Genomic DNA, 57,671 nt, shown 5'->3' on the forward strand with positions numbered 1-57,671 from the left:
GGAAGGCCGCCGCCCAAGGATTATGGTGGCTAAAATGGGACAGGATGGTCATGACCGTGGTGCCAAAGTAGTATCTACAGGTTATGCCGATGTGGGTTTTGATGTAGACATAGGACCATTGTTCCAGACTCCGGCAGAAGCTGCAAAGCAAGCCGTGGAAAACGACGTGCACATTTTAGGAGTTTCTTCTCTGGCTGCAGGGCATAAAACATTAGTGCCACAGGTAATTGAAGAGCTCAAGAAATACGGCAGAGAAGATATCATGGTGATTGTTGGAGGGGTGATCCCTTCACAGGACTACCAGTTCCTCTTTGACGCAGGTGCCGTAGCAGTTTTTGGCCCCGGTACAAAGATCAGTGAAGCAGCGATAAAACTTCTGGAAATCCTTATTGAGGAATAAACCTTCAGAATTAATATTTACAAAAATTAAAATTCAGCATTATGAGAGATTCTCTTAACATAGTTTCCCCAGAAGAAGCTGTATCTCACGTAAAATCGGGAGATAGAGTCTTCCTGCACGGTGCCGCAATGACTCCCAATGTACTCATAGATACGCTTACCCAACGCTATCGTGAACTACAGGATGTGGAGTTTATTCATATTCATACTGAAGGGGCTGCACCTTATACGCAGCCTCCTTACAATGAATCCTTCAGGACCAACAGTTGCTTTGTGGCGGGTAATGTAAGGCAGGCAGTCAACTCCAGTATTGGCGCCTACATTCCTATATTCTTAAGTGAGATACATTTGCTCTTCCGCAGAAATATTCTTCCGCTCGACGTGGCTTTCGTACAGGTTTCTCCGCCAGATGAACACGGTTATTGTTCGCTGGGGGTTTCTGTAGATATCGCCTTACCAGCAGTACAAACTGCAAAAAAGGTGATAGCGCAGGTGAACCGAAGGGTACCTCGCACTCATGGAGATGGTATTATTCACGTAAGCCAAATTCACGCAGCCATTGAAGTAGACCAGCCTATTCATATTCACGACATCCCCACACCTTCGCCTATTGAACAAAAAGTGGGAGAATACGTAGCCGGACTGGTAGAAGATGGTGCTACGTTGCAAATGGGAATAGGAGGTATTCCAAATGTGGTGCTTTCTAAATTAATGAACCACAAGCGCCTGGGAATTCATACCGAATTATTCTCAGACGGGGTGTTGCCGCTCATTGAAAAAGGAATCATCACCGGCGAAGAGAAAAAGATCAAGACCGGAAAGATCGTGACCTGCTTTGCAGCCGGAAGTCAGAAGTTGTACGACTATATTGATGATAACCCGGTAGTGCATTTTAAAGAAGCTGCTTACACCAATGATTCTGCTATTATAAGGCAAAACCCAAAGGTAACTGCTATTAACTCGGCTATTGAGATAGACCTAACCGGACAAATTTGCGCCGATACTATCGGAAAATATCATTTTTCGGGAGTGGGTGGCCAAATGGATTTCATTCGCGGTGCATCTCTTTCTGAAGGCGGTAAAGCCATCTTTGCCATGCCATCGGTGACCAATAAAGGGATTTCAAAGATTGTTCCTTCCCTCAAAGTAGGCGCAGGGGTTACCACAACCAGGGCCCACGTACATTATGTAGCCACTGAATATGGGGTAGTCAATCTCTTCGGAAAAAACCTTAAAGAACGCGCCAAAGCACTTATCTCTATTGCTCATCCCGATCATAGAGAGGAGCTTGAAAAAGCCTTTTTTGAGATGGCATATTGATTTCCTGATTTAAACAAATCAGACACTGAGAAAACGGACAAACTGCTTCAGAAGCTTTTCTGAAGCAGTTTGCTCCCTTTCTTTATTCATTTTTTGACAGAAATTTCACTTAATAATGATATTCATAAAAAACTCCGTTACCCGAAAGAACCTTATGGCAATTACAGGCTTGTTTTTGTCGTTCTTTTTAATCATTCATCTTTTAGGTAATTTACAGTTACTGTTGCCCGCAGCAGAAGCGCAGCTTCAGTACAACTCCTACAGCCATTTGCTAGGTGGTAACATCGTTATAAAACTTGTTTCGTACGTTTTATACCTATGCATCCTCCTGCATTCAATAGATGCCATCTACCTTTCTTTTAAGAAAAGAAAAGCCAATGGCACTTCATATTCCTATGACCGTCGTGGAAGAGCCAGTTCCTGGTATTCCCGAAATATGATGGCCCTGGGTATTATAATTTTTGTGTTCCTGGTAATTCACTTTAAAGACTTTTGGTACCACTACAAGTTTGGTGAACTTCCGGTAGATACTAACGGGAATAAAGATCTCTACACCATTGTGGTTGTTGCTTTTGAACAACTCTGGTATGTTGTGCTATATATTGTGGCCATACTCGCTTTAGGTTATCACCTACTTCACGGCGTTTTTAGTGCTCATAGAACAATGGGAATCTATCACCCCATGTACAACCGAATTATAAACATAGCAGGAAAGTCCTTCGCTGTAATTATTACCATAGGATATATTATTATTCCTCTATTCCTCTACTTTAATCTACAATCATGAGCAAGACCTTAAAAGCACCAATTCCTGAAGGCCCTTTAGCCGAGAAATGGAACAACTATAAAGCAAAAGCCCGTCTTGTAAGCCCAAACAACCGTAAACAACTAGAAGTAATTGTGGTGGGCACAGGACTGGCAGGAGCATCTGCGGCAGCATCTCTGGCCGAAATGGGATACAATGTAAAAAGTTTCTGCTTTCAGGACTCTCCAAGACGCGCACACTCTGTTGCCGCCCAGGGAGGCGTGAATGCAGCCAAAAATTATAAGAATGACGGTGACAGTGTGTACCGTATGTTTTATGACACTTTAAAAGGAGGCGACTTCCGCTCACGCGAAGCCAACACCTACCGCCTTGCCGAATGTTCTGCAAGTCTTATAGATCAGGCTGTAGCTCAGGGAGTGCCTTTTGGCCGGGAATACGGCGGATACCTGAGAAACCGATCTTTTGGTGGCGTGCAGGTATCACGAACCTTCTATGCCAGGGGCCAAACAGGACAACAACTGCTCCTGGGATCTTACCAGGCTTTGTTGAGACAGCAGCATACCGGAAAGGTAAAGCTTTATGCGCGTCACGAAATGCTGGATGTGGTGATCATTGAGGGTAGAGCACGCGGAATTATAGCAAGGAACCTCGACACCGGCGAAATTGAACGTCACGGCGCACACACTGTAGTACTGGCAACAGGAGGTTTTGGTAAGATCTACTACCTCTCTACCCTGGCTATGGGTTGTAATGCTTCAGCTATTTGGCGGGCTCATAAGAAAGGGGCCTACATGGCTAACCCCAGCTGGACTCAAATTCACCCAACCAGTCTGCCTCAAAGTGGGGAACATCAGTCTAAATTAACGCTGATGAGTGAATCCCTGCGGAATGACGGCCGCATCTGGGTGCCCAAAGATAAAAATGAAACCCGTGCTCCCGGCGAAATTCCGGAAGAGGACAGAGATTATTACCTCGAAAGAAAATATCCATCATTTGGAAACCTGGCGCCCCGCGATATCTCATCGAGAGCTGCCAAAGAGCAAATAGACCTGGGCAAAGGAGTGGGACCTCTCAAAAATGCCGTTTACCTCGACTTTTCCAGAGCTATTAAAGAATACGGCAAAGACGTAATTGCCGAGCGATATGGCAACCTTTTCACCATGTACAAGAAAATTACCGGTATTGATGCCTATAAAGAACCTATGAAAATCTCCCCTGCAGCCCACTTTTCAATGGGTGGTTTGTGGGTAGATTATGAACTTATGACCACTGTACCCGGACTTTTTGCTATTGGAGAAGCTAACTTTTCAGACCATGGAGCCAATAGACTGGGAGCAAATTCCCTGTTGCAGGCTTGTGTAGACGGATATTTTATTCTGCCTTACACCCTTCAGAATTATTTAGCCGATCAAATTAAAATTCCGAAGATCGAGGTCAATCACCCGGCATTTGAGGAAAGTGAGAAGCTGGTAAAAGACCAAATGCAGTCATTTTTAAGCTGCAAGGGTAAAAAAACAGCCGAAGAATTCCATAAAGAGCTCGGAAAAGAACTCTATGATAAATGCGGACTCCTTCGCACCAAAGACGGTCTGGAAAAAGCTATAGAGAACATAAGAACTTTAAGAGAAGAATACAAAACCAACCTACTGGTACCTGGAAGTGCCGAAGAAGTGAATAGTGAGCTTGAAAAAGCCGGCAGGGTTGCAGATTATATGGAGCTGGCAGAGCTTATGTGCGTAGATGCCCTTCACAGGGAAGAATCTTGTGGAGCCCATTTTAGAGCCGAATTTCAAACTGAAGATGGCGAAGCCCGGCGGGATGATGAGAATTTCTGCTATTCGGCAGCCTGGGAATGGACAGGCAATGCATCTCAGCCAATTTTAAACCGTGAACCCCTGGTCTTTGATACCGTAAAACCAACGGTGAGAAGTTATAAATAGAAAGTTATGAAGATTACATTAAAAATATGGCGTCAACGTGACTGCCAGAGCAAAGGAGAATTTAAAGAATATCACCTGGATGAAGTAAGCAAAGACATGTCATTCCTGGAAATGCTGGATACCCTGAACATAAAATTAATAAAGCAGGGAGATTTACCGGTAGAATTTGACCATGACTGCCGCGAAGGTATTTGTGGGCAATGTGGAGTGATGATCAATGGTATTGCCCACGGGCCTCTAAAAAATACCACCACCTGCCAACTACACATGAGGTCTTTTAATGATGGAGACACTATTTACGTAGAGCCTTTTAAAGCTTCGGCCTTTCCTATCGTGAGAGACTTAAAGGTAAATAGATCGGCGCTGGATCATATAATTACCTCTGGCGGATATGTTTCTGTAGACACAGGCCAGGCTCCCGAAGCCAACTCAATCCCCATCACTTTTGAACAGGCTGAAGCTGCTTTTGATGCTGCGGCATGTATTGGATGTGGGGCTTGTGTGGCCAGTTGTAAAAATTCAAGTGCTGCACTCTTTACAAGTGCCAAGATCTCACACCTGGCGCAATTGCCTCAAGGAGATAAAGAGACCTCAACCAGAGTGGTGAGCATGGTAAACCAAATGGAAGAAGAAGGTTTTGGCCACTGTACCAATACTGAAGCCTGCGAGGTAGAATGCCCTGAAGGTATTTCTGTTCTCAACATCGCCAGGATGAACTACGAGTACAACAGGTCAAAATTGATGAAAAAATAAATATCATTTAACTATAAGAAAAATAGGGAGCTGTAAAAAGCTCCCTATTTTTTTTGTGCAGATACGTCAGGTTACTATAGGTTAAGCCAGCGAAGTAATTCAGCAGAAGACATTTTTGGGCTTTACATCCCTAACTAACTGGTAAGTATTGAAGTATTAAAATGAAAAGGCCGTCTTAGAAATCTAAGACGGCCTCCTCGTGGTTAGAAAAGCTCTAGTTAAAATTCTGCTTCCATGTGGTGGTGCTCATCAATTAGCGGACCTCCATTAATGATCTGTTCCGATGCCTCAGCAGAGAATTTTTCGAAGTTGAGGTGGAAAGAATGTGCCAGCTGAATTGACTTTTGAATATAGGCTCCTTTTTGCAGCCAGGTATTGATTGGGTTCAGCATTTCGATAGGCACATTAGGACAATATTTCGGCATATAAAGACCAAATATTGGGTGCATTTCAAATTCTACGTTTTCAAGTTCTCCTTTCAAAATAGAAGTGATCATGGCACGGGTATATTTCAGTTTGATCCTTGATCCTACTCCAAATGGGCCACCGCTCCATCCGGTATTCACAAGCCATACGTTAACCCCGGCTTCTTTCATTTTGGTGCTCAGCATTTCCGCATAAACAGTTGGGTGCAACGGCATGAAGGGCGCACCAAAACAAGCAGAGAATGATGGTACAGGCTCAGTAATTCCGGCTTCTGTTCCGGCAACTTTTGCTGTATATCCTGAAATGAAGTGGTATGCAGCCTGCCCCGGAGTTAGTTTTGAAACCGGAGGAAGTACTCCAAATGCATCACAGGTAAGGAAGAAAATATTCTTTGGGTTTTTGGCGTAAGATGGTGACTGGATATCGGCAATGTGATCTATAGGATAACTCACCCTGGTATTTTGAGTGATGGTTGCATCAAAAAAGTCTACTTCTTTAGTGCCTTTTTTAAAGATCACGTTTTCAAGTAAAGCCCCTGGTTTAATTGCGCGATAGATATCTGGTTCAGATTCTTCGGTAAGGCCAATAACCTTGGCATAACAACCACCTTCAAAGTTAAAGATCACATCTTCTGATGTCCATCCGTGCTCATCATCTCCAATAAGCTTACGATCTGGATCGGCAGAAAGCGTGGTTTTTCCTGTTCCTGAAAGTCCGAAGAAAATAGAAGTATCTCCTTCCTGTCCTACGTTGGCAGAACAGTGCATAGGTAGTACATCTTTTTCAACCGGAAGGATAAGGTTAAGAGCAGAGAAAATTCCTTTTTTCATTTCGCCAGTATAGGCAGAACCTCCTACAAGCGCAACTTTTCTGGTAAAATCAAGAATACTAAAGTTTCCCTGGCGTAAACCGTACTTGGCGGGTTCGGCTTCAACATAACCGGGAGCACATAGTACCAGCCATTCTTCAGAAAAATCTTTAAGTTCTTCTTCCTTAAGCCTTAAAAACATATTCTTTACAAAGAATGCAGACCATGGATATTCGGCAATGGTGCGCACATTCATTCGGTAATCTGGGTGTGAACACACATAACCGTCATGAACGTAAATTTCTTTACCAGATAGGTATTCGGTGACTTTATCGTACAGCAATCCGAAGTTTTCTGAAGATAAAGGTTTATTGATATTTCCCCACCACACTTTGTCTTTGGTGTAATCGTCTTTTACCAAAAAGCGGTCCTGTGGAGATCTACCGGTAAAAGTTCCTGTATTGACACTAAGGGTGCCATTTTCAGTTTCGGTACCCATTCCCTTACGTACAGCGATTTCCTGAAGTTCTTCTCCAGAAAGGTTCCAGTTCACTCTACAGTTTTTCAACCCGTATTTATCGAGGTTTGTGGCTTGAGGTCTTTCTAAAACATTTTTCATGATCTAAATATTGAGTGGTTATAAATGGTGCCATAATCTATGGCGGTAATAAAGTTTATATTCTCACCAGCAGTGAGAAAGTTGGTGTTCCTGCTTTTGCTTAATCAAGCACCAGTAATGGAACATTTGAGTGTAGCGTGAGCAATCTTGTAAGACGGCCTGGAGAAGCTTCATCACCCGGTAAGTGGGTTTTTGGCATAATGGCCAGCATATCCATATCGTTCTTTTTAATGTAATTCAAAATTCCAGCTTCAATGTCTTCACTTTCATGGAAGGTGTGGTGAGAATAGAACATTTCAAGAAAATAATTGAGGGTAGTTTCATTACTCTCATCATCTTCGCTATAGCCCATTGCCATCTCTTGTTGTTGTATGGTTAAAACATGGACCTGCGCCTTGTGTTTTCTTGAAACATCAAGTAACACATATAAAGGAGATCTGTCGGCAATCTTTTCGTTACCTAAAGAGAGGATTATACTTTCAAGTCTAAATTTTTTATATTTCTCTGGAATCACCAAAACTGGGAGGTCGGCTTCCTGTACCAGGCGTGAAGTGGTAGTTGCCACATTTTCTTCTTCGAGATTGGCACCTCTGGTTCCCATCATAATAATATCAACCTTTAACTCTTTTTGAAGCTGAATGATAGAGGAAACCAATTCGCCGGTCTGCACCAAGGTATAGATCTCGGGAGAGAGCGGTTTTTTATATTTTTTGATGATTTTTTTAAAATTCTCACGTATAGCATTAACATCAGCACCTTCTTCAGTAATGTTGAGTAGGAATAAATTAATTAACGGATCCTTATCTGCAAATTTCACAGCGTAATCCAAAGCATTTTTAGATACTTCAGAAAAATCGAAGGGGATTAGGATATTTTTCATGGCTTTAAAAATTGCGGAAACTGCCGTACACATTTCCTGATTTATATTACCTAAAGATACCTCTATTAAAAGCCTACCAATATGACAAATATCATTTGCATAATGAAAGAAATCAACATTTTAGCATCGAAAACGATTGCAGGTTTTGCAATTTTATAACTGAAGAAAAATGGGTGTCAAAAATGGCATTTTTGGCACCTCTGTAAATTTATATTTCCCCTAAAAATTCTGAAATTTTCACCAGTAATTCTCCTGAAGCCAGAAAAGATTTAGCCCCAATTTTCTTCGGAAGAAATTCCTTCCGAAGATCAAACTAAGCATGTGTAGATGATTATTATCCTAAAAACTGATGTGAAAGAAGTGCGTTACTTCTGAAGGTTTTCATTTTTCCACTCTTTAAGCTGAAGTTCTTTACCATCAAAAACTCCGTAAGTGTAGAAATTGATCCAATCTCCCAGGTTCATATAGGTAGCATCTTCCTGAAGGCTGATATCTAACGGCAGGTGGCGATGACCAAAAATAAAGTAATCGTAATGTTGTGTTTCCAGCTTTCGGCGGCAGTATTGAATAAGCCATTCCTTTTCTTCTCCCAAAAACTGCACATCCTCTTCTCCCGAAATAGCCTTGTTCTTCACCGAAAAGTACTGCGCCAAAGGCACGCCCAAATCGGGATGCAGCCACCTGTACAGCCATTTTGAAAGCGGATTGGTAAATACCTTTTTCATGCGCTTATAGCCTTTGTCTCCCGGCCCCAGCCCGTCACCGTGACCAATAAGGAACTTCCTGTTATTGAAAACAAACTCCTTTGGCTTTCTAAATACCGGGATATCGAGTTCCTTTTCAAAATAATCATCCATCCAGAGATCATGGTTACCTACAAAGAAATATACAGGAATACCCCTGTCCCTCAACTGGGCGAGTTTTCCCAATGTTCGCACAAATCCTTTTGGAACCACATGTTTGTACTCAAACCAGAAATCGAACAAATCTCCCAGGAGAAAAATAGCTGCAGCATCCTTACTTACGTGCTCAAGCCAGGCCACGAATTTTGCTTCCCTGGGGCGGCTTTCTTCGGCCGTTGGTGCTCCCAGGTGGTTGTCACTTGCGAAATAGATCTTTTTACCCTCGGGTATCTGCATGCTAAGGATTTGCCGGTAAAGATAGTTTTAAAATTTCCGAAGTTAAAATCTTCAGAAAAAAGGCCATCGCACGGCGCTGTACTTGGGCATTTTATTAATTAAAAGTATCTTTAAAACAAACAGTAAATAATGAGCCAGCTAATTACCGGAATACATCATGTCACTGCCCTTGCGGGTGAGCCGCAAAAAAATCTTGATTTCTACACGGGAATCCTGGGGCTGCGCATGGTCAAGAAAACAGTAAACTTTGATGCAACCGATGTATACCACTTTTATTATGGCGATGAACAAGGCCAGCCAGGATCTATCATGACCTTCTTTCCTTATGAAGGGATCAAAAAAGGCCGGCATGGCAAAGGCATGCTCAACATCACCACATTTTCGGTGCCTGCAAATTCTCTTCTGTTTTGGGAAGAGCGTCTTAAAAAGTTCAATATCGACTTTAAACCTGCGCAAGACAGGTTTGATGGCGAGGCGGTAATTTATTTTGAAGATCCCGACGGGCTGGGGCTGGAGCTGGTTTTTAATGAGCGCGACGACAGGCCGGGATGGACCTATGGGCAAATTCCGCTGGAGCATTCCATCCGCGGATTCTACAGCGTAGAAATATGGCAGGAAGGTTATGAAGGCACTGCGGGTTTACTGCAGGAAGTTCTTGATCACAAATTAATTGCCGAAAAAGGAAACCGCTTTCGCTTTGCGGCTACAGATGCGCCGGGGAACTACGTAGACATTCTATGCCGGCCCGATGCACTGCGGGGTCTTGGCGGCGGCGGCACGGTACATCACCTGGCTTTTTCTACAGCAAATAAAGAAAGTCAGTTAGGGGTTAGGGAGAAGCTGGCCAGTTCGGGTTATAACCCCACGCCGGTATTAGATCGCCAATACTTTGAATCTATCTACTTCAGGGAACCCGGAGGCGTTTTATTTGAAGTAGCCACAGCCGAACCCGGATTTGCCATTGATGAAGCGCAGGATACGCTGGGGCAGGAGCTTAAGCTTCCGCCGCAGTATGAATCGCGCAGGGAACTGATAGAAAAAGCCGTAAAACCGGTAAACCTCAACCCTTCAAAATTTTAGACATGTTACATCAAAAAGATTTCAAGTATAACGGAACTCCTCTAAAAGATGCAAAAAAGGCACTCATCATGGTGCATGGCAGGGGCGGCTTTGCCGAAGATATCCTGGCAGTGGCCGATCATCTTAAAATAGAAGATTTTGCCCTGGTTGCCCCACAGGCTTATAACAACAGCTGGTACCCGCTCTCTTTTATGGCCCCGGTACAACAAAATCAGCCGTGGTTGGATTCGGCTGTAGAGATGCTTCAGCTTTTGGAAAAGGAACTCAACGATGAGGGCATAGCTTCAGAAGATATCTATTTCTTCGGATTTTCACAGGGTGCCTGCCTCACGCTTGAATATGTAACGCGAAATGCCAAAAGGTACGGCGGGGTAATTGGGATTATTGGCGGACTTATAGGCAAAGAAATCAACACCGGAAATTATCTTACGAATTTTGAAGGCACCCCGGTTTACCTGGGCACTAGCGATCCCGATGCGCACGTACCTGCCGAAAGGGTGCAACAAACCGCTGATATTCTAAGGAACAAAAATGCGCAGGTGGAGCTACAAATTTTTCCCGATGCCGGGCACGTGATCTTACCTGAGGAACTGGGCCGGGCCAATAATTTTATCTTCGGATATTCGGGGATGAAAAATGAAAAACCTTAAAGGTTATCTGAAGCGTACCATTCGGCATAAGAAGTCTCGGTCTCCTGTAATTTCAGGGAGAAAAGCTTAATATGCTCTGGCAGGCGGCTCATTATTCTTTCAGCAAAATCCTGGATCATATTCTCACTGGTGGGTTGGTATTCAACAAGAATGATGTTGTGGCCTCTCTTTTGTAATTCTTCTGCCAGCTCAACATGAGGCGTGTTCTTGTTAAAAACAGTAGCATGATCAAATTTATCAACGATCTCCTGTTTTACAATTTTTTTGAGGTCCCCAAAGTCTATGACCATTCCCAGCTTCACGTTATCCTCATCTTTTATGGGCTCTCCCTGCACTGTTACCCCTAATTTATAACTATGGCCGTGCACGTTCTTACACTTGCCGTCATAGCCAAAAAGGGCGTGGCCTGCCTCAAAAGAAAATTGTTTGGTGATGCGAATAGTTGCCATACTTTAATTTTGGGCAAAGATAGAGCTTGGCTACACGAAATTTAACTATTCAGCCTAAAAAATTATAAATCTTTGCTTTGAAGACCACATAAAATATGGGAAATTCAAACGTACATTTGCACGCCTAAAATAATGACATTGGAAATTATAGAGAACCCGGTTTATGAAAAGATCATTACAGATCTTTCTGAGCAGCAATATTCTATTGTTGAAGATTTCTTCAGCCCCGAAGAAGTCCTGGAGCTACGCAATTCCCTGTTGCACAAATATGAAGAAGACAACTTCAAAAAGGCTGCAATAGGAAACCGAACCAATGAAATTATCGCAAAATCTATTCGCGGGGATTTTATTTTATGGTTAAATGAAGCGGAAGTAGCGCAGGCCGAAAAAGCCTTTTTTAGAAGGATCAACGATTTTGTAGATTACCTTAACCGCACCTGCTTTACCGGGATTCTACATAAAGAATTCCATTACGCCCTATATCCCGAAGGCACTTTCTACAAACGACACCTGGACACCTTTCAAAATGACGACAGGCGAAAACTCTCTATGGTGTGTTACCTCAATGAGCAGGACTGGCAGCCCGAGTATGGAGGGGAACTTGTAATTTATAACAATGAAAATGGCGTTGAAGTTCCAAAAAGCATTTACCCGTTCCCTGGAAGAATGGTCATTTTTGAAAGCCAGATCCTGGAGCACGAAGTAAAACCGGTAAAAACCGAAAGGCTGAGCATTACAGGCTGGTTGAAGACCCGCTAAAACCTACTTCCTGAATTTTTTATACAACACCACCACGATTAACAAAATTGCGAGGAGCAGCCAAAAGCCATAGCCACTTAAAAACCTGAGCAGGTCAAAGGTTTCCTCATTTACGGGGAGATTTTCCTGCATTAGCGTTCATTTCTTTTGCGCCAGGCATACCTCGCGTAGAAAAATATGCCTAAAATGATAAGGATGCCTACAAGGTACATCCATTGGTCTTCGAGGAAATTCTCTAAAGAAAATCCGTAGCCTTCCCTTTCACTTGCGGGTTGATCTTTTGGTATATGTTCCTGCTGAAAATTCATACTGCCTGCATTTTAGGTGTCAAAAATGACATTTTTAGCTGATGCTTTTTTTCTTTCTGAAGAAAGCAAGATAAAGAATAACAGCCAGAATCACCACGGCTGCGGTCACTACTTCCCAAAAATTAGAACCTACAAAATAACCTACTTCATAGCCTACCTGGAAAGCTTTGGTTTTCTCTATCTCCTGAAAGAGCACTACATTCATTAATTCCATATTATTTCCTGAATTTTGATAAAGCGCTTCGTGTAAATTCTGAAAGGACCAATTCTCCCGAAATTGCCGCACGTTCCTGAAGCAAAGAATCCCAGTTCCTGGTTCCTTCCCACAGCACTTTCTTCATTTCCAGAAGGGCAGCAGGATTGTAAGAAGCCAGTTTTTCTGAAAAGAATTCCAGTTCCTTATCCATGTCAGCTGTGTTTTCAAAAACCCGGGCATAAAGGCCTTTTTCCTTTGCCCAGTAAGCATTTTTCCACTCGTGTGCTGCAAGGGTAAGTTCGCCAAGGGCGGCTACCCCCATTTTTCGCTCAATTGCCGGGGCAATGACGAAGGGGCCGATTCCTATACTTAGTTCAGATAATTTTATTGCGGCATGTTCAGTAGCAAAACAATAATCGCAGGCTGCTGCCAGGCCTACCCCGCCGCCCACGGTTTTTCCGTGAATACGGCCAATAATCAGTTTCTTACAGCTGCGCATGGCATTGATCACATTGGCAAATCCCGAAAAAAAGACTTTCCCCTGCTGCATATTCTCTACCGCCAAAAGCTCATCAAATGAAGCCCCGGCACAAAATGCCCTGTCTCCTTCAGCTCTTAAAATGATGATCTTTACCTCATCATCATCTGACAGTTTATGCAGTTCCTTTTCAAGCCGTTCTAACAGTATCCCGGGAAAAGAATTACTTGCCGGGTGCCCAAATTCAAGAGAAGCAATCCCGTTAACAATGTTGGTGTACAAACTTCCATTCTCCCTGTTCGTGGTCATTTTTTTACTCTTTCCCGTAAAGTTACATTTTTTATTTTCAGTCCTGTACTTCTAGGTTTCTTTGTACAGATATTTCCTGCGGAATTTAATTACCAGCGCACTGCTTCTAATCAGCATCCATACAAAGAAAGCGATCCAGATGGCGTGGAGTTTTAATCCGAAGTAATCGCCGATGAGCAGCGCCGGGGTGAAACCAAGAAAGGTAGCTGCCAGCAACACATTCCGAAGATATTTTGCTTCCCCCAGCCCTTTAAATATTCCGTCGAACATAAAAGCAATGGCATTCACAGGCTGCATGAACAGTACCATCCAGAAAACAGAAGTGAACAGCAGCAGCACCGGTGTTTCTTTGCTGAAGATCAATCCTATTTCTTCGTAAAACAGCGCACAAATCCCGATTAAAAAAACAGCGATGATCACAGAATATTTGCTGATCTTTTTGCTCAACTGCCATAAGCCGTTGTAATCTTTGGCTCCCAGGAGGCGGCCGCCCATGGCATTTCCGGCATTGGCATAGCCATCAATAAAGAAGCTGAAAAAGAGCCAGATGTTCATGAGTATACTCTGCGCAGCAATGTAATTTTTACCGTAATCTGTCGCATAGGCATTTGCAAGGTAAATGGCGAAATTTAAAGCTGCAGTACGCACAAAAAGGTTTCCGCTCATTAAAAGCAGGGCTTTCATCTGTGGATTGATTGTGCGGCTAAGGCCCAGGTGAAAAGGCGTTTTTTTGAAGAAAAAATACAGTGCCATGACCAGCATGACCAGTTGTGCAATAACACTGGCATAAGCGGCACCTTCAAGATGCATGGCGGGAATCCAGCCCTCTATGCCATAAACCAGCATAAAATCGAGCCCTACATTTAGAACCGCGCCGGTGAGGCTGCATTTCATGGCCCACAACGTATTTTGGAGCCCACGAAAAACACCAAAGAGAGCGAAAGTGACCAGGGTAAGTGGGTAGCCTATCGCACGGATACGATAATAGTCGGCAGCATAATTTAAGACCTTTCCTTCAGCATTATACGCACTAAAGATCGCAGCAGCGAAGTAGGCTGTCACGGCATAGATCACCAGACTCAGTAAAAAGTTGAAAAAAATAGCCTGTGGCACCAGTGTCTTAACTGCATGAATGCGATTTGCACCAAAATGCTGTGACACCAAAGCCGAAATAGCGGTTTTAGTTTGGGCTACGATCCAGATAATAGCCGAAAGAAATGAACCTACAATTCCTGCTGCGGCAAGAGCTTCAACAGGATCCTGATCTACATTTCCAATAATGGCAATATCGGTTAAGGAGATGAGAGGTTCTGCAATGCCCGCGATTATTGCCGGAATTGCAAGCTGATTGATATTTTTGAAGTTCACTACAGCCATTACTCCATCACTTTTTCATAGCAGTAGAAAGGTGCTTCACTTTGCTTCGGAAAATAAATATTCCCCAGCCTTTTGTAGCCACGGGCTTCGTAAAACCTTTGGTTTCGCTGGTTTTGGCTGAAGGTATCCAGCCTTACAGAATCATAGTTGTGCTTACGTGCAAAATCTTCAGCAAAATCCATAAGCGTACGCCCATGCCCGTTGCCCCACTTCTGCGGATTGGTAGCCAGGCGGTGCACGTAAAGGTTATTCCCGCTGGGAGTGAGCCAGGTTATAGGCAGGTACTCTTCATCTATGGTAGGCGTCAACACGATAATCCCCTCAATGGTTGCTTCTTCTTCAAGCACATACAATTCCTCCTGTAAAATGTCATTTTTGAGCCGCTCTAAAGAAGGATAAAATTCATTCCACTGCAGGATCCCTTTTTCCTGCATAGCGTGGGCACAGGCTTCAGTGAGGCTTTTAATGGTCGCTAAGTCTTGGTATTTGGCTGTTCTTATCATGTGAGAAAGGCTTCTCAACAAAAATAATTTTATAGAAAGAAATAAAGGCTTTAAACATTGAAATATATTTTATAAATTTGCCCTCATCAATGGGGGATTAGCTCAGCTGGCTAGAGCGTTTGGCTGGCAGCCAAAAGGTCATCGGTTCGACTCCGATATTCTCCACAAAAACCACCGTTTCGCGGTGGTTTTTTCGTTTTTGGGTGTTCCTAACTGCTTACCGTATAGAAAGACCTCACAGGTTTTCAAAACCTGTGAGGTCGGGGTGAGGTCTGCTGTTAGGCCGGATAAGTTATCTGATAGGTCATGCTGCGATCAATTAACCTTGACAAAAACACCTTCCAAAAATGCCATTTTTGACAGGTTACTTTTTAATGAAATCAGTAGCTTTTTTTATGATCTTCTCCATGGCCGGCGGGAGGTCTTCGCGTTCCCATGGATGTGAAGCCTCAAAAACATGATCGCTGCCATCAAGCAGGAACAACTCCGATTGTGAAGACCATTCATGCAATTGACGGGCATTATCTACAGCAACTGTAGGATCATTGGTGCCGTGAACCACGAGATAGGGAATGTTGAGCTTTTCGGCTGAACTGGCGATATTCAGTCGCTCTTCATTTTGTTTAAAATCTTCGTAAAAGTCGAACAGGTGCGGCATTTTCTGCTTGGTGCGGGAATTTTCTATATAAGAGATTCCTTTTTGCTTCCAGGCCTCCAGTTCTTCCCCTTTTGGAAAGCGGTCTTCAAAGTCGCTTACTGCCGCGAGAGAAATGAGCTTTTGAATACGAGGGTCTTCAGCAGCTTTAACCACTGCAATACCTCCGCCGCGGGAGTGCCCCATTAAAGTGAGACGGGAAAGATCGGCCTGCTTAGCATAAGGGAAATCTTCACTGCTTATCCAGTCAATTAAAACTTTAAGATCATCGAGCTCTTTGGTGTAAGTGTTCTCTCCAAAAGCATCTAAATCGGGAAAATCGATGGGGTTTTCGAGAGTACCGCCGTTAAAGGCGAAATTGAACTTTACGAACAGGAAGCCATTTCGGGCAAATTCGGCTGCCATCAGGTTCCAGGCGCCCCAGTCTTTGAAGCCCTTATAACCATGACAGAACAGTACTACCGGTTTCTGCCCTTCTTCTTCCGAAGAAAATACATCTGTTGGGATTGGCCGCCCGTGAAGGCCCGCAAGGCTTATATTCTTCTGCTTTTTCACTACCATGAATGTTGTTTTATTTCTTTTTCTACGAAGGGAACTTCGGGATCACATATCTCTAAAATAAGGTTTTTAAGCTGAATTTTAAATTCTGCGAGGGTATCTGAAGTTATATTGGTGTCTTTTTTGGCACCATAACCTTTTTTATCTTTTTTACAGAACTGAAGGAATCCAGCTTTGAGGTTTTTGAAGGAAATAATCCCTGCTTCAAGATCTTGTGGAAGAGGGGAATCCTGGTTCATCATGAGCGCATAAGTGAGTATCTGGAATGGCTTACTGTACTTGTCATAATCTAAACTTATCTCGTCCCAGTCTACTACCTCAACTTTGTTCTGTTCAACTTTTCCTGTTTTATAATCAATGATGCGCATCCTGCCGTTGAATTCATCAACACGATCTACAGTTCCTTTTAAAAATACAGGGAAATCGAGCTCTTCAATGGGAATCTGCACCTTCAGCCTGTCTTCTATTTTCAAAATCTTTATAGTATTCCCTTCTTTTATATGATCAATCTCTGATCTTAAAAAGTTGCGCACATAGCGGCGTGCAACTTCAAAAATAAGCAGGTTTTGCCCATTATTGAGAGGCGCTTTGGTGTAGTGCTCCCTAAACTGTTTTTCAATTTCGGCATTGCTGTTTTCAAGGGCTTTTTCGAGCATTTCAACAGTGACCTGCTCCTCCAGCATATTTCGGTAAAAAACCTCCAGGGTATCATGCACTACAGTACCCAGGGTATTATAGGCGACAGTTTCTTCTACCTCTTCGCGCTCCCTTATTCCCAGAACATACTGTTTATAAAAATCTAAAGGATTCCTGATATAGGTGGTGAGCGCCGATGGAGAAAATCCTTCTGCCGCTCTTGCCTTGAGCTTTGCAATGACTTCTGCCGACTTGTGAACGGTTTTAAGCTGCGCCGATACGGGTGGAACTACGGGGCTAATGTTGAAGTTCTGAATGTTGTGATCCTTCTGGGCTTCCATTTCAAGCTGCAGTAAAAAACGGCTTTTTTCACCCGCATTGAGTCCGTCACTTTCAGTATTGTACAGCAAATGCACCTGTTTTGCCCGCTGTAGTAAATGGTAAAAGTGATAGGTATAAACAGCGTCTTTTTCTTTATAAGTAGGCAACTTATAAGCGCATTTAAGATCAAAAGGGATGAAGGAATTACTGCTTTTTCCTGCCGGAAGCACTCCTTCATTTACCGAAGTAAGGATTACATTTTTAAAATCGAGCACCCGCGACTCGAGCATCCCCATAAGCTGTAGCCCTGAAAAAGGTTTCCCACGGAAGTCGACCGTCTTTGAAGACAGGAAATCTTTGTAAACAGAGAACAGAATTTTAATGGAATCTATATAGGGATATTCTGAAACCAGGTTGTTTATCTGGTTAAGCAACAAATGCAGCTGATACAGGAATTCGAGGGTAATTTTATCGCGGTCACTATCCATACGATCTTTAAAGATCATGATCAACCCCTGAAGATTCTGCAAAGCAATTTTCGGATCATTTTTCCAATCCCCAAAGCAGGCAGTGAAAAGCGGTTTAAACTCGGTGGGGACAGCTTTAAACAGATCTTCTTCTTTAATGTAGACCAGGTTTTCCTTGCGGATATTCTCTAGCAACCTGCGGGAAAATCCGCCTGTTACCTGTTGTACCAGCGGGTGGCTGAGCACCAGCATAAGATCTTTGTAATAATGAGTACCATCGCCCTGCACCGTATGTATTTTCAACAGGTGTTCCAGGAGAAAAGCAACAGGGGCATTTTGCAGCGCAAAACCCATGGTAATGTTTACCTCCTCTACATTAGGCGGCAGGGAATTGAACACCGGAAGCAGCAAGCTTTCATCACCAAGAACAACGGCGGTCTCCTTTAGTTCTTCGGGGGAAAGTTTAGACAATAATTCTCCCACATACTTAGCCTGCCCAATATTCTTGGGAACACCAATCATCTTTATATCCTTGGGCTCACTGTACGACCGGGAAATAAACTGTGGCTTATTGTTCTTAAAATAGGGCCAGGACTTGAGATAATTCCGTAGAAACAGAGAGACATCATGCTGCTCATCCTGAAGAAAGACCTCATCGATATCCCAGAATACTTCAGCTTTACCGGCTTCAAGAAGAAACTGAAATATATTTTGTTCCGCAGTATTTAACGCATTAAAACCTATAAATACAAATGGCCCTGAAACCGTTTCGGCATATTCAGAAATTCTTTCAGAAGCCCTCCTGTACACCATTCCCTGGTAAGCCAGCTCCTTCTCTTCAAGCTGCTTTTGGAGTGCTTCATAATAATCGGGAAGTTTATTCCAGAAGAGCAGGTAGTTCTCCATAAGTGGAGTTTTCTCTTCCTGAAGGTACCAGTGGTTCATTTCCTGAATATCGCCCAGGAAACCAAAAAACGATTTATAGTCTATAAGATAGCGGTCAATTTCATTAAAATCGTAGAGCAGCGTTTGCGCCCAGGCAGAGAATGTTTCAAAACCTTCACATTGGTCTTTTGGCGTACAGGCCCGGTAAGCGGAATAAAATTCAAAAAGGGCTGTTAAATTATCAATAGATTTAAGCCCTGCTATTTCTTCGGAAAAGTCTTCAATACTCAACACCCTGGGAGCGAACATGGGCTTTGAAGAAAGCCTGGAAAGCCTGTTCACCAGACTGGCACCTGCTCTTTTACTGGGCAGGATAAATGTGGTTTCAGAGATGTTTGCGTTTCGGGATAGTAACTCCTGAAGAACCTGTTCAATAAATGATATCATGCCTTAAAAATAAAAAACGCCCCGGTCAAACCGGGGCGTTTTTCTAAATAAATTTAGTGAAAGTCAGGTTACATTCCGCCCTGATTGTCTCTCATCTCTTTTTCTTTATCTAAAGAAATCTCTACCCTTCTGTTTTCCTGTCTTCCTTGAGCAGTGCTGTTAGAAGCGATTGGTTGAGATTCTCCATATCCTTCAGAAGTCAATCTGCTGGAAGGAATACCAGTGTTTTCAAGGAAAGTCTCTACAGATTGTGCTCTTTCTCTGGATAGTTTTTCATTGTAAGATTCACTACCGGTGCTATCTGTGTGTCCTCCAATATGGAAGATAGTGTTAGGATACTCTTTCATAATATCGGCGATAGCCTGAAGAGTTTCCTCAGATTCAGATCTGATTGTAGCTTTATTAAGATCGAAAAGAATAGTTCTTGAATATTCATTCAACTCTTCGATTACCTCTACAGTTGGTTCAGGACATCCGTTGTTTGCAGCAGTTCCTGCTACTTCTGGACATTCATCATCTTTGTCTAGCACTCCATCGTTATCCATATCTTCCCATGGACATCCGTTGTTTTCTTTAGGACCTGCTTCGTTTGGACATTCATCCTCGCTGTCTTTAACTCCGTCACCATCGGCATCTGGACATCCATTCAATGCAGCAAGACCAGCTACAGTAGGGCATTCATCCTGAGGATCTGCAATACCGTCACCGTCTGTATCTGGGCAACCGTTAAATTGTGCAAGACCGGCTTCATTAGGACATTCATCCAACCTGTCCTGGATCCCGTCACCATCAGAGTCAGGACAACCGTTGAATTGTTCTAATCCGGCTACCTCAGGACACTCATCATTTTTATCGTAGATACCATCTCCGTCAGTATCTTGTCCTCCAAAGGCAAATTTAATTCCTGCTGCATGCTGGAAGTGTGAGTTCATATCGTCGTCAAAACCATGCTTGTAGATAGTTTGTACTGAAAGGGCAAGGTTGTCGGTAAACCAGAAGTTAAAACCTACAGTTCCATCAAGAGTTGCGAAGCCTTCTTCGTCAACCCAGGTATAACCACCCCCAACTCCTACAATAGGATCTAACCAACCTGCGTTGGCGTCATTGCGAAAGCTGTAGTTGAAGGTACCGTCAAGACCATAATACATTAGGTCATCCCATCCTTCATCTCCATATTTGCCGATCTGGTTAACAGAACCAGCTGCTTCAAAATAGAATCCTGCTCCAATATTACGAGCAACAGAGATTCTAGAAATACCTGCAAGTACGTTCCAGTGATCTCCGGTATTAAAAAATTCGTCAAAATACCCCCCTAGAGGTGCATCCTCGCCTGTTGGGTAAAAATCCACTGCGTTTACTCCTATTCCAATAGCCCAGGGATTATTGTCATCCTGTGCCTGCATAGTGCTGAAGCTCAGAATGCATAGTGAAGCCAATAATAATCTGTTTAGATGTTTCATATTGCTGAGTTTAATAATTTAATTAGTTAGCAGAAACAAAAGTAGACCGATATTCAGTATTAACAAAGCCCAATTTAATAAAGTTTTCTTAATAAGGCTGGCGTTTGGGGCAGTAACAAAGGATTTACAGCATAATTATTTTGAGAAAAACTTAAAATATTAACATTTTTTTAGGTTTTGCTACGGTGTTATTCTGCTCAGTAAAAAGCTTTTCTAAAGTATCTGATATAAAGGATAAAAAAGCCCGAAATTGATATAGAAAAGGTGTTTCCCAAGAGAAACACCTTTTCTATTTTAACCTTATTTAATGATATCAAGCTCTTTTCCCACTTTTTTAAAGGCGGCAATAGCTTTATCCAGGTGTTCCTGAGTGTGGGCAGCCGAGAGTTGTACCCTTATTCTCGCTTTTCCTTTAGGCACTACAGGGTAGAAGAATCCAATTACGTAGATCCCTTCCTCTAAAAGCCTGTCGGCCATTTTTTGTGAAAGTTTTGCATCATAGAGCATCACCGGTACAATGGCAGCTTTCCCGTCAATGATTTCAAAACCGGCATCTTTTATACCTTTTTTGAAGTATTTTGTATTTTCCTTGACCTTGTTCCTAAGAGAGTCGTCTTTAGATAACATATCAAAAACCTTGATAGAAGCTCCCACAATAGCCGGAGCCAGGGAGTTGGAGAATAGATATGGTCGCGATCTTTGACGCAGAATTTCTATAACCTCTTTTTTAGCCACAGTATAACCGCCCATTGCACCTCCCAGTGCTTTCCCGAGGGTTCCGGTAATAATATCAATACGCCCCAGTACTCCTTTTTCTTCGAGAGTACCTATCCCATCCTGACCTATAAATCCTGTTGCATGGCATTCATCTATCATAACCATGGCATCATACTTTTCGGCAAGATCACAGATCTTATCGAGGGGAGCTACCAGCCCGTCCATGGAGAATACACCATCAGTAACAATAATCTTAAACCGCGCTCCTTTTTCATTAGCTGTTTTAAGCTGCGCTTCAAGCTCTTCCATATTCCCATTTTCGTAACGGTAGCGAGCTGCCTTACACAACCTTACCCCATCAATAATGGAAGCGTGGTTGAGGGAGTCAGAAATTATAGCGTCTTCAGCAGTCAAAAGTGGCTCAAAAACGCCCCCGTTCGCATCAAATGCAGCAGCATAAAGTATGGTATCATCCATCCCGTAGAAGTGGGCAATCTTGCGCTCCAGTTCTTTATGGATATCCTGGGTACCGCATATAAACCGTACACTAGACATTCCGAAGCCATGCGTATCCATAGCGTCTTTTGCTGCCTGTATCACTTCTGGGTGTGACGAGAGCCCAAGGTAATTGTTGGCACAAAAATTCAGAACCTTTTTACCACCTTCAAGAGTGATCTCAGCGCCCTGTGGTGAAGTAATGATCCTTTCTTTTTTATAAAGGCCTTCTTCTTTAATATTGTTTATTTCCTTTTCAAGGTATTCCTGCATTTTTCCGTACATAGTGACTGGTTTTTTTACAAAATTACATTCTTTTTACACAAAAGTTACTTCAATCTGGTCGTTTATATAAACCAGGATCTTGTTTTCAATTTCAAAATTCATCTTTTCTAAAATATCGGCATATTGCGATATCTGCGCCTTGTGTTTTGGATCTGCTGCACCTGTCTTGTAGTCAATAATATTCACCTTATTACCAGAAAAAATAAGTCTGTCGGGTCTTAAGAGAGCGCCGTCTTCAGAAATTATTTCGCGTTCATTATAATTCACCACGTCATTTGTAAAATATTTCCTTAATGCGCTATGGCCTATAACTTCTAAAATTGATCTTTCAAGTTCTTCTTTTTCTTCGGAAGGAAAAAGTCCGTCATTTTTGCCATTTTCGAGCACCCGCTCTACATCTTCTTCCGTATCTATTTTAGCAAAAAGATCGTGGATAAGCTGACCTTTTTCAATAGCCTTTTGCTGCTTGGTATTCCACATGAGCCCCGAACGCGTGATGATCGAAATACCATTGCCCTCGGTTGGGGAAGAAAAGAAACTTTGCTGCTCAAAGGTATTAGCCGGTTTTTTTTCTTCGGAAATTACTTCATGCATATTTCCGAAGTGGTACTCATTACTGTCATTCCACTTCCCTATAGACCGCAAATAGGATATAAACAAGCCCGAAATGCGATTGGTATTTTCGTTCCCCTTCTTGTCCAGGTCCATTTTTGAAATGATATACAACTGATGTTCGGGGCGTGTCATAGCCACATACAGCACATTGAGCGCATCAAGCTGACTATTACTACTCAACTCATTATAAATTTGAGGTGCCTCACCTTCCCATTCTTTCATCTTATCGGCTGCACGCAGGTAAGCAATTTCTACGTTGGTATCGAGTTCTTCGGGCAATTCTATCCAAAAATGTTCCCTGGCCGTGTCATTTATCTGGGTATTGGCAAAAGGATAGATTACCACAGGAAATTCCAGTCCTTTAGCTTTATGTATGGTCATTATTTGCACTGCATTTTCACCTTGTGGTACCACAATGCTCAGTTCGTCTTTCTTTCGCTCCCACTGTTCCAAAAAGGTGAAAAATGCAACCCCTTCTGTACTGGAAACTTCGTAAACAAAATCGAGATAGAACTGCAGGTAAGCATCAAAAACGGCCTCTAACGAGAAAGCCCTGATTATATATTCAACCGCTTCATAAACCGACATTGCCGTAGCTGCCACGGGCGAAAAATTGATCTCATTCTTTTCCAGAGCTTTAAAGAATTCCTCCCCTTCAGGCTTTAGATACTCTTCCAAAAATTGGAAATCGTTGTCTACCTCAATGATTTCAGTCAAAAGATAATCGAGGATCTCAAATTTGAGAGACCTGTCTCCGGGATCGAGGCAATACTGTAAGACTGCAGTAATAAACCTGATTTTTGGAGAACGGTTTATAAGTAAACTTTCCGCAGAAATAACGGGAATAGTATGTTCACTCAGGTAATTGGCTACAGCGATACTCTCACGGCGTGTTCGGGTAAGGATACAGATATCTGAAAGTGCCCGGCCCTGTTCCTGCACTTCCTTAATAATTTCAAGCACTCTTATGGGGTACGCCTCCATTTCTTCGGAAGCATTTTCGGCTTCTATAAAGGAGATATTCACATAACCTTCTTTAGAGCTCACAACGCCCTGGCCGCTGTTAAGAAAGAGGTTTTTATGGGTTTCATTCAGAAAAAATCCTGAAGCATATTTAAAGAAATCGTTATTGAACTCCACAACCGTCCTGGCACTCCTGTAGTTGTTTGGCAACACCAGCATTTCCAGGTCTTCAACGCTAAACGGATGCCGCTTTTGGCAAAGTTCCATAAATTGTTCGGCTTTACCGCCACGCCATCTGTAAATAGACTGTTTTGCATCTCCTACCAGCGTGAGTGAACCAAATTCGCCTGCCGGGTGCTCAATAGATAGTGTATTGTCAACAAGCGGGATCAAATTTTCCCACTGTAACTGGGAGGTATCCTGAAACTCATCTATAAAATAGTGACGGTAGCGATCTCCCAGCCTCTCATAAATAAAAGGTGCGGGCTGATCTTTCACTGCTTTGCCTATCGTGGCGTTGAATTCGGAAATCAACACCAGCGAATTTTCAGCTTTTATCTCTTCAATCTGTGCCTGTATGGCATTTAAAAGAGACAGCGGCACGAGGTTCTTGTCTACCGCTTCAAGGAACTGTATGCTGGTGATGTAATTTTTTGCCTGATTGTACAGTATGACAATTTGCGGCTGAAGGCTATCGAGAACCTGCTTTTTTGCTGCATCAAGTTTAGATGCATAGAGTGCTTTTTCAGCAAGATCCCTTTGCCAGCCTGCGGAAAAGTTAACGTTAAAATCCCCTTTTTGAAGCTTTAGAAAAAATTTTGGGCAATAGCCGCCACTAAAACATCCATTATCAAGATTGTTTTCATCCAGTAACTGGAAAAAGTCATTTGCCGTGTCAACAACAGCACTTTCCAGCTTTTCTTGTTCCTGAATGATCTTCTTTTTGAGATCTTCAAAATCGCCCGGCTTCTTTGTCTTTAGGATCTCCAGAAATTTGCTACTGGTTTCTTGTGTGAGCAATCGGCCAATGGCAAAAAGGTCACGGGCTATGTCCCAGCTCTTATCGTCATCTGTGCGGGAGAGCACAAAATTGACCAGAATCCGGGTAATGGCTTTGTCTTTCCCTGCTTTGCTAATAAGCCTGTCTACCGCCTCCCCAAGCACTTCATCGGTTCTAAGTTCCACTTCAAAATTGAGTGGCAGCCCGAGGTCTTTGGCAAAGGTTCGCAAAACCCGGTGGGTGAAGCCATCTATAGTAGAAACTTCAAAGGCTGCATAGTTGTGAATAATATGCTTTAGGATATCACTGCTTCTCTTCTGAATGATCTCTGGCGGCTTTCCCGTGTCTTTGGAAAGCACAGAGAGCAAGTCTTCTTCTTTCCTGGTGCGCCTGGGGTTGGCAAGCCCGTGCAGGCTCTCAATTATGCGCGATTTCATTTCCCCCACAGCCTTATTGGTAAAGGTAATGGCAAGAATATTTTTATAGCTGTCTATTCTTGGCGAAGACAGCAGAAGTAAAAGATACTGGTTTACAAGGGTATAGGTCTTCCCCGAACCAGCCGAAGCGTCGTAAATTCTGAAGATGTTAGCGTCCTTCAAATTTTTTTTACTAAAGTAAGAAATGCATCTTAATTGACCTGCTCATGCCGATCCATTAGCTGGAAAAAATGCATAAAAAAATGAGATTATTCTAAGTAACTGTAAACTAACTTTTTTAAAAAGCTACATCTTTAAGGATTTTATAACATTTTATACTTCTTATTAAAGAGGTTTATCTCTAAATTTGAAGTTGACCTAATTAATAATAAAAACGATTTAACTATGGCTTTCGAGTTACCAAAATTAAAATATGCATTTGACGCATTGGAGCCTCACATTGACGCAAAAACAATGGAGATCCACCACGATAAACATCACGCAGGATATACCAGCAAATTAAATGATGCTGTAAAAGGCACAGATATGGAAGGGAAGAATATTGAGAATATTCTCAATAACCTTGACATGGATGATAAAGCTGTCCGCAACAACGGAGGGGGATATTTTAACCATAACCTTTTCTGGGAGATCATGGAACCTAATGGTGGTGGAAAGCCACAGGGAGATCTGGCCTCTGCAATAGACAAAGACTTTGGATCTTTCGAAGCTTTTAAAGATGAGTTCTCTAAAGCAGGTGCTACCCAGTTTGGATCTGGTTGGGCTTGGCTTTGCGTGCAGGAAGGTGGCAAGCTTGAAGTATGTTCTTCAGCAAACCAGGATAATCCTTTAATGCCCGGAGTAGGTTGCGGCGGATATCCAATCCTTGGAATGGACGTTTGGGAACATGCTTATTATTTAAAGTATCAAAACCAACGTCCCGCTTATATTGATGCGTTCTTCAATGTGATCAACTGGGAAGAAGTTTCCAAAAGATATGCACAACATAAATAATTAAAGTCTATTAGAGATTTTAAATAAGACAGGAGGCTGTCTTAAAAGCTAACTTGAAAAGTTTTTCTGAATTAGTGGATCTATCTTGAATAGGACCAAACTTCAGGATGACCAAAAAAGGCTTTTAAGGCAGCCTTTTTTTTTGCAGAATATTGCGCATAAAAAAAGGTGGAAATTTCCACCTTTTTTTGCCCCAAATCTACCATGAACTTAACCTACTTATGTTATGGCTTTACTAAAGTAGCTAAACATCTCATTATCAGAAACTTTTTTAGATGAAGTACATGGAAAATTGTTGAAGAGCAAATAGGCGGTATGTGCTGTAAGAATTCAGCAACAATATTAACAAAAGGTCAAGCTAATTCACCTCAATGTCTTTTAATTTTAGTTGTAGCGTGATATTGCCCTGAAATTCATTTTCTTCAATAGAATAGGCAGCCTTGACCTTTTTCCCTTCACTTACCAGCTCACACTTCTTCCCCAAATCAAACCCTATGGCGCCAAAGCTGCGATCATTTCCCTTCTGATAAAACCTGGCTTTCAGGTGCTTGTCATCTCCGCCAACACAGCGGGCGTAACCGGTATCCCGCAAATTTTTTGACATAAAAACAGGAGACATATTGCCGGGCCCAAATGGTGCAAACTGTTTAAGGATCCTATAGAACTTATCTGTAATATCACCGAGTTCTATTTCGGCATCAATCTGAATTTCGGGAGTTAGCAGGCGGGGATCTATTGTAGCCGAAACCACTTCTTCAAATTTTTTCTTGAAATTCTCATATTGATCAGAGAGCAGTGTTAAGCCTGCCGCATATTTGTGACCTCCAAATTGTTCAATGAATTCACTGCAGCCCTCCAAAGCATCATACACATCAAAACCACTGACAGAACGTGCCGATGCCGCAAGTTTTTCACCGCTGCGGGTAAACACCAGGGTAGGGCGGTAATAAGTTTCGGTAAGCCTCGATGCCACGATCCCAATCACCCCTTTATGCCAGGTCTCCCGGTAAACTACTGTGGTCTTTCTCTCCTGTTCGCAAAGTTCGTCAATCTGGGCAAGTGCTTCTTCAGTAATGACTTTATCTGTCTCTCTTCGGCTGGTGTTGTACTCTTCAATTTCGGCTGCAAATATTTTTGCCTGCACACTATCTTCTTCAGTAAGCAGGTTAACGGCGTGTAGCCCGTGCTTCATCCTTCCGGCTGCATTGATGCGGGGCGCAACTATAAAAACCACATCTGTAAGGGTGAGTTGTTCCTTCTTCACCTGTTCGAGGATTGCACCAATTCCTGCACGGGGAGCGACATTTATTACCTGCAGGCCATGATAGGCAAGTATCCGGTTTTCTCCGGTTACCGGCACTATATCGGCCCCAATAGCTGTAGCAACCAGGTCAAGGTATGGGATGAGCACTCCAAATGGCTCTCCCCGCTTTTGGTTTAGAGCCTGCAACAGTTTGAAGCCCACGCCACATCCGCAGAGTTCCTTATAAGGGTATTCACAATCTTCTCTTTTGGGATCCAGTACAGCTACCGCCTTTGGTATTTCTGCCCCCGGCCTGTGATGATCACAAATTACAAAGTCAATGCCCTTTTCACTGGCATAGGCTACTTTTTCAATAGCTTTAATTCCGCAATCGAGGGCAATGATGAGGCTAATGTCATTATCGGCTGCAAAATCTATCCCTTTATAAGACACACCGTATCCTTCTTCATAACGGTCGGGGATATAGGTCACAACGTTTGGGTAGATCCTTTTTAGATAAGAAGAAACCAATGCAACACTCGTAGTGCCATCTACATCATAATCTCCAAAGACCATGATATTTTCCCCTTTTTGAAGGGCAAGCTCGATCCTGCTTACCGCTGCTTCCATATCTTTCATTAGAAAAGGATCGTGGAGGTCTTCAAGACTGGGACGGAAGAATTTTTTGGCTTCTTCAAATGTTTCTATGCCGCGCTGAACCAGCAATGAAGCTATTGGTTTTTCTACACCTAAAGCTTCCTGCAGATGTTCAACTGTTGAAGGATCGGGTTTAGGTTTGAGTGTCCAGCGCATAGAGTTTTTTTTTCAAAAATACTGATTGTTTCAGAAAAAAATCTTCTTACACAATTCCTGAAGATAGCATTTGAAGAAATTTCCTTCTAAAGTAAGGTGTCAAAAATGTCATTTTCAGCACCTCATCATTTTTATGCAGGTTGGATTCTTTTCTGAAACAATCACCACACTCACAATTTAGATAGCAGAATAGCTATTTCTTCCCTGCAACAACAACTACAATCTCTCCTTTAGGAGGTTTCGCTTCATAGTGCGAAAGAACTTCAGCTGCTGTTCCTCTCACGGTTTCCTCATGTAGCTTGGTGATCTCCCGGGATACCGAAACCTGCCTGTCTTCTCCAAAGAATTCTTTTATCTGGCCCAGAGTTTTTAGAAGTTTGTGCGGCGATTCATATAATATTATGGTACGGGGTTCCTGCGCCATCAATTCCAGCCTGGTTTGCCGTCCTTTTTTTACCGGCAAAAAACCTTCAAAAACGAACTTGTCATTGGGCAACCCACTGTTCACAAGGGCAGGAACAAAAGCAGTGGCACCTGGTAAACAATCTACTTCCAGCCCTGCTTCAACACAGGCACGGGTTAATAGAAATCCGGGGTCACTAATTGCAGGCGTCCCGGCATCACTTATTAATGCTACAGTTTTTCCATTCTGGATTTGCCGCACCACATTTTCTACCGTTTTATGCTCATTGTGCATATGGTGGCTCTGCATGGGTGTATTTATCTCAAAATGTTTTAGCAGCTTTCCGCTGTTACGGGTGTCTTCGGCCAGGATAAGATCTACTTCTTTGAGAACCCTAATGGCGCGAAAAGTAATATCTTCAAGGTTGCCAATAGGCGTGGGCACGAGGTATAGTTTCGCCATAGAACCTTATTCGAAGTTCTTTTCAACTATAGCCAGAAACCTGCTTTCATAGTCTTCTTTTCCCTCCCAGTTATTATAGTCGGGCTTGACCATGTTTGCAACAAAATTAAAGGCTTCTTCCTTAGTCCTTATAGTAATGAGTTGAGACAACACCCTGTTATAATCTGATGTACTCCCGTCAAAAAGGTGCTTTACAAAGGCCATTCTGTCGTTAAGTCCAATATTGATACCTTTCTTGAGCCTGTCATTGAGGGATTTTGGTTTTTCCTGGGCAGAACCCTGTCTTTTCACCGGTTCAAACTGCGGCAGGTTATCATAATGCACTCCCCCAATATCGCTCATATCGTTCTTCTTGTAATTGCGTGGTTCTACATGTGCAAAGAGATCGTCAACCTGCTGAGTCTCGAGTGGCATCTGGGCCACAATATCCTTGATCTTTTCGGTATTTGGCTCGGTAATCTCTTCAGAATCGTTGTATTCAAGTCCGGTAGGGTTATACTCGTCTGGTTCTGGTGTATCTTCTTCCTGCACCGGCGGCAACGGTTCCTTCTTTTCTTCGGAAGCTTTAACCGGAACTTCTTTTTCTTTTGGAGCTTCTACTTTCTGAGCAGTTTTTACTACTTCCTGCTCTCTTATTTCTGAAGCCGTGTAGAGATTAGATTCGGTAAAATTGTAGACGGTAAGCTTTTCGTATAATCTCCTGGCAAGTTCTTTTAATTCCCCGGTAGCGACCTGGTCCTGATCCTTTAAAAGAGCAACTTTTTCGGCCAAAGCTACTAATTCCCCTTTCAATTGCTTTTTCATAACTTTCATTCTTGCAACCCGAATACGGTTGTATTTTTAATAAATTTGTGTCACCTTTATCAAAAGCGAAGTCTGCTTTTTGGTCTTGAAAAATACAAAATGTTTCTTGAAAATACAGTAAATCATAAAGAGCAATTTGGGTGGATTGAAGTTATATGCGGCTCGATGTTCTCTGGGAAGACCGAAGAGCTGATTCGCAGACTCAAGCGCGCCAAATTTGCCAAACAAAAGGTCGAAATCTTTAAACCGGCCATAGATACCCGCTACAATGAAGAGATGGTGGTGTCTCACGATTCTAATGAAATAAGGTCCACCCCTGTTCCTGCTGCAGCCAATATCAGGCTGCTGGCCGATGATTGCGATGTGGTGGGCATTGATGAAGCCCAGTTCTTTGACGAAGAAATCGTCTCTGTATGCAATGATCTTGCAAACAGAGGGGTAAGAGTGATCGTTGCCGGACTCGATATGGATTTTAAAGGCAACCCCTTTGGGCCAATGCCCAACTTAATGGCCACTGCCGAATATGTCACCAAAGTACACGCCGTTTGCACCCGTACCGGAAACCTCGCCCAATACAGCTACCGCAAGACTTCAAATGAAGACCTTGTGATGCTGGGAGAGACCGAAGAATATGAGCCTTTGAGCCGCGGAGCTTTTTACAAAGCCCGGTTAAGAGAAAAACTAAAAAATTTCGAGGTTACAGAACCCGAAGAATTAAAAGACACCAAAAGAAGTGAACATGCCGAAAGCCAGGGAGACCGTACTTGAAATAAATCTTGATGCCTTAGCGCACAACTACAATTACATTAGGTCAAAACTCGATGAAGATGTAAAATTTATGGCCGTGGTCAAGGCCTTTGGTTATGGAAGCGACGTAGCCGGCATAGCCCATAAGCTCGTGGAGCTGGGCGCCGACTATTTTGCGGTAGCTTATACTTCTGAAGGTATTGCGTTAAGAGAAGCCGGAATTGAAGCCCCTATCCTGGTTCTTCACCCTCAGTCATTCAATTTTGAAGCTGTTATTGAAAATTGCCTGGAACCAAGCCTTTACAGCAAGTTCGTTTTAGAAGAATTTGTCAAAACTGCTGAAGAAAAAAATCAGAAAGAATATCCTGTACATATTAAGTTCAACACCGGACTTAACCGCCTTGGGTTTTCAGAAAAAGAGACCGATGTAGTGAAAGACCTGCTCACAGCTACCACTGCAGTTAAAGCGAAATCATTCTTTTCGCATCTAGCCGCAAGTGAAGACTGGAAAGAACGGGAGTTCACCCTCATGCAGATCCACACCTTCAGGAAAATTGCTGTTAAATTATATGACGATTTAGGCTACAGGCCCATGCTGCACATTTGCAATACCTCTGGGATCATTAACTATCCTAAAGCCCATTTTGACATGGTGCGATCGGGGATTGGACTTTACGGGTTTGGAAATGATGAGCCCAATGATGAAAAGTTTAGGCCAATTGGAACGCTTAAAACCATCGTCTCACAAATCCATGTGCTGGAAAAAGGCCAGTCCCTGGGCTACAACCGCGCCTTTATCGCCGAAAAACGCACCAAAACAGCCACGCTTCCCATTGGTCATGCCGACGGGATTAACAGGCAGTATGGCAATGGCCGCGCCGGGGTAACTATTAATGGCAGCTACGCCCCAATTTTAGGAAATGTTTGTATGGACATGGTGATGGTCGATATTACCGGAATTGACTGTAAAGAAGGGGATGAAGTCATTGTTTTTGGAGAAACTCAACGTGCAACTGCCTTTGCTGAAAAGGGAAACACTATTTCCTACGAATTGATCACCGGAATCTCCCAAAGAGTGAAAAGAGTGCTTATTAAAAATTAATTCATACATTTAGGTTACTAACTTAAAAATCTAATTATGGCATTCTTTAAGGATTTCAAGGCTTTTCTAATGAAAGGCGACATTATTGCCCTTGCTACCGCCGTAGTTGTAGGAGGTGCTTTTAATAAAATAGTTTCTTCTGTGGTAGCCGATATCATCATGCCTCTCATAGGTGTTATTACCGGGGGAGTTGATTTTTCACAGAAATTCATTTCTCTTGACGGTAACGAATATGAAAGCCTGGATGCCGCAAAAGAAGCCGAAGCCGCAGTGCTCACCTACGGCAATGTTATTCAGGCTATTATTTATTTTGTGATTGTGGCCTTCTTTATTTTCCTGGTTTTACGGGCTTATGAAAGAACCAAAACTGCGAAAGAAGCTCCAAAAGTCACTGAACCTAAAGGCCCTTCACAGGAACAACTGCTTACCGAAATTCGGGATGAATTAAGGAAAAAGAACAGCTAAAAATGCCATTTTTCGCACCTGTGTATCACTGCATGAGCAAGAAATAAATATTTTTGCGGCAAGAGAACGAACTTTAAAACACGTAGTAACCGCTACGCTACATATCCTAACCTTAAACCCCCGGAACCACCGGGGGTCTTTTTTTACTACAACCCTCCATATTTAACAAACTGTACAAAGTGGTTATAAAAAGTCATTTGAGGCAGAATTTCTTTGCGTCTACTCTTTTTATTATTTGTAGTACAATACATTTGTATAAAAATATCAGGACGAGCAGGAAATGGAGACTTACAGGTTTCCGAAGCCTGCGAGGTCTTCAAATCAATATAGCATGAAAATAGCAGTTGTAGGCGCTACCGGGATGGTGGGCCAGGTAATGTTAAAAGTATTGGCAGAAAGAAACTTTCCGGTTACCGAATTGCTTCCGGTAGCTTCAGAAAGATCTGTAGGCAACAAGATAAGCTTCAATAACAAAGAATATGAAGTGATTGGCCTGGAAGAGGCTGTGGCACAAAAGCCAGATATTGCCCTTTTTTCGGCCGGCGGTGAAACTTCCCTCGAATGGGCGCCAAAGTTCGTAGAAGCAGGCACTACTGTCATAGATAATTCTTCGGCCTGGAGAATGCATCCGGAAAAGAAACTTATTGTGCCCGAGATCAATGCTTCAGAATTGACTTCCGAAGATAAAATTATCGCAAATCCCAACTGCTCTACTATTCAAATGGTGATGGCACTTGCCCCTCTTCACAAAGAATACGGTATTACCCGCGTGGTGGTTTCTACGTACCAGTCTATTACAGGCACCGGCGTAAAAGCCGTACAGCAGTTAGAAAATGAATACAAAGGCGAGCAGGGAGAAATGGCATATCCATACCCTATTCACCGTAATGCCATTCCGCAGTGTGACGTTTTTGAAGAAAACGGCTACACCAAAGAAGAGATGAAACTCACCAACGAGACCAAAAAGATCCTAAAAGACAACGCTGTAGAAGTTACAGCCACCGCTATACGTATTCCGGTAGTAGGCGGGCACAGCGAATCTATAAATGTCACTTTTAGCAGGGATTTTGACGTTAATGACGTTAGAAGGCTGCTAAAAGAATTCCCCGGAGTCACCGTGCAGGATAATACTGATGTAAATACTTATCCCATGCCTATTTATGCCGAAGGTAAAGACGATGTTTTTGTGGGGCGTATAAGAAGAGACCTTTCTCAGGCTAATTCATTAAACATGTGGATTGTAGCCGATAACCTTAGAAAAGGAGCTGCCACCAATGCGGTGCAAATCGCCGAATATCTGGCAGATAATAAACTTGTTTAAAATATGAGGTGCCAAAAATGGCATTTTTGAAGAGTAATAATTTAAAGGCTGCATAATTCTTGTGCAGCCTTTCTTATATCTTTTAATGAGAAAATTAACTATTTTAGGACCTCTTAAACTACTGATAAATGAATAGAATATTAATTACTGCCCTGGCTGCCGGAGCTTTGATCTCCTGCGGAAGTTCACAACAACAACCTGAACCTACCCCCGGGACAACCACTCAAACCCCAACTACTGCTTTGGAATATCCCACCACCCGAAAAGGTAATACCGTAGACACTTATTTTGGCAACGAGGTGAAAGACCCCTACCGCTGGCTCGAAGATGATCGCAGCGCCGAGACTGAAGCCTGGGTAAAAGCACAAAATGAAGTCACTTTTGAGTATCTCAACCAGATTCCCTTCAGGGAAGAACTAAAACAAAGGCTTACCGAACTCTGGAATTATGAGAAATTAAGTGCACCAAGTGAAGAAGGCGGCTGGATCTACTTCAGCAAAAACGACGGACTCCAGAATCAAAGCGTTATTTACCGTAAAAAATCGGAAAATGCCACGCCCGAAGTATTTTTAGATCCGAATAAATTTAGTGAAGACGGCACTACTTCTCTCTCCGGAATGAGTTTTTCTGAAGATGGAAAAACCCTTGCTTACAGTATTTCTGAAGGCGGCAGTGACTGGAGAAAGATCATTGTTATGGATGCCGAAACCCGCGAAATCAAAGAAGACACGCTTATTGATGTAAAATTCAGCGGCCTTTCCTGGAAAGCCAATGAAGGTTTCTACTATTCAAGTTATGACAAACCTGAAGGAAGCGAACTTTCGGCCAAGACAGATCAGCATAAACTTTATTACCATAAACTCGGTACGCCACAGAGTGAAGATAAAGTGATCTTTGGCGCTACTCCCGAGCAAAAGCATCGTTATGTAGGCGGAAGTGTTTCAGAAGATAACCGCTACCTGTTCATCTCGGCCAGGACTTCAACTTCGGGAGGTAAATTATTTATGATGGATCTCGCAGAAGACAATCCTTCTATTGATACCATAGTAGGCCATGAAGACAGCGAAAGTTATGTAATGGACAACCGCGGCAGCAAACTGTTTATCGTGACCAATCTTGACGCGCCAAACAGAAAGATCGTTACTGTAGATGCCGCAAATCCGCAGCCCGAAAACTGGAAAGACCTTATTCCTGAAACCGAAAATGTGCTAAGCCCATCAACCGGAGGCGGATATATTTTTACTGAATATATGGAGGATGCCGTTTCAAATGTGAAACAGTACGACTATGAAGGAAAACTGGTAAGAGAAATTGATCTTCCCGGAATTGGAACTGCCGGTGGTTTTGGCGGGGAAAAAGATGAAAAAGACCTTTATTACAGCTTTACAAACTATGTTACTCCCGGTAGCATCTACAAATACAATGTAGAAACCGGAACATCAGAATTGTACAACCGCCCCGAGGTGGCCTTCAATCCTGATAACTATACCAGCGAACAGGTATTCTACACCTCTAAAGACGGTACTAAAGTGCCTATGATCATCACCTACAAAAAAGGGATCGAAATGAATGGGAAGAACCCAACGATCCTTTACGGTTACGGCGGATTCAATATAAGCCTCACCCCTTCCTTTAGTATTGCCAATGCCGTATGGATGGAGCAGGGCGGAATTTATGCCGTACCAAATCTACGTGGTGGCGGGGAATATGGAAAAGACTGGCACGATGCCGGAACTAAATTGCAGAAGCAAAATGTATTTGATGATTTTATTGCAGCTGCCGAATACCTTATTGAAAATAATTACACCTCCAGAGATTACCTGGCCCTTCGGGGAGGTTCTAACGGTGGACTTTTAGTAGGAGCTACCATGACCCAAAGACCAGATCTTATGAAAGTTGCCCTGCCGGCAGTGGGTGTTCTTGATATGCTGCGCTACCACACCTTTACAGCAGGTGCAGGCTGGGCTTACGATTACGGTACCGCCGAAGACAGTGAAGAGATGTTCAATTACCTGAAGGGGTACTCTCCTATTCACAATGTAGAAAGTGGAGAAGAGTATCCTGCTACTTTGGTCACTACAGGAGACCATGATGACCGTGTAGTACCGGCTCACTCCTTTAAGTTTGCTGCCGAGCTTCAGGATAAACAGGCAGGTGACGACCCTGTATTAATTAGAATTGAAACCAATGCAGGTCACGGTGCCGGCACCCCGGTGAGCAAGACCATTGAACAATATGCCGACATTTTTGGCTTTACACTTTACAACATGGGATTCAACAAACTCCCTAACCCAGTAAAATAATTTTTGTTCAGACCTTTTTAAAGAGGCTGTTTTAAAGTACTTAAGTGTTATTCTGAATTTATTTCAGGATCCTGTGATCATCATTAGAGTCACATGTGGCCTGGACCAGGTGCAGATCAACACAAATAAGGCTTTGAGACAGCCTCTTTTTATTATTAAAACTCTAATTTTACAGCCTTAACCAAACGAAGATGCTAAAGGTCAAAAACCTTTCTTTTGCTTATGGAGCCAAGCCGGTGTTAAAGAACCTCAGCTTTAACATCCAAAAAGGGGAAAATATATCAATCATTGGCGCCAGTGGATGCGGTAAAAGCACCCTGCTCCAGTCACTTTATGGACTTCATGATGTAAAAGGAAAGATCTTCTGGAAAGAAAAGCAGTTGCTGGGGCCAAACTTCAACCTCGTTCCCGGCGAAGATTTCATGAAGTACCTCACGCAGGATTTCGACCTGATGCCGCCATTGACCGTAGCCGAAAATGTGGGCAAACATCTCTCCAACGCCTACCCCCGCAAAAAGCAGCAGCGCGTAAACGAGCTTCTCGCTTTGGTAGAAATGAAGGAGCTGGCAAAAACAAAGGCAAAGTTCCTGAGTGGAGGCCAACAACAGCGGGTAGCACTGGCAAGAACCCTCGCTAATCCTCCTGAAGTCTTACTCCTCGACGAACCCTTTAGTCATATTGATCATTTCAGAAAGAACAAACTGCGCCGGAACCTCTTTAGCCACCTGAAAGCAACGGGCACTACCGTAATGCTGGCTACTCACGACAGCACAGATGCACTTTCTTTTGCCGACAAGACCATTGTAATGAAAGCCGGAAGGATCATAGCCATGGGATCTCCCACAGAACTTTATAATAATCCGCTAAACGCTTATGTTGCATCCCTTTTTGGAGAAGTAAATGAACTCCCGGCTTCCCTTTTCTTTGACGATCAACCAGTACGCAAGAAGGTAATTCTCTACCCTCACGACATACATTTGACAGCATCGGGCAGGTATCAGGCGATAGTCAAAAATGTGTTTTTTAAAGGAAGTTTTTTCCTCACTGAAATTGAAATGGAAGGGAAATCAGTTTTCGCGGAACACCCTGTAAAAATAGAAATAGGAAAGCCTGTTCGCTTTCATATAGAACAGGACTTACTGGAAAAAAGATTACGCTAGGTTAAAATTTGTTTTGAAGAATTTATACGGATTATAATGCGGATATTTACGTTTAGAAAATTTCTTCTATTTGTAATTCCCTGCCATTAAACGTCACACTACTTCCCTTCTTTTTTCCCATAAATATTTGTGTTATTGGAGCACCTACACCCACCGCATAATATTTCTCATTACCCACACTAATTTCACCGGCAGGAATGGCAATAAAATAATTGGCCACTGTAGTTTTCACAATACTTCCAAAACCTGCTACATTCCCCGTACTACCTATGGGGACTTCTTTAAGCGTTCTTTTAAGTCTTTTAAAACCTTCAGCCTGGTTTGCCACTTTCTCAAATTCGAGGTGCAGCATGGCTCTTTCAGTTTCATATTTATCGCCCATAGAGCATTTGGTCTCCAGTTTTAGTGCAGCTTCAAGCTCACTAATAACCTGCTGCACATTGTAGAGCTTTGCCTCAACATAAGTTTCACAGGCTTCAATCAACTTTTTTCTTATTTCAGACATTTTTTTCTTTGCTGTTATTTTAATGTCAAAGCCTCAATCAGAAAGTTTTAAAACCTCTTGCCAACTGTAAGTCCAAATCTGGGATAAGCATCGCTTATATGATCTGAACCTAAAAAGTTTCTTCCAGCTCCTCCAAAAACTTCAAACACCCATCCACTTTCAGTCATAAATTTTGATCCTACCGCAAGGCCTACCCCTGCGCCTATTTCATTTTCGGTATTGACTTCGTAAGTATGCCCGTTATAGTAAGTATATTCTTCATTACTTACTACGTAAAAGGCCGCATTCCCCTCCACAAAAAATCCGGCAGCAGGTTTTTTACCAAAATAGATCCTGTAATAGGGAATAGCCATAAAATCAATTTCTATATCATCTATAGAAAAATTAACAGAAATACCCAAAGCAGACTCATCATTCAAAATTCGCTCATAGCTAAGCTCGGGGAAACCAATGAGCAAATACATTCCATTTAATTTTAATTCGTTTTTACCGGAATAAGGTGCCTGCTCTTGTGGGGTAGCTATTTCTTCAGTCTCCTGGGAATATCCATAAAAACCAAACAACATGGATATTAATAATAGAGGTAGTATTCTGTTCATTAATTGCTGATTTTAAATTGAGTAAATATAATTTTATTTGGTCCTGTTTTTTGGAATGTCTTAAATTCTATTAAAGCTCAATTTTTCCGAGGTTCCTCATTTGTCTCACGATCCACCCTTGCCTGCCTCCAATGTATCTGCTGGCAGGATTTGCCCTGTATTCCCTCGGATTTGGAAGTATGGCTGCAATGGCAGCGGCTTCATAGGCAGTAAGGTTCTCTGCACTCTTTTTAAACCAGGCTTGTGCAGCAGCTTCGGCGCCATAAACGCCTTTGCCCATTTCTATACTGTTAAGGTATACCTCAAGAATACGCTCTTTACTCCATAAAAGTTCTATCCAGAAGGTAAAATAAACTTCCAGGCCTTTTCTAAACCAGCTGCGCTGTGGCCATAGAAAAACGTTCTTCGCAGTTTGCTGAGAAATGGTGCTGGCGCCCCTTACTCTTTTCCCTTTTTTATTGTCTTCCATGGCCTTTTGAATCGCTTTATAGTCAAACCCATTGTGACTGGGGAAATTTTGATCTTCACTGGCAATCACTGCCAGCTTCAGGTTATCAGAAATTTCCTCCATGGGCACCCAGTCGTGATAGATCTCCTCTTCAGGATTTTCAAAGTACCTAATGACCATTAATGGGGTAAACGGAACCGGCACCCACTTATAGACCACAACCATAAATATGCTGAAGAGAAATAATCCCAGCACCAGTTTCAGTAAAAACCTGAAAAATCTTTTCATTTTTATTCAATTAGATCGGCCAGCTCTTTTCCTACGAGACTGCCAATTGCTATACCCATTCCACCTAAACGCACTCCGCAGAACACGTGCTTCGTAACCTTTTTAACCACCGGTTTCTTCTGTTCCCCCATGCCCATTATTCCGCTCCACCTTCTTTCGATTTTATAAGGAGTATCGGGTAAAATGACATTTTTGAGCAGGCTTTCAAGCCGCTGTTGCACCAGTGCCGTCAATGCCATTTCGGTGGTTTCTTCTCCTTTAAGGTTGAGGTTTCTGCCTCCGCCCAGCAGAATCCTATCGTTAATATTTCTGAAGTAATAAAAGCCTTTTTCAAGGTGAAAAGTGCCTTTTAGATGGAGATTGGGAATAGGTGCTGTGATCAACACCTGTGCCCGGGCCGGTTTAACCTCTGGGATACCCAGTTGTGAAGCAAAACCATTGGTGGCAATAAGCAAATTCCCGGTGTAAAAACTAAAATGTTCTGTTTCTACTTCTACGGAATCATCTACTTCAGCAAAACCATTTACGGTAACCGAGTTTAGGATCTTTACTCCGGCTGCCTGCACCTTCTGAAGCAGGGCACTCATCATTTTCCCGGTATCAAGCTGGCCTTCAAATTTATTGTAGATCAGGCTGTTCTCCACTTTTGCAAATCCAAATTTATTATTGGTAATGCTGAAGACATCCTCTCCAAAAATGGGGTTTAGAAGGCTGTTTATTTTTGCCATTTTTGACACGCAGGCTTCAAAGAGATCTTCTTCGGCTGCAGTAAATAGTTCATATCCGCCATTTACCTGCAAATCAATACCATCACTATTCAAAGTTCTTTTGAGTAGATCAAGCCCCTGCACCCTTTTTCTCACCAGTTCTACCATCTCTTCTTCGGAATGATGCTGCAGGTCGTCCAGAATTTCGCTAAGGCTTCCAAAAGCAGCAAAACCCGCATTTTTTGTACTGGCACCATTGGGTAGAAGTCCTCTTTCGAGGATTACCACCTTTGCTTCGGGATAACGGGTTTTTAATTGCAGGGCGCAGGTAAGTCCGGTAATCCCGCTGCCAACAATGGTAAAATCAATATTAGAAAACCAGGAATCGTGTTCCCAAAAAGAAAAGCTCATAAAAATGCCATTTTGTAGCCAAAGTTATTCTTTTTTTACCTCTTCTTTTACGTCTTCGGGTTTCCCTCTTGAAAGTTTAAGAGGAACGAGTGCTCCGCCTTGTCTTAATGAGCCGGAAAGTTCCTCTTGCTTTAGTCTTCCTTTAAAATGAAATCCTCCAAGCTTTGGAGCCTTCACCTCCAATACATTATCTTCAAAAGATGTAGACTCAACAGGAATATCAAACGCATTTTGTGCGGGACTGTCTAAGGTAGTGGTATAGCCATCCTTATTTTCAGAAATATGAAAGACAATCCCCTTCTTACGGTCCTGTACAATCAATTCGCCATACCAATCGCCGGTGATCTCCTGCGAACTTAAAGAGTTGCCGAGAAATAATAGAAGTAGAACTAAAAATACCTTCTTCATAATTTTAGGTTTAAAGAATTGACTAAATGTTTAATGCTACACCGGCCATCACGATAGATAAACATTTTTCTTAAGATAAGAATTTATTGCTAAACCCCTGTAAAGCAAAACCTTTGAAATAAATTTTGAAGTAGATACTAAAATTTTTGGGACACCCTTTTCGCTGAAGGAGATAAAAAAGACCGCTGCCCTCCAAGAGCAGGGATTCATGACAATAAATAAAAAAGACCTCACAGGTTTTGAAAACCTGTGAGGTCTAAAATGGTATAGTAATTAAGGATCACTGTAGCAATCCCATATAGTATTACTCTCTTGGTTTCATTTTGAAGCTCTCCATGAACTTGGTAGTGTAGTTCCCCGCAACATAATCGGGTTCGTCCATCAACTGCCTGTGAAACGGAATTGTTGTTTTTACACCTTCAATTACAAACTCGTCAAGGGCCCGTCTCATCTTGCTTATAGCTTCTTCGCGGGTTTGGGCGGTAGTAATCAATTTGGCAATCATAGAGTCGTAGTTAGGCGGAATCACATAACCACTGTACACATGAGTATCTATACGCACTCCATGCCCACCCGGTGCATGCAGGTTGGTGATCTTCCCTGGGGAAGGTCTAAAGTCGTGATATGGATCTTCAGCATTAATTCGGCACTCAATAGAATGCAGCTGTGGCTCGTAGTTCTTGCCTGAAATAGGCACTCCTGCTGCCACAAGGATCTGTTCCCTAATGAGGTCGTAATCTATCACCTGTTCGGTAATAGGGTGCTCTACCTGAATACGGGTATTCATTTCCATGAAGTAGAAGTTCCTGTGTTTATCTACAAGGAACTCTACGGTACCGGCGCCTTCATACTTGATGTATTCGGCTGCTTTAACCGCAGCATCTCCCATTTGTTTCCGAAGTTTATCGGTCATGAATGGTGACGGAGTTTCTTCTGTAAGTTTTTGATGGCGTCGCTGTACAGAACAATCCCTTTCTGAGAGGTGGCAGGCTTTACCTGAACTGTCTCCCACGATTTGGATTTCAATATGTCGCGGCTCCTCAATGAGTTTTTCCATGTACATACCGTCGTTGCCGAAGGCTGCACCTGCTTCCTGCCTGGCCGATTCCCATGCTTTTCGCAGATCTTCCTTTTTCCAAACGGCACGCATTCCTTTACCACCACCACCGGCTGTAGCTTTCAGCATTACGGGATAACCCATATCATTAGCGATCTTCTCGGCCTCTTCATAAGATTCGAGAATGCCTTCTGAGCCGGGGACACAAGGAACCCCGGCAGCTCTCATAGTAGCTTTAGCCGTGGCTTTATCTCCCATCTTGTCAATCATATCGGGGCTGGCACCAATAAATTTGATATCGTGTTCAGCACAGATCTTCGAAAATTTAGCATTTTCAGAAAGAAAACCATATCCCGGATGAATAGCATCTGCATTGGTAATCTCGGCCGCTGCTATAATATTCGAAATCTTTAGGTAGGAAAGGTTGCTGGGAGGAGGGCCAATGCAAACTGCTTCATCGGCGAAACGAACATGAAGACTTTCTGCATCGGCGGTAGAGTATACCGCTACGGTCTTAATGCCCATTTCTTTACAGGTGCGAATAACGCGCAAGGCAATTTCTCCCCTGTTGGCAATTAATATTTTTTTAAACATACTGTTTAGTTTTGGCTTTAGGGTAGCTCCTTACAGCTATTATGACGGATCTACCAGGAATAGAGGTTGATCAAATTCTACCGGTGATGAATCATCAACCAGTACCTTCACGATCTTTCCGGAAATCTCACTTTCAATCTCGTTGAAGAGCTTCATAGCTTCAATCACACAAAGAACATCACCTACTTTTACAGAGTCTCCAACTTCTACAAAAGGACCTTTGTCTGGAGATGGTTTTCTATAGAAGGTTCCAATTATAGGAGACTTAATAGTAACATATCCTTTATCTTCCTGTGCGGCATTGGCTTCGCCCCCGGTTGTAGCACTCTCCTGTTGTTGTGGAGAAGAAGGCTGTTGCTGCACCGGCTGTTGCACTTGTGGTGCAGCCTGCATAGGTACCTGCTGCAGGATTGTGGTTTCCCTTTCGTCAGATCCGGTTTTGATGGTGATCTTTACATCATCCATTTCCAGCTTTACTTCACTGGCTCCAGATTTTGCCACAAACTTGATGAGATTCTGAATTTCTTTTAAATCCATATTATTTAGTGTTGGGTGTTTTTAAGAATTATAAGCCCACTTGAGGTAGATAGAACCCCAGGTGAAGCCACCTCCAAACGAAGCAAAAATAAGATTATCTCCTTTTTTAAACTGTTTTTCGAAGTCGCTTAATAGTAAAGGCAAAGTAGCCGAAGTTGTATTACCATACCTATGAATATTCATAAGCACTTTGGAATCATCGATCCCCATTCGGCTTGAAGTTGCATCTATAATCCGGCGGTTAGCCTGGTGTGGCACCAGCCAGTTGACATCTTCATTTGAAAGATTATTTCGCTCCATGATCTTTGCACTCACATCGGCCATATTGGTAACGGCAAATTTGAATACGGTCTTTCCATCCTGAAAGACATAATGTTGCTTATCGGCCACTGTTTGTGCCGTTGCAGGAATAAGAGAGCCACCGGCAGAAATTTTGAGAAATTCTCTTCCGGCGCCATCGCTTCTAAGAATTTCATCCTGTAGCCCAAGACCTTCTTCATTGGGTTCAAACAAAGCAGCCCCTGCGCCATCTCCAAAGATGATACAGGTAGTTCTGTCTGTATAGTCAATAATTGAAGACATTTTATCGGCCCCTATAACAAGAACCTTTTTGTACCTGCCGCTTTCAATATATGCTGCGGCGGTAGACATCCCGTAGAGAAAACTGGAGCAGGCAGCCTGCAGGTCGTAAGCAAAAGCATTTACGGCACCTATTTGTGATGCCACGTAAACACCTGTCGCTGCGACCGGAAGGTCGGGCGTTGCCGTAGCCATAATTAGCAGGTCAATTTCTGCCGGGTCTATTCCAGATTTATCTATAAGGTTTTGGGCGGCTTTAATTGCCAGGTAGGAAGTTCCTTTATCAGCATCCTTAAGGATGCGGCGCTCTTTGATGCCGGTTCTTGAGGTGATCCACTCGTCGTTGGTATCAACCATAGTCTCAAGGATTTTGTTTGAAAGAACAAATTCCGGTACATACGCGCCTACAGCTGTAATCGCTGCTGTTGTTTTACTCATAAACATGCATTTAATGCCTCTGCAAAATGGTTAAATTACTGAGAAACAGTAGACTAATAAAACTCCACAATACAGCGGTGCAAATTAAGGTGTTTTTAGCACTTTATCAACTTAAAACAAAAAACTCTCACGATGTGAGAGTTTGGAGTATTTTCAAAGCTCTTGAATATTAAGCTTCTACTTCTTCTGTATTGTCAATTAACACCTGACCACGGTAGTATAATTTACCTTCATGCCAGTGTGCCCTGTGGTACAAATGAGCTTCTCCTGTAGTAGGATCTGTAGCTATTTGTGGTACAGAGGCTTTATAATGCGTTCTTCTTTTATCTCTCCTCGTCTTTGAGGTCTTTCTCTTAGGATGTGCCATGGCTGCGTATTATTTATCGTTTAATAAATTTTTCAATTTTTCCCAGCGGGGATCTATGTCCTCCTCTGTTTTAGTCTCTTTTTCTCGCGGACTTAACTCGTCCAGCTTTTCAAGTACATCTGACTTTAAAGTGCCATCTAGCACTCCAGGATGAACTCTTTTTGACGGAACGGCCAAAACCAGCATTTCGTAAATGTACTGTTGGATATTTACCTCGTACTCACCATGCGGTAAGATCAAAATATCCTCATTATCATCGTTATACTCCTGCCCAAACTTAATTACCAGAAATAGCTCACTGTCTATTGGCTGGTCATAAGGTTCGTTTGTAAGGTCGCAGTAAACGTTTACCATTCCCGATGCTTTAAAAGTGAGCTCCAACATGGTCGATTTCTTCTCAAACAGAAGATCTATCTTTATGTTGGCACTATTAAATTCATCGTAATCAAAATGTTCAAAGAACTTATTGTCAACCTCGTACTCGAACTGGTGTTTACCTTGTTTAAGACCCACAAAGGGGATCGTAAACTCCTTTAGTTTCCTCATTTCATCATCAGTTTCAAGTGCCTACCCCTCAGGATAAGGCGGGTGCAAAGATATAAAAATTAATTAACTGCCTATTCTTTATGAACAATTTTTTGTTTATATCTTCTTGCCCTGTTTCTTCAGGACATTTTGGGTGAGTTCTTCATATTCCTGACGGCTTTTAAAGATATCTATTCCTTTAAACACAGCTTCTTTAAATGAGTGGTGATCGGCCTCGTTCTTTCCGGCAATCTCGTATGCAGTACCATGATCGGGCGAAGTGCGCACCTTGCTAAGACCGGCTGTGAAATTAACCCCGCTTCCGAAGGAAAGGGTTTTAAAAGGAATTAATCCCTGGTCGTGATAGGCTGCAATAATAGCATCAAAATTCTTATAGTTACCACTTCCGAAGAAACTGTCGGCAGAATAGGGGCCAAAAATGAGCTTTCCGGAGTTCCTTATTTTTTCAAGAGTGGGCTTCATGATCTCCTCATCCTCATTTCCAATAACTCCGCCGTCACCACTGTGCGGATTAATTCCCAGCACCGCAATTTTAGGCTGCGAGATCCTGAAATCCTGCTGCAACGTTTTATGAATGATCCTCACTTTCTTTTCGATTAATTGGGGTGTTATAGCTGCAGCTACATCTTTTACCGCCACATGATCTGTCAAAAGCCCTACTTTTAAGGTATCGGTGATCATAAACATGAGGCTTTCCCCTCCCAATTTCTTTGCCAGATAATCTGTATGGCCTGGGAAACGAAACTCTTCACTCTGAATGTTGTGTTTATTTATGGGCGCGGTAACAAGAATATCAACATCACCCTGCTTTAGAGCATTGGTTGCTGCCTGTAACGAAAGGAAAGCATGCCTGCCGGCCTCTTCTGTCTCCTCACCAAAATTCACCGTCACATTCTCCTTCCAGACATTTACCACATTGAACTTATTATCAATGGCCTGGGCTGCATCGTCAACACCCTGAAAGGCAATATCGATATTGAGTTTTTTCTTGATGAACGTAATGGTTCTTGCCGATGCAAATACAACCGGTGTGCAGAGTTCCATCATTCTAACATCCTCAAAAGTCTTGAGCACGATCTCACTTCCAATTCCATTGAGATCTCCAATACTAATTCCCACTTTTATTTTGTCGGATGATTTCATAATGATTTCCTGTATTTACACTAATTTTATACCTGCAAAGGTAATTAATAATAGGAGAATGTTTACAGGCATCATTGAAGAACTGGGAGTAGTCACGGCACTGGCTAAAAGTGAAGACAACCTTAATATTAGTATTAAAGCCAACTTTACTTCACAGCTGAAGATAGATCAAAGTGTAGCTCATAACGGCGTATGTTTGACTGTGGTAGATATTGCACAGGGGGAATATACTGTTACTGCTATTGCTGAAACCCTCTCAAAAACCAACCTGGGAGAATTAAAGAAAGGAGATGTGGTAAACCTGGAGCGGGGAATGCAATTGGGCGCCCGGCTAGACGGCCATATTGTGCAGGGCCATGTAGACCAAACCGCATTATGTACCGCGGTGGCGGAAAAGAATGGCAGCTGGGAGTTTACTTTTGAATATGACCCTGGGCTGCAAAACATCACTATAGAAAAAGGTTCTATTACTGTAAACGGGGTAAGCTTAACCGTTGTGAATTCGGGTAAGAACAACTTTAGCGTGGCTATTATTCCCTACACCTTTGAGCATACCACCTTCAACCAAATAAAAAAGGGAACCAGAGTCAACCTGGAATTTGACGTTATTGGGAAGTATGTAAAGCGACTTACTCAGCTAAATCCTTAAGCTCCTCCTCTTTCTTCCTGAGCCTGAATAACTGGAATGCTCCAAGCGCGACCCCCGAAAGGAATAGGGGTAACAAATAATCATTTATAGGTAAACAAAAACCTGGTGGTGGAGGCGGAGACCCTGTACCATCATCCTCGGTTTCTCCACAACCATTATCTGTCGTAGAGGCCTGGGTGCTCTGCATCATAGGCGGGGGTGGGTTCTCCGAATCCTGCGCATAGGCGCCCTGGAAATAAATTCCAAAGGTAAGACCTGCAAGCAGAACAAGTATGATCTGGTATTTCCCCCGTTTACCCATGGTCACAATATTCTAATAATTAAAAGTAATAACCAAATTGCCTGTCGGGGAATATTAAATAATTAACTTACCTACTAATAATCAAATATATAAATTATTACCCTGCGGAATTTCCCAACCCAATCTAAAGCTTACTTTTCTTACAAAATTACAGGTTATTCTGCATTTTTTGCTCTTCAGCACTTTAAAAAGGTATTTATCTATAAATTTATACATTGAGGTCCTATTTTAGCCTTATGAATAAATATATCTTCTTTCTTTTCTTCAGTTTAAGCATTGTAACGATTCACGCACAGGATTCTTTAAATACGGAAGACCAACTTATTATTGGATTAACCGAGGCTCCTCCTTTTGTGATGAAGGAAGGAAGTGATTTTGCGGGTCTCAGTATTGAATCATGGAAGCTGGTAAACAGGGAATTGAATGTTAAATATAAGTATAAGCAATTCGAAACTCTTGACGCTCTGCTACAGGCGGTAGAACAGGGAAACGTTGATCTTAGCATCAACCCAATCACTGTTACCGATAAGAGAATGCAGAAAATGGATTTTTCACAGCCCTACTTCATCTCCTACACCGGGATTGCAAGGAAAAGTGGTTCTGCCGTCTGGAGATACCTCTCTAATATTTTTAGCTGGAACTTCTTCTCGGCCATACTTATCCTGGTGGGAGTGATCTTTATTTTTGGAATGCTGGTCTGGATCTTTGAGAGAAAAAAGAACAAAGAAGAATTTGGGCCCGGTGCCAAAGGAATACTCCAGGGCTTCTGGTGGAGCGCGGTGACCATGACCACCGTGGGCTACGGGGATAAGTCGCCACGTACTTTTGGTGGCAGAGTTGTAGGTTTTATCTGGATGTTCATAGCTATTATTATGATCTCTACCCTTACAGCGGGAATTGCCTCTTCCCTTACCGTACAAAACATTCAGGATGAAATTGGCACGGTTCAGGACCTGGAAAGATTTGAGATCTATACCGTAAAAAGTTCCAGCGCACAGGAATTACTGGACCAGTACAACATTGATTCCTATAAAGTTCCCAATGCCAATGAGGGCCTGGAAGCGCTCCTGGAGAATGATAAGAACGTGCTGGTATACGATAAACCCATTCTTAGCTATTATATTGAAGAAAAAGAACTGCAGGAGGAACTTACCGTTCTTGAAAACAGCCTCAAAAAAGACTACTACAGTTATAGTTTCCCAAAGCACTCTAAACTTGTTAACCAAATAGACCCTATTCTTATTGGAACGCTGAAAACAATGGAATGGAACAGCCTGATTTCTGAATACAAATAATCATACAGTCACTTTATCTCCTTCCCCAGCTTTAGAAGTGACTACATTAGCTTCTGAAGAACTTTATATTTTTTTCACTTCATTTCATTTAATATTGTAACATTACTGCTGAAAATCAGACACATTACTATTTAGCACTTATTATATTCAGCAAATTTTAACTAAAACCAAAAGAAGTATGAAAAAAGTAAGGTTCCTCGCAATGGCACTTATGCTGCCCTTGTTAACCTCCACCTTTACTTCCTGCGAAAACCTGCAGGGAAAAGAAACTGACAGCCTCCAGGACCAGGGCCTGTCTATTGAGTACGAAAAATACGAACTTGACAACGGCCTAAATGTGGTACTGCACCAGGACAAGTCAGATCCTATTGTTTCAGTGGCCATCCAGTACGGGGTGGGTTCTAACCGGGAGAAAAAAGGCCGCACAGGATTTGCGCATCTCTTTGAACATATGTTGTTCCAGGAATCTGAAAATGTACCACAAGATCAATTCTTTAAAAAAATCCAGGATGTGGGTGGAACCCTAAACGGCGGTACCTGGCAGGATGGTACTGTTTATTATGAAGTAGTACCCCAAAATGCACTTGAAATGGTGCTCTGGCTGGAATCTGACCGTATGGGATATTTCATTAATACAGTAACTGAAGCTGCATTTGCCAACCAGCAGGAGGTAGTACAGAATGAGAAACGCCAGCGGGTAGACAACAACCCTTATGGACACACCGGCTGGGTGATCGATAAAAACCTTTTCCCTGATGGCCACCCATACAGCTGGCAGGTGATAGGCGAACTTGAAGATCTTCAAAGTGCCACTATAGCCGATGTTAAGGAATTCTACGACAAATTTTATGGCCCCAACAACGCCACCCTGGTGATTGCCGGAGATTTTGACAGGGACGAGACCAAAGCAATGATCGAGAAGTATTTTGGCGAAATAAAAAAGCGTCAGGAAGTTGCCCCGCTTGAGGTACAAAACGTAAAGCTTTCAGAAACTAAAAGGCTTTACCATGAAGATAATTTTGCTACCGCACCTCAGCTCAATATGGTGTGGCCTACAGTTGAACATTATACTGCCGATGCCTATGCGCTCGATTTCCTGGGAGAGATCCTTTCCGACGGAAAAGAAGCGCCACTGTATGAAGTACTGGTAAAAGAAGAAGAACTGGCCTCTGAACCAATAGCCTTCAACAGCTCTGATCAAATTGCCGGGAAATTTCGAATCCTGGTCACTGCCAACGCAGGGGTAGATTTAGACAGTGTTGAAGCCGGTATTGAAAAAGCCTTTGATCGTTTTGAAAAAGAAGGAGTTACAGAACGGGATATTGAACGCATTAAAGCAGGTCTTGAAACCGATTTTTACAACGGCATAAGCAGCGTACTTGGAAAATCCTTCCAGCTCGCCCAATATGATGTCTTCACCGGAGACCCGGGTTACATTGAAAAAGATATAGAAAATATCAAAAAAGTGACCAAAGAAGATGTGATGAGGGTATATAATACCTACATCAAAGATAAGCCTTTCGTGATGACCAGCTTTGTACCTAAAGGCCAATTAGAGCTTATTGCTGAAAACTCTGAAAAAGCACAGGTCGTAGAGGAAGAGATCACCGAAAACGTAGAGGCCGAAGTTGCTGCTACCGAAGAAAAGACCATTGAAAAAACACCTTCAAAGATCGACAGATCTACACCTCCTCAATTGGGTGAGGCGCCCGGCTTAAATGTTCCTGAGTCATGGAACCTGGTGCTTGAAAATGACCTGGAAGTCTATGGCATTGAGCAAAATGAATTGCCATTGGTAAACTTTAGCCTGGTAATTGAAGGCGGACATTTACTTGACGACCTCAGCAAAAATGGTGTGGCAAACTTAATGACCGATATCCTTATGGAAGGTACGGCCAACAAAACACCTGCAGAACTCGAAGAGGCAATAGATCTTCTTGGAGCTAACCTGTATATGTACACCACAGATGAGTCTATAGTTATTAGAGGGAACAGCCTTGCAAGAAATTTTGAAGCAACCATGGAACTCGTGGAAGAAATCCTTCTTGAGCCACGATGGGATGAGGAAGAGCTGGCACGCATCAAAACCAGCACAATCAATTCCATAAAAAGAAATGAGGCCAATCCTAATGTAATTGCCAACCAGGTGTATAACAAGCTGCTTTATGGAGAGAACCATCCTTTCGCCTATCCCACATCGGGTACGGTAGAGTCTGTAGAAGCCATTAGCATGCAGGATCTTAAAGATTACTACAACAAGTATTTTTCTCCTACAGTAAGTCGTTTCCATGTTGTGGGCGATGTTTCACAGGAACAAGCACTGGAAGTACTTGCCGACCTCAAAGACAATTGGGAGCCTAAAGAAGTTACCATCCCTGAATTTGAGGTAGTAACCAATAGAGACAAAGCTTCCTTGTATTTTGTAGATGTACCCGGTGCCAAGCAGTCGGTGATCAATATTGGCTACCTCGCTCTTCCCCGCACCAGCGAAGACTTCTTCCCTGCCGAGGTGATGAACTACAAGTTGGGAGGTTCTTTTTCGGGTAACGTAAACCTGGTACTAAGAGAAGAAAAAGGATATACCTACGGCGCCCGCAGTGGTTTTAGCGGTTCTAAGATCCCCGGCACCTTTACAGCCTCTTCTAGCGTGCGCACCAATGCCACAGGAGAATCTGTAGGTATTTTCAAAGATGAGATTGCTAAATACAGGAATGGCATCACGTCCGAAGATCTCGAGTTCACCAAAAATGCCCTTATCAAGTCTAATGCCCGCCGTTTTGAGACACAACCCTCACTGCTGGGCATGCTGCAGGAAAGGAGCGCTTATGACCTTCCGGCCGATTATATTAAGCAGGAAGAGGAAGTTATTCGTAACATGACACTAGAAGAGCATAGAAAACTGGCCCAAAAATATCTTGACGAATCAAAAATGGCTTACCTGGTGGTGGGAGATGCCGCTACCCAATTTGAGCAGTTCAAAGATATGGGCTTTGATGAAGTTAAATTAATCAATAAACAAGGGGAAGAAGTAAAACCCGAAGCAGTAAAGCCCTAAACAATTTTTAAAATTCAATTATAAGCTCCCGTGTTCGCGGGAGCTTTTTTTATTCTTAAGGGTAGGTTTTAAAACCCAATTACTTTTTTTGGTGACACCTTACCTCGTCTTTAATGGCATAATACGGTTAGCTATTTTAAAGCCTGCAAAATTCACTAAAAAAATTAGGAAGAATAATCTACTTTTGCCGCATGACAACAAGAGGTGGATTTTCAAGCAGGTTAGGCTTTATAGCCGCAGCCGCAGGATCGGCAGTAGGCTTGGGGAATATTTGGCAGTTTCCGTATGTGGCAGGACAAAACGGAGGGGCCGCTTTTTTAATAATCTATGTTTTCTGGATTTTCCTAATAGGTTTTCCAATAATGTTGGGAGAAATCACCCTGGGCCGCAGTGCACAGTCCAACCCTTATGGAGCTTATAAAAAATACGGCGGAAAAGCCTGGGGACTTGTAGGGCTGTTCGGTATTCTTTCAGGAATCATGATCCTCTCTTTCTATAATGTCGTTTCTGGTTGGGCCTTCGGTTATTTTCTTGAAACAGCCTTCGGAAATTTATTGGAAGAAAATGATTTTTCATCCTTTTTTGGAGAATATGTAGCCGATTATTCAGATAATCTCTGGTTTAGCTTTGGGTTTATGGCCATTACTGCCGTGATAGTACTGCAGGGCGTCAAAAAAGGCATTGAAGGTTCTGCAAAAATATTGATGCCGGCGCTTTTTTTCCTGCTACTGGGAATCATAGTTTACGGGCTCACCTTACCGGGAGCCATAGAGGGCGTGAAGTTTTATTTGCTGCCCAACTTTAGCCTTATTAATGCCGAAACTATTTACTCTGCTCTTGGGCAGGCTTTCTTTTCCCTAAGCCTGGGAATGGGCGGTTTGATTACTTATGGCTCTTATCTCAGTAAACAGGAAAATATCTTAAGCTCTGCCAGCTTGGTGGTAATTGCAGATACCATGGTGGCATTTTTGGCAGGTTTAATGATTTTCCCGCTTGTTTTCTCTCAGGGACAATCTCCTTCAGAAGGCCCGGGACTGGTATTTGTAGCACTTCCCGGAATCTTTCAGGCCATGGGGCCAGTGTTGGGGAAAATCGTAGGGAGTAGTTTTTTCCTTTTACTGTGTTTTGCCGCCCTCACCTCTACCATCTCCCTGCTGGAGGTGGCCGTTGCCTACCTCATTGACGAGCGCAAATGGTCCCGCCGCAGGGCAGTTTCTTTGATGGCTCTTGTTATCTTTTTTATTGGAATACCCAGTATGCTGGGTTACGGTGCCATTCAAAGCTTAACCAGCTTCACTTTTTACGAAGGCACATCAAAGAGCTTTATGGACCTTGTACAGGATATATTTTCGGTTATTGCGCTGCCCCTTGGAGGGTTCCTGCTTAGTGTCTTTATCGCCACCCGGTGGACCACTGCCAAATTTTCTGATGAAATAAGCCAGGGTGCAAAAAATTATAAAGGCTCTTTTATGGAAGGCTTTTTAAATATAATGATCAAATTTATTTGTCCGGTAGTTTTGGGCCTCATGTTTATACTTACCCTGCTTCAAAAGTTCTTTAACATTCAGCTGTTTTAGCTTTCTTCGGAAGTAAAAAATACAGCTAAAATATCCCGGAACATATTTTGTTTTTTGCGCTGGTGACAAATTTCACCTCACTCAGCCTTCAAATAACCTGCTTTAATTTTTTCTGCGGAATAAATGCACAATGCAGCAAGGATGTAAATAAAAATATCCAGCCATTCAAAATGATTCCCCAACACTGCCGAAGCAATCCTATTATCCTGAAGATTTAGAAGAGAAAGAAGCCCGAAATATTGCGAAGCTTCAACAGCAAAGGCGAAAAACAGCACTCCAAAAATGGCATTTTTGACAGGAATATTAAAAAAGCTTTTTAAAAGGCAGTAGAGAAAGATGACCACCACGAAATCTCCGCCGTAGGGCCTAATGATCTTATCGTTTATAAAAGCAGCAATAAAAACTTCTGTAAAGAAAAGAAGAACAGCCGCCGCAAAATAATTGAAATGAAATTGCACCCCGGCAAGCTAATAAAAACTATAAAACCCTGGTGTCAATAAATGATTTGAGAATGTTTTTGATTTGCTGCTGAGTTTCGGGATCCATTCCCTTTACAGATTCGCAGTATTGGCTTACCAACTCAGGTTTTGAATATTCTGCTTCATCCAGATGTTCAACAATATAATGATCAAAAGAGCCTTTTGAGAGGTCTTTTCCCACCACCTGGATAATGTTATTGTGACGGGGGTCTTCTTTGATACGCTGAAACAGCTCCAAAACCTTAGTCTTTTCCCCTTCCAGTACCTGAAAGAAATTACCTTCAGAAAAAAGGAGCATTCCTTTAATATTTTCCTTGTTGTTCTTCTCCTGCCATTTGGGAAGTAAGGTTTCAATCTCGCCAACTGTAAAATTGTTGCTGGCGGTACTTATAAAACATATTGCATGCTCCATTAAAAGAGGTTTTTCAGTCCCAATTTAAAAAAGTATAGTTTTTATAAATCCTAAGAATTTCACAAATCCTTCATTTTAATGTAAAACCCATATTTCTTCGGAAGTGAATTTCCCACAACTTCTTCAGAAAAAATCACTCCTCAAAAATGCCATTTTTGGAAGGAATTTCCAGTAAAATTTCAGAAATAACCGAAATAGATAAAAAACATTCAGATAAACTGCAACAAATATGAATTTTTGCTGTCTATTAACTAAACTTCTTGATGAAATCACTTTTTTCAGCTCTTTTTCTCTTGTTAAGTATTTCGGCTTTTGCACAGGAAAAAGACAGTATTCCGAGGAAACAGATCTACATCTCCCGCATTAATGACGCTCCAAAGATTGACGGCAGGTTAGACGATGCGGCGTGGAAAAATGCGGCCAGCGCTACCAATTTTGTGGAACGGCTTCCAAATAACGGGCGATCTATTCCCGATAGCCTTGCCACTACCGTAAAAGTAGTTTATGACGATCTGGGGATCTATTTTGGAGCCGAAATGCTGGACCCAAAACCTTCAGAAATACGAAAAGAACTCACCGAGCGCGACGGGATAGGCAATGACGACTTCTTTTTTATCCTGCTCAACGGGTATAATGACCGGCAACAGAGCATGCAGTTCATCGTAACGGCTGCAGGAGTCCAGTACGATGCAAAAATGACCAATGGGAACGAAGACTCTTCGTGGAATGCCGTTTGGTACAGCAATGTAGATATCAATGACCGCGGGTGGACGGCCGAGATCTTTATTCCATATTCCGAACTGCGTTTTCCAGAAAAATCTATCCAGGAATGGGGGTTGCAGATAGAGCGGGAGTTTAAACGCAGCGGCACCCGGTACAGCTGGAGCCCTATTGACAATTCCAAAGGTTCTTACTCCATTTACGACGGGGAGATACATGGCATTGAAAATATTGAAACCCCTACCCGACTATCGGTACAGCCATATATTTCTACTTACCTCAACAATTACGACGGCGAGACCAGCACTAACGTTAACGGTGGAATGGACCTGAAATATGGCATTAATGACGCCTTTACACTCGACATGATCCTGATCCCCGATTTTGGACAAACTAAATTTGACGAAACTGTTCTCAATCTTTCGGCTTTTGAAGTGCAATATGATGAGCAGCGACCATTTTTTACTGAAGGAACCGAGCTCTTTACCAAAGGAGACCTTTTCTATTCGCGCAGGGTGGGCGGTGAGCCTTTTGGAGATGTGCCACTTCAGGAAGAAGAAGAGATTGTTGATTTTCCTTCTTCCGTAGATCTTATCAACGCTTTGAAGGTCTCGGGAAGGACAGATGGAGGACTTGGAATCGGATTTTTTAACGCCATAACCGAAAAGACCCATGTCACAGTGAAGAATACCGAAACCGGTGCCACCCGCCGGGAGCTTATCGAACCTTTCACCAATTACAATATCCTGGTGCTCGATCAACGCTACGGCGACAATTCTTCAGTTTCACTGGTAAATACCAACACCACCCGCGAAGGCCATTTTAGGGACGCCAACGCTACAGGCCTGTATGTTGACCACACAAATAAAACCAACACATTTAATTATTTTGGTGGGATTGAAGGCAGCTGGGTAATGGAAGAAGACACCAAAACTGGTATGGAGGCTCAGGCCGGAGTGTCCAAAATAAGTGGAAAGAACCGGATGGACCTCAACGCCAATTTACGCACCAAAGACTATGATATTAACGACCTTGGCTATTCCAGCGCCACAAATTTCGTACGTTACCAGGGCCTTTACCAGCGCAGGCTTTTGCAGCCAAAAGGCTTTCTAAACAATATGTACCTCAACTGGGTAAGTATACATGAACGCCGCCTGGAACCCGACCTGCACAGCAACTGGATCCTCAACTTTAATTCCAGCTTTACTACCCGCGAATTTTTCAATTTTGGCGGGGGTTTTGAAACCACTCCCATTGGCACAAACGATATCTATGAGCCACGGGTAGATGGTAAGTATTTTAGTATTCCTGCTTATTACGATGTGTGGCTTTGGTTCAATACAGATTTCAGGAAGAAGCTGGTAGTAGAAGTATTGGCCGACTGGTACAAGTACGATGAACGTGGCCGGGGAGATCTAATTTTTGATTTTAGCCCCCAATACAGGTTTTCAGATAAGTTCAATGTACGCCTGTCTACCAACGTGAGATTGTCTGACAAAGAAGAGGGCTTTGTAGATTTTTTGGAAGATGATAATATCCTGTTTGGGCAGCGCGATCGCAACACCATTGTGAACTCTCTGGGTGCAAATTACATCTTCAACAATAAAATGGGGCTGAACCTGGCCTTTAGGCACTATTATTCTGAAGTGTTTTATTCTGAATTTTATACGCTCCAAAACGATGGAGGTTTAAGCGATTACGGTTCCAAAAATGACGAATACAACACTACTTACAACAGCTGGAACCTGGATTTACGCTTTTCCTGGTGGTTTGCCCCCGGAAGCCAGATGACGTTGCTCTACCGCAACGCCACCGACAGCTACATAGAGCGTTCGCACATCAATATTGGCGACAATTTTAAGAACCTCTTTGACCAGCCACAGGTTAACAGCCTTTCTTTAAGGATCTCCTACTATTTGGATTACAACCGGGTGAAAAGCTGGTTTAAATCTAACGACAGACCCACCATACCCCAAGATGCTGTTGGTTACCGGGAGTCAAAAATGAGGTTATAAGAGACAAGTTTTATTCTGAAGAAGAGGTGCCAAAAATGACATTTTTGGAAGGTAACTGGTAATACTGAAAGGTGAGGATTGTTATAATTGTAGATTATTTGAATTTCAGAAGTTTTTAAATCCTGAAACTTTTTACGACAATCCATTAAAAAGCAAAAGCGAGGATGAACCTCGCTTTTGCTACTTTTTTATATTGTTGTTTACTCCTCTACAGTTTTCAAATTATCGTCGGAGTTTCGGTCGATCAATTTGTTATAGGGATCGATTCCGGCTTTTACAGGTTTTTCATCAGTAATTACGGTAAAGGTATTTTCACCGGGTTCTAACCATTTTAATTTAAGGTACAACGGGTTTTTAATGGTTACCCCATCAGCATTTTCAACATCTTCTCCAAACAGCCCTACATCCACCAGGTTTTTCTTCTCGTCAACACGATCTTCCTTACCTGTATTATCATAATAGAATTTTTTAGCATTTACAGTAAAAGTAGTTTCCCATTTACCATTATCTAAAGGTTTGGTTTTGGCATTCATCACCCTGTTTTCATACAAAACGATTTCTTTGAACCCATCATCAACTTTGTATTTTAAAGAATCGGGCGTTACAGCATATAAAGCTTTGTACAGATCTTCAGAAGTTGGATAATAACCTTTCTTGTTATATTTAAATTCTTCCAAAAAGTTTTTGAGTCCCTTATTCACCAATTCTTCCCCAATTACATCCTGTAGATCATACATGATCATAGAACCTTTTTCGTACCAGATATACTGGCCTACTTCAACATCCAATAGTGTGCGCTCAGGTTTGAAACTAAACTGACGGCCGTTGAGATATTTGTCAAGCGACACTTTTAAGAACGATTTAATTCCGTTCTCACCATACTCCTGTTTCATTGTCATTAAAGAAGCATATTCGGCCAAAGTTTCAGAAATGATATTAGCACCTGAAGTTTTACTTGGCGTAATAATATGACCCCACCACTGGTGTGCCACCTCGTGAGATGTAACCCTGAAAGCATAATTATAACTGTCAGATTTGGAAAAGTCTGCTGTAAAGCCAAAGTTTTCGGAATAGGGAATTGACGTAGCAAAAGACTGGGCAAAACTGGCATAAGCCGGAAATTCGATCACCCGAAGCACTGAATACGGGTATTCCATAAAGTTTTGCGAGTTGTATTCTAAAGCAACTTTAACCCCTTTAATAAAATGTTCCAGGTTCTCTTTATGCTTGGGGGAATGGTAAACCTCTATGGTAACTTCCTTTCCACTTGGCGCTGTCCAGGTATCTTTTTCAATATCATAGGTAGCCGAAACAAAACTAAAAAAGTAGTCGGTTTTGTCTTCCAGTTTATAATGAAAGTAGCTCCTGTTATTTTCTTCCCATTGCCTGGTAAGGGTTCCCGGGGCTATGGCTGTTTGTCCTTTTGAAGTACTTACTACAGCTTCAAAATTGAGATAATCTGCATCTTCATTAAAGAGGTTTTTCTTTAGGGCAGTACTATCTGTTTTTGGTGGCAATAAGTAATCAAGCTCCTTTAGACCATATTTTTTACGTATGCCATTTTCCTCTAATGCACGCTCAAAATGAAAGGAAGGAAAAATAGTATGTCTAAAGAAAGTTCCATT

Annotated in this window: 53 protein-coding genes and 1 tRNA gene (1 of these 54 running past the window's edge); 21 read left to right on the top strand and 33 right to left on the bottom strand. The window is 42.5% G+C overall.

Going from position 1 to position 57,671, the window contains the following annotated elements:
* The 5 genes from ACQ93I_RS04765 to ACQ93I_RS04785 all read left to right on the top strand — a co-directional run.
* Positions 1-400, top strand: a 400-nt coding sequence (locus ACQ93I_RS04765) for a cobalamin-dependent protein (protein ID WP_431697414.1), incomplete at its 5' end; no start/stop codon positions are given.
* Positions 401-441: 41 nt separating this feature from the next.
* Complete coding sequence (locus ACQ93I_RS04770; protein ID WP_431697415.1) at positions 442-1,719, top strand: acetyl-CoA hydrolase/transferase family protein; 1,278 nt, start codon at positions 442-444, stop codon at positions 1,717-1,719.
* 115 nt (positions 1,720-1,834) lie between these two features.
* Positions 1,835-2,506, top strand: coding sequence for a succinate dehydrogenase cytochrome b subunit (locus ACQ93I_RS04775; RefSeq protein WP_431697417.1), 672 nt, complete (start codon positions 1,835-1,837; stop codon positions 2,504-2,506).
* Complete coding sequence (locus tag ACQ93I_RS04780; protein ID WP_431697419.1) at positions 2,503-4,425, top strand: fumarate reductase/succinate dehydrogenase flavoprotein subunit; 1,923 nt, start codon at positions 2,503-2,505, stop codon at positions 4,423-4,425. The genes ACQ93I_RS04775 and ACQ93I_RS04780 overlap by 4 nt, the downstream gene beginning before the upstream one ends.
* 6 nt (positions 4,426-4,431) lie before the next feature.
* Positions 4,432-5,178 (top strand): succinate dehydrogenase/fumarate reductase iron-sulfur subunit, encoded by a 747-nt coding sequence (locus tag ACQ93I_RS04785; protein WP_431697420.1) that lies wholly within the window; start codon positions 4,432-4,434, stop codon positions 5,176-5,178.
* A gap of 218 nt (positions 5,179-5,396) precedes the next feature.
* Here ACQ93I_RS04785 and pckA read toward each other — a convergent pair whose 3' ends face one another.
* The 3 genes from pckA to ACQ93I_RS04800 all read right to left on the bottom strand — a co-directional run bounded on the left by pckA (position 5,397) and on the right by ACQ93I_RS04800 (position 9,050).
* Entirely contained in the window at positions 5,397-7,031 is a 1,635-nt protein-coding gene (gene pckA, locus ACQ93I_RS04790; protein ID WP_431697421.1) for a phosphoenolpyruvate carboxykinase (ATP), read from the bottom strand.
* A 100-nt stretch (positions 7,032-7,131) separates the two neighbouring features.
* Positions 7,132-7,911 (bottom strand): universal stress protein, encoded by a 780-nt coding sequence (locus tag ACQ93I_RS04795; RefSeq protein ID WP_266070869.1) that lies wholly within the window; start codon positions 7,909-7,911, stop codon positions 7,132-7,134.
* Positions 7,912-8,276: 365 nt separating this feature from the next.
* The gene (locus ACQ93I_RS04800; protein WP_431697422.1) at positions 8,277-9,050 is read right to left on the bottom strand and encodes a UDP-2,3-diacylglucosamine diphosphatase; all 774 of its coding nucleotides are present in this window, start codon (positions 9,048-9,050) and stop codon (positions 8,277-8,279) included.
* 129 nt (positions 9,051-9,179) lie between these two features.
* Between ACQ93I_RS04800 and ACQ93I_RS04805 the strand changes: the two genes are divergently transcribed.
* Entirely contained in the window at positions 9,180-10,130 is a 951-nt protein-coding gene (locus ACQ93I_RS04805) for a ring-cleaving dioxygenase (protein WP_431697423.1), read from the top strand.
* A gap of 2 nt (positions 10,131-10,132) precedes the next feature.
* On the top strand, positions 10,133-10,780 hold the full coding sequence (locus ACQ93I_RS04810; protein WP_345599770.1) for an alpha/beta hydrolase: 648 nt from the start codon (positions 10,133-10,135) through the stop codon (positions 10,778-10,780).
* Here the strand turns inward: ACQ93I_RS04810 and queD are convergent.
* A complete protein-coding gene (gene queD, locus ACQ93I_RS04815) occupies positions 10,777-11,229 on the bottom strand; it encodes a 6-carboxytetrahydropterin synthase QueD (RefSeq protein WP_266070873.1) in 453 nt (150 codons plus the stop codon). The two genes, ACQ93I_RS04810 and queD, sit on opposite strands and share 4 nt — an antisense overlap.
* Positions 11,230-11,361: 132 nt before the next feature.
* Between queD and ACQ93I_RS04820 the strand changes: the two genes are divergently transcribed.
* Positions 11,362-11,988 (top strand): 2OG-Fe(II) oxygenase, encoded by a 627-nt coding sequence (locus tag ACQ93I_RS04820; protein WP_431697425.1) that lies wholly within the window; start codon positions 11,362-11,364, stop codon positions 11,986-11,988.
* A gap of 3 nt (positions 11,989-11,991) precedes the next feature.
* Here the strand turns inward: ACQ93I_RS04820 and ACQ93I_RS04825 are convergent, their stop codons facing one another.
* The 6 genes from ACQ93I_RS04825 to ACQ93I_RS04850 are packed head-to-tail and all read right to left on the bottom strand — an operon-like array spanning position 11,992 to position 15,159.
* A complete protein-coding gene (locus ACQ93I_RS04825) occupies positions 11,992-12,120 on the bottom strand; it encodes a hypothetical protein (protein WP_431697427.1) in 129 nt (42 codons plus the stop codon).
* Entirely contained in the window at positions 12,120-12,296 is a 177-nt protein-coding gene (locus ACQ93I_RS04830) for a hypothetical protein (RefSeq protein WP_266070876.1), read from the bottom strand. The genes ACQ93I_RS04825 and ACQ93I_RS04830 overlap by 1 nt, the downstream gene beginning before the upstream one ends.
* Before the next feature lie 34 nt (positions 12,297-12,330).
* A complete protein-coding gene (locus tag ACQ93I_RS04835; protein ID WP_266070877.1) occupies positions 12,331-12,510 on the bottom strand; it encodes a hypothetical protein in 180 nt (59 codons plus the stop codon).
* A 1-nt stretch (position 12,511) separates the two neighbouring features.
* The gene (locus tag ACQ93I_RS04840) at positions 12,512-13,279 is read right to left on the bottom strand and encodes an enoyl-CoA hydratase/isomerase family protein (protein ID WP_431697428.1); all 768 of its coding nucleotides are present in this window, start codon (positions 13,277-13,279) and stop codon (positions 12,512-12,514) included.
* Between the two features lie 51 nt (positions 13,280-13,330).
* On the bottom strand, positions 13,331-14,656 hold the full coding sequence (locus tag ACQ93I_RS04845) for an MATE family efflux transporter (RefSeq protein ID WP_423817814.1): 1,326 nt from the start codon (positions 14,654-14,656) through the stop codon (positions 13,331-13,333).
* The gene (locus ACQ93I_RS04850) at positions 14,656-15,159 is read right to left on the bottom strand and encodes a GNAT family N-acetyltransferase (protein WP_431697429.1); all 504 of its coding nucleotides are present in this window, start codon (positions 15,157-15,159) and stop codon (positions 14,656-14,658) included. Before ACQ93I_RS04850 ends, ACQ93I_RS04845 begins: the two co-directional genes overlap by 1 nt.
* Positions 15,160-15,250: 91 nt before the next feature.
* Here ACQ93I_RS04850 and ACQ93I_RS04855 point away from each other — a divergent pair.
* Positions 15,251-15,324: transfer RNA gene (locus tag ACQ93I_RS04855), tRNA-Ala, on the top strand.
* Between the two features lie 199 nt (positions 15,325-15,523).
* On the opposite strand, the gene ACQ93I_RS04860 is transcribed toward ACQ93I_RS04855, so the two are convergent.
* The 5 genes from ACQ93I_RS04860 to ACQ93I_RS04880 form a co-directional block, all read right to left on the bottom strand.
* A complete protein-coding gene (locus ACQ93I_RS04860; protein WP_431697430.1) occupies positions 15,524-16,375 on the bottom strand; it encodes an alpha/beta hydrolase family protein in 852 nt (283 codons plus the stop codon).
* Positions 16,369-19,128 (bottom strand): PD-(D/E)XK nuclease family protein, encoded by a 2,760-nt coding sequence (locus tag ACQ93I_RS04865; RefSeq protein WP_431697431.1) that lies wholly within the window; start codon positions 19,126-19,128, stop codon positions 16,369-16,371. Before ACQ93I_RS04865 ends, ACQ93I_RS04860 begins: the two co-directional genes overlap by 7 nt.
* A gap of 68 nt (positions 19,129-19,196) precedes the next feature.
* Entirely contained in the window at positions 19,197-20,588 is a 1,392-nt protein-coding gene (locus ACQ93I_RS04870) for an OmpA family protein (protein ID WP_431697432.1), read from the bottom strand.
* A gap of 300 nt (positions 20,589-20,888) precedes the next feature.
* Positions 20,889-22,085, bottom strand: coding sequence for a glycine C-acetyltransferase (gene kbl, locus ACQ93I_RS04875; protein WP_345599767.1), 1,197 nt, complete (start codon positions 22,083-22,085; stop codon positions 20,889-20,891).
* A 33-nt stretch (positions 22,086-22,118) separates the two neighbouring features.
* Positions 22,119-25,262: a UvrD-helicase domain-containing protein gene (locus ACQ93I_RS04880; protein ID WP_431697433.1), complete on the bottom strand. Its 3,144-nt coding sequence runs from the start codon at positions 25,260-25,262 to the stop codon at positions 22,119-22,121.
* 222 nt (positions 25,263-25,484) lie between these two features.
* Here ACQ93I_RS04880 and ACQ93I_RS04885 point away from each other — a divergent pair, with 222 nt between their 5' ends.
* The gene (locus tag ACQ93I_RS04885; RefSeq protein ID WP_431697434.1) at positions 25,485-26,093 is read left to right on the top strand and encodes a superoxide dismutase; all 609 of its coding nucleotides are present in this window, start codon (positions 25,485-25,487) and stop codon (positions 26,091-26,093) included.
* 358 nt (positions 26,094-26,451) lie between these two features.
* Here the strand turns inward: ACQ93I_RS04885 and recJ are convergent, their stop codons facing one another.
* From recJ to ACQ93I_RS04900, 3 genes are all read right to left on the bottom strand, one after another.
* Positions 26,452-28,149, bottom strand: coding sequence for a single-stranded-DNA-specific exonuclease RecJ (gene recJ, locus ACQ93I_RS04890; protein ID WP_431697435.1), 1,698 nt, complete (start codon positions 28,147-28,149; stop codon positions 26,452-26,454).
* A gap of 193 nt (positions 28,150-28,342) precedes the next feature.
* Positions 28,343-29,014, bottom strand: a complete 672-nt coding sequence (gene rsmI / locus ACQ93I_RS04895) for a 16S rRNA (cytidine(1402)-2'-O)-methyltransferase (protein ID WP_431697436.1) — start codon at positions 29,012-29,014, stop codon at positions 28,343-28,345.
* 6 nt (positions 29,015-29,020) lie between these two features.
* Complete coding sequence (locus ACQ93I_RS04900) at positions 29,021-29,818, bottom strand: hypothetical protein (RefSeq protein ID WP_431697437.1); 798 nt, start codon at positions 29,816-29,818, stop codon at positions 29,021-29,023.
* 99 nt (positions 29,819-29,917) lie between these two features.
* Between ACQ93I_RS04900 and ACQ93I_RS04905 the strand changes: the two genes are divergently transcribed.
* The 6 genes from ACQ93I_RS04905 to ACQ93I_RS04930 all read left to right on the top strand — a co-directional run bounded on the left by ACQ93I_RS04905 (position 29,918) and on the right by ACQ93I_RS04930 (position 36,916).
* Entirely contained in the window at positions 29,918-30,586 is a 669-nt protein-coding gene (locus ACQ93I_RS04905) for a thymidine kinase (RefSeq protein WP_265162214.1), read from the top strand.
* Positions 30,558-31,667 (top strand): alanine racemase, encoded by a 1,110-nt coding sequence (alr, locus tag ACQ93I_RS04910; RefSeq protein WP_431697439.1) that lies wholly within the window; start codon positions 30,558-30,560, stop codon positions 31,665-31,667. The genes ACQ93I_RS04905 and alr overlap by 29 nt, the downstream gene beginning before the upstream one ends.
* A 36-nt stretch (positions 31,668-31,703) precedes the next feature.
* A complete protein-coding gene (gene mscL / locus ACQ93I_RS04915; RefSeq protein ID WP_266070894.1) occupies positions 31,704-32,132 on the top strand; it encodes a large conductance mechanosensitive channel protein MscL in 429 nt (142 codons plus the stop codon).
* 331 nt (positions 32,133-32,463) lie between these two features.
* Positions 32,464-33,453 carry an aspartate-semialdehyde dehydrogenase gene (locus ACQ93I_RS04920; protein ID WP_431697441.1) on the top strand — a complete coding sequence of 330 codons (990 nt, stop codon included), beginning with the start codon at positions 32,464-32,466 and terminating at the stop codon, positions 33,451-33,453.
* Positions 33,454-33,581: 128 nt separating this feature from the next.
* On the top strand, positions 33,582-35,756 hold the full coding sequence (locus ACQ93I_RS04925) for a prolyl oligopeptidase family serine peptidase (protein ID WP_431697442.1): 2,175 nt from the start codon (positions 33,582-33,584) through the stop codon (positions 35,754-35,756).
* Positions 35,757-35,947: 191 nt separating this feature from the next.
* Positions 35,948-36,916 (top strand): ABC transporter ATP-binding protein, encoded by a 969-nt coding sequence (locus tag ACQ93I_RS04930; RefSeq protein ID WP_431697443.1) that lies wholly within the window; start codon positions 35,948-35,950, stop codon positions 36,914-36,916.
* Positions 36,917-36,968: 52 nt separating this feature from the next.
* Here the strand turns inward: ACQ93I_RS04930 and ACQ93I_RS04935 are convergent, their stop codons facing one another.
* The 11 genes from ACQ93I_RS04935 to pdxA form a co-directional block, all read right to left on the bottom strand.
* Positions 36,969-37,421 (bottom strand): hypothetical protein, encoded by a 453-nt coding sequence (locus tag ACQ93I_RS04935; RefSeq protein ID WP_431697444.1) that lies wholly within the window; start codon positions 37,419-37,421, stop codon positions 36,969-36,971.
* 47 nt (positions 37,422-37,468) lie between these two features.
* Positions 37,469-38,020 carry a hypothetical protein gene (locus ACQ93I_RS04940; protein ID WP_431697445.1) on the bottom strand — a complete coding sequence of 184 codons (552 nt, stop codon included), beginning with the start codon at positions 38,018-38,020 and terminating at the stop codon, positions 37,469-37,471.
* Between the two features lie 70 nt (positions 38,021-38,090).
* Positions 38,091-38,756 carry a monofunctional biosynthetic peptidoglycan transglycosylase gene (gene mtgA, locus ACQ93I_RS04945; protein WP_431697446.1) on the bottom strand — a complete coding sequence of 222 codons (666 nt, stop codon included), beginning with the start codon at positions 38,754-38,756 and terminating at the stop codon, positions 38,091-38,093.
* A 2-nt stretch (positions 38,757-38,758) separates the two neighbouring features.
* A complete protein-coding gene (locus tag ACQ93I_RS04950; RefSeq protein ID WP_431697448.1) occupies positions 38,759-39,874 on the bottom strand; it encodes an NAD(P)/FAD-dependent oxidoreductase in 1,116 nt (371 codons plus the stop codon).
* Positions 39,875-39,898: 24 nt separating this feature from the next.
* Positions 39,899-40,282 carry a hypothetical protein gene (locus ACQ93I_RS04955; RefSeq protein WP_431697449.1) on the bottom strand — a complete coding sequence of 128 codons (384 nt, stop codon included), beginning with the start codon at positions 40,280-40,282 and terminating at the stop codon, positions 39,899-39,901.
* 304 nt (positions 40,283-40,586) lie between these two features.
* Positions 40,587-41,933: an acetyl-CoA carboxylase biotin carboxylase subunit gene (accC, locus tag ACQ93I_RS04960; protein ID WP_431697450.1), complete on the bottom strand. Its 1,347-nt coding sequence runs from the start codon at positions 41,931-41,933 to the stop codon at positions 40,587-40,589.
* Positions 41,934-41,972: 39 nt separating this feature from the next.
* Positions 41,973-42,470 carry an acetyl-CoA carboxylase biotin carboxyl carrier protein gene (gene accB / locus ACQ93I_RS04965; protein ID WP_431697451.1) on the bottom strand — a complete coding sequence of 166 codons (498 nt, stop codon included), beginning with the start codon at positions 42,468-42,470 and terminating at the stop codon, positions 41,973-41,975.
* 21 nt (positions 42,471-42,491) lie between these two features.
* The gene (locus tag ACQ93I_RS04970; RefSeq protein WP_266070907.1) at positions 42,492-43,487 is read right to left on the bottom strand and encodes a beta-ketoacyl-ACP synthase III; all 996 of its coding nucleotides are present in this window, start codon (positions 43,485-43,487) and stop codon (positions 42,492-42,494) included.
* Between the two features lie 169 nt (positions 43,488-43,656).
* Entirely contained in the window at positions 43,657-43,854 is a 198-nt protein-coding gene (rpmF, locus tag ACQ93I_RS04975; protein ID WP_006988996.1) for a 50S ribosomal protein L32, read from the bottom strand.
* A 9-nt stretch (positions 43,855-43,863) separates the two neighbouring features.
* On the bottom strand, positions 43,864-44,400 hold the full coding sequence (locus ACQ93I_RS04980) for a YceD family protein (RefSeq protein ID WP_423820406.1): 537 nt from the start codon (positions 44,398-44,400) through the stop codon (positions 43,864-43,866).
* A 96-nt stretch (positions 44,401-44,496) separates the two neighbouring features.
* A complete protein-coding gene (gene pdxA, locus ACQ93I_RS04985; protein ID WP_431697452.1) occupies positions 44,497-45,543 on the bottom strand; it encodes a 4-hydroxythreonine-4-phosphate dehydrogenase PdxA in 1,047 nt (348 codons plus the stop codon).
* A 58-nt stretch (positions 45,544-45,601) separates the two neighbouring features.
* Here pdxA and ACQ93I_RS04990 point away from each other — a divergent pair, with 58 nt between their 5' ends.
* Positions 45,602-46,192, top strand: coding sequence for a riboflavin synthase (locus ACQ93I_RS04990; RefSeq protein ID WP_431697453.1), 591 nt, complete (start codon positions 45,602-45,604; stop codon positions 46,190-46,192).
* Here the strand turns inward: ACQ93I_RS04990 and ACQ93I_RS04995 are convergent.
* Positions 46,173-46,493 carry a hypothetical protein gene (locus ACQ93I_RS04995; RefSeq protein WP_431697454.1) on the bottom strand — a complete coding sequence of 107 codons (321 nt, stop codon included), beginning with the start codon at positions 46,491-46,493 and terminating at the stop codon, positions 46,173-46,175. The genes ACQ93I_RS04990 and ACQ93I_RS04995 overlap by 20 nt on opposite strands.
* Before the next feature lie 236 nt (positions 46,494-46,729).
* Between ACQ93I_RS04995 and ACQ93I_RS05000 the strand changes: the two genes are divergently transcribed.
* The 3 genes from ACQ93I_RS05000 to ACQ93I_RS05010 all read left to right on the top strand — a co-directional run bounded on the left by ACQ93I_RS05000 (position 46,730) and on the right by ACQ93I_RS05010 (position 52,420).
* Positions 46,730-47,788, top strand: coding sequence for a transporter substrate-binding domain-containing protein (locus ACQ93I_RS05000; RefSeq protein ID WP_431697455.1), 1,059 nt, complete (start codon positions 46,730-46,732; stop codon positions 47,786-47,788).
* 178 nt (positions 47,789-47,966) lie between these two features.
* The gene (locus ACQ93I_RS05005; RefSeq protein ID WP_431697456.1) at positions 47,967-50,843 is read left to right on the top strand and encodes a M16 family metallopeptidase; all 2,877 of its coding nucleotides are present in this window, start codon (positions 47,967-47,969) and stop codon (positions 50,841-50,843) included.
* 191 nt (positions 50,844-51,034) lie between these two features.
* Complete coding sequence (locus ACQ93I_RS05010) at positions 51,035-52,420, top strand: sodium-dependent transporter (protein WP_431697457.1); 1,386 nt, start codon at positions 51,035-51,037, stop codon at positions 52,418-52,420.
* Positions 52,421-52,497: 77 nt separating this feature from the next.
* Here ACQ93I_RS05010 and ACQ93I_RS05015 read toward each other — a convergent pair whose 3' ends face one another.
* Both ACQ93I_RS05015 and ACQ93I_RS05020 read right to left on the bottom strand, forming a co-directional pair.
* Positions 52,498-52,878, bottom strand: a complete 381-nt coding sequence (locus tag ACQ93I_RS05015) for a DUF2809 domain-containing protein (protein WP_431697458.1) — start codon at positions 52,876-52,878, stop codon at positions 52,498-52,500.
* 19 nt (positions 52,879-52,897) lie between these two features.
* Positions 52,898-53,311, bottom strand: a complete 414-nt coding sequence (locus tag ACQ93I_RS05020) for a BLUF domain-containing protein (protein ID WP_431697459.1) — start codon at positions 53,309-53,311, stop codon at positions 52,898-52,900.
* Between the two features lie 263 nt (positions 53,312-53,574).
* On the opposite strand from ACQ93I_RS05020, the gene ACQ93I_RS05025 reads away from it, so the two are divergent.
* Positions 53,575-56,046, top strand: a complete 2,472-nt coding sequence (locus tag ACQ93I_RS05025) for a DUF5916 domain-containing protein (protein WP_431697460.1) — start codon at positions 53,575-53,577, stop codon at positions 56,044-56,046.
* A gap of 200 nt (positions 56,047-56,246) precedes the next feature.
* Here the strand turns inward: ACQ93I_RS05025 and ACQ93I_RS05030 are convergent, their stop codons facing one another.
* A protein-coding gene (locus ACQ93I_RS05030) for an ABC transporter permease/M1 family aminopeptidase (protein ID WP_431697461.1) crosses the window boundary here: on the bottom strand, positions 56,247-57,671 show its end. The gene runs 2,181 nt beyond the window's last position; the window shows 1,425 of its 3,606 coding nt (coding positions 2,182-3,606); the start codon falls outside the window, past its right edge; it ends in the stop codon at positions 56,247-56,249.

This window comes from Salinimicrobium sp. WS361 (assembly GCF_050750585.1).
Taxonomy (GTDB): Bacteria; Bacteroidota; Bacteroidia; order Flavobacteriales; family Flavobacteriaceae; genus Salinimicrobium.

Excerpts from the sequence above, each read along its gene's own strand:
- ACQ93I_RS04770 (WP_431697415.1), top strand. The coding sequence starts at position 442 with ATGAGAGATTCTCTTAACATAGTTTCCCCAGAAGAAGCTGTATCTCAC.
- ACQ93I_RS04775 (WP_431697417.1), top strand. The coding sequence starts at position 1,835 with ATGATATTCATAAAAAACTCCGTTACCCGAAAGAACCTTATGGCAATT.
- ACQ93I_RS04780 (WP_431697419.1), top strand. The coding sequence starts at position 2,503 with ATGAGCAAGACCTTAAAAGCACCAATTCCTGAAGGCCCTTTAGCCGAG.
- ACQ93I_RS04785 (WP_431697420.1), top strand. The coding sequence starts at position 4,432 with ATGAAGATTACATTAAAAATATGGCGTCAACGTGACTGCCAGAGCAAA.
- pckA (WP_431697421.1), bottom strand. The coding sequence starts at position 7,031 with ATGAAAAATGTTTTAGAAAGACCTCAAGCCACAAACCTCGATAAATAC.
- ACQ93I_RS04795 (WP_266070869.1), bottom strand. The coding sequence starts at position 7,911 with ATGAAAAATATCCTAATCCCCTTCGATTTTTCTGAAGTATCTAAAAAT.
- ACQ93I_RS04800 (WP_431697422.1), bottom strand. The coding sequence starts at position 9,050 with ATGCAGATACCCGAGGGTAAAAAGATCTATTTCGCAAGTGACAACCAC.
- ACQ93I_RS04805 (WP_431697423.1), top strand. The coding sequence starts at position 9,180 with ATGAGCCAGCTAATTACCGGAATACATCATGTCACTGCCCTTGCGGGT.
- ACQ93I_RS04810 (WP_345599770.1), top strand. The coding sequence starts at position 10,133 with ATGTTACATCAAAAAGATTTCAAGTATAACGGAACTCCTCTAAAAGAT.
- queD (WP_266070873.1), bottom strand. The coding sequence starts at position 11,229 with ATGGCAACTATTCGCATCACCAAACAATTTTCTTTTGAGGCAGGCCAC.
- ACQ93I_RS04820 (WP_431697425.1), top strand. The coding sequence starts at position 11,362 with ATGACATTGGAAATTATAGAGAACCCGGTTTATGAAAAGATCATTACA.
- ACQ93I_RS04825 (WP_431697427.1), bottom strand. The coding sequence starts at position 12,120 with ATGCAGGAAAATCTCCCCGTAAATGAGGAAACCTTTGACCTGCTCAGG.
- ACQ93I_RS04830 (WP_266070876.1), bottom strand. The coding sequence starts at position 12,296 with ATGAATTTTCAGCAGGAACATATACCAAAAGATCAACCCGCAAGTGAA.
- ACQ93I_RS04835 (WP_266070877.1), bottom strand. The coding sequence starts at position 12,510 with ATGGAATTAATGAATGTAGTGCTCTTTCAGGAGATAGAGAAAACCAAA.
- ACQ93I_RS04840 (WP_431697428.1), bottom strand. The coding sequence starts at position 13,279 with ATGACCACGAACAGGGAGAATGGAAGTTTGTACACCAACATTGTTAAC.
- ACQ93I_RS04845 (WP_423817814.1), bottom strand. The coding sequence starts at position 14,656 with ATGGCTGTAGTGAACTTCAAAAATATCAATCAGCTTGCAATTCCGGCA.
- ACQ93I_RS04850 (WP_431697429.1), bottom strand. The coding sequence starts at position 15,159 with ATGATAAGAACAGCCAAATACCAAGACTTAGCGACCATTAAAAGCCTC.
- ACQ93I_RS04860 (WP_431697430.1), bottom strand. The coding sequence starts at position 16,375 with ATGGTAGTGAAAAAGCAGAAGAATATAAGCCTTGCGGGCCTTCACGGG.
- ACQ93I_RS04865 (WP_431697431.1), bottom strand. The coding sequence starts at position 19,128 with ATGATATCATTTATTGAACAGGTTCTTCAGGAGTTACTATCCCGAAAC.
- ACQ93I_RS04870 (WP_431697432.1), bottom strand. The coding sequence starts at position 20,588 with ATGAAACATCTAAACAGATTATTATTGGCTTCACTATGCATTCTGAGC.
- kbl (WP_345599767.1), bottom strand. The coding sequence starts at position 22,085 with ATGTACGGAAAAATGCAGGAATACCTTGAAAAGGAAATAAACAATATT.
- ACQ93I_RS04885 (WP_431697434.1), top strand. The coding sequence starts at position 25,485 with ATGGCTTTCGAGTTACCAAAATTAAAATATGCATTTGACGCATTGGAG.
- recJ (WP_431697435.1), bottom strand. The coding sequence starts at position 28,149 with ATGCGCTGGACACTCAAACCTAAACCCGATCCTTCAACAGTTGAACAT.
- rsmI (WP_431697436.1), bottom strand. The coding sequence starts at position 29,014 with ATGGCGAAACTATACCTCGTGCCCACGCCTATTGGCAACCTTGAAGAT.
- ACQ93I_RS04900 (WP_431697437.1), bottom strand. The coding sequence starts at position 29,818 with ATGAAAAAGCAATTGAAAGGGGAATTAGTAGCTTTGGCCGAAAAAGTT.
- ACQ93I_RS04905 (WP_265162214.1), top strand. The coding sequence starts at position 29,918 with ATGTTTCTTGAAAATACAGTAAATCATAAAGAGCAATTTGGGTGGATT.
- alr (WP_431697439.1), top strand. The coding sequence starts at position 30,558 with ATGCCGAAAGCCAGGGAGACCGTACTTGAAATAAATCTTGATGCCTTA.
- mscL (WP_266070894.1), top strand. The coding sequence starts at position 31,704 with ATGGCATTCTTTAAGGATTTCAAGGCTTTTCTAATGAAAGGCGACATT.
- ACQ93I_RS04920 (WP_431697441.1), top strand. The coding sequence starts at position 32,464 with ATGAAAATAGCAGTTGTAGGCGCTACCGGGATGGTGGGCCAGGTAATG.
- ACQ93I_RS04925 (WP_431697442.1), top strand. The coding sequence starts at position 33,582 with ATGAATAGAATATTAATTACTGCCCTGGCTGCCGGAGCTTTGATCTCC.
- ACQ93I_RS04930 (WP_431697443.1), top strand. The coding sequence starts at position 35,948 with ATGCTAAAGGTCAAAAACCTTTCTTTTGCTTATGGAGCCAAGCCGGTG.
- ACQ93I_RS04935 (WP_431697444.1), bottom strand. The coding sequence starts at position 37,421 with ATGTCTGAAATAAGAAAAAAGTTGATTGAAGCCTGTGAAACTTATGTT.
- ACQ93I_RS04940 (WP_431697445.1), bottom strand. The coding sequence starts at position 38,020 with ATGAACAGAATACTACCTCTATTATTAATATCCATGTTGTTTGGTTTT.
- mtgA (WP_431697446.1), bottom strand. The coding sequence starts at position 38,756 with ATGAAAAGATTTTTCAGGTTTTTACTGAAACTGGTGCTGGGATTATTT.
- ACQ93I_RS04950 (WP_431697448.1), bottom strand. The coding sequence starts at position 39,874 with ATGAGCTTTTCTTTTTGGGAACACGATTCCTGGTTTTCTAATATTGAT.
- ACQ93I_RS04955 (WP_431697449.1), bottom strand. The coding sequence starts at position 40,282 with ATGAAGAAGGTATTTTTAGTTCTACTTCTATTATTTCTCGGCAACTCT.
- accC (WP_431697450.1), bottom strand. The coding sequence starts at position 41,933 with ATGTTTAAAAAAATATTAATTGCCAACAGGGGAGAAATTGCCTTGCGC.
- accB (WP_431697451.1), bottom strand. The coding sequence starts at position 42,470 with ATGGATTTAAAAGAAATTCAGAATCTCATCAAGTTTGTGGCAAAATCT.
- ACQ93I_RS04970 (WP_266070907.1), bottom strand. The coding sequence starts at position 43,487 with ATGAGTAAAACAACAGCAGCGATTACAGCTGTAGGCGCGTATGTACCG.
- rpmF (WP_006988996.1), bottom strand. The coding sequence starts at position 43,854 with ATGGCACATCCTAAGAGAAAGACCTCAAAGACGAGGAGAGATAAAAGA.
- ACQ93I_RS04980 (WP_423820406.1), bottom strand. The coding sequence starts at position 44,400 with ATGAGGAAACTAAAGGAGTTTACGATCCCCTTTGTGGGTCTTAAACAA.
- pdxA (WP_431697452.1), bottom strand. The coding sequence starts at position 45,543 with ATGAAATCATCCGACAAAATAAAAGTGGGAATTAGTATTGGAGATCTC.
- ACQ93I_RS04990 (WP_431697453.1), top strand. The coding sequence starts at position 45,602 with ATGTTTACAGGCATCATTGAAGAACTGGGAGTAGTCACGGCACTGGCT.
- ACQ93I_RS04995 (WP_431697454.1), bottom strand. The coding sequence starts at position 46,493 with ATGGGTAAACGGGGGAAATACCAGATCATACTTGTTCTGCTTGCAGGT.
- ACQ93I_RS05000 (WP_431697455.1), top strand. The coding sequence starts at position 46,730 with ATGAATAAATATATCTTCTTTCTTTTCTTCAGTTTAAGCATTGTAACG.
- ACQ93I_RS05005 (WP_431697456.1), top strand. The coding sequence starts at position 47,967 with ATGAAAAAAGTAAGGTTCCTCGCAATGGCACTTATGCTGCCCTTGTTA.
- ACQ93I_RS05010 (WP_431697457.1), top strand. The coding sequence starts at position 51,035 with ATGACAACAAGAGGTGGATTTTCAAGCAGGTTAGGCTTTATAGCCGCA.
- ACQ93I_RS05020 (WP_431697459.1), bottom strand. The coding sequence starts at position 53,311 with ATGGAGCATGCAATATGTTTTATAAGTACCGCCAGCAACAATTTTACA.
- ACQ93I_RS05025 (WP_431697460.1), top strand. The coding sequence starts at position 53,575 with ATGAAATCACTTTTTTCAGCTCTTTTTCTCTTGTTAAGTATTTCGGCT.